Source organism: Longimicrobium sp. (genome assembly GCA_036389135.1).
GTDB lineage: Bacteria > Gemmatimonadota > Gemmatimonadetes > Longimicrobiales > Longimicrobiaceae > Longimicrobium.
In genome coordinates this window covers 115,344-173,014 of sequence record DASVQP010000029.1, presented here as the reverse complement: position 1 = coordinate 173,014, position 57,671 = coordinate 115,344, and the positions used below count along the sequence as shown (strand labels likewise).

Annotated in this window: 47 protein-coding genes and 4 tRNA genes (2 of these 51 cut by a window edge); 18 read left to right on the top strand and 33 right to left on the bottom strand. The window is 70.2% G+C overall.

The annotated features are described in order from the left end of the window. Positions 1-991, bottom strand: the 5' portion of a protein-coding gene (locus tag VF584_07170; protein ID HEX8209950.1) for a pitrilysin family protein. The gene continues 401 nt to the left of window position 1, outside the view; the window shows 991 of its 1,392 coding nt (coding positions 1-991); it begins with the start codon at positions 989-991; the stop codon falls past the left edge of the window. Positions 992-1,487: 496 nt separating this feature from the next. On the opposite strand from VF584_07170, the gene VF584_07165 reads away from it, so the two are divergent. Further along, entirely contained in the window at positions 1,488-1,685 is a 198-nt protein-coding gene (locus VF584_07165) for a hypothetical protein (GenBank protein ID HEX8209949.1), read from the top strand. 72 nt (positions 1,686-1,757) lie between these two features. On the opposite strand, the gene VF584_07160 is transcribed toward VF584_07165, so the two are convergent. The 8 genes from VF584_07160 to VF584_07125 form a co-directional block, all read right to left on the bottom strand. Beyond that, a complete protein-coding gene (locus tag VF584_07160; GenBank protein ID HEX8209948.1) occupies positions 1,758-3,563 on the bottom strand; it encodes an IPT/TIG domain-containing protein in 1,806 nt (601 codons plus the stop codon). A 399-nt stretch (positions 3,564-3,962) separates the two neighbouring features. After that, positions 3,963-4,187: a hypothetical protein gene (locus VF584_07155; GenBank protein ID HEX8209947.1), complete on the bottom strand. Its 225-nt coding sequence runs from the start codon at positions 4,185-4,187 to the stop codon at positions 3,963-3,965. A 223-nt stretch (positions 4,188-4,410) separates the two neighbouring features. Then, positions 4,411-4,857 carry a DUF4189 domain-containing protein gene (locus VF584_07150; protein ID HEX8209946.1) on the bottom strand — a complete coding sequence of 149 codons (447 nt, stop codon included), beginning with the start codon at positions 4,855-4,857 and terminating at the stop codon, positions 4,411-4,413. Positions 4,858-4,988: 131 nt separating this feature from the next. Beyond that, positions 4,989-6,491, bottom strand: a complete 1,503-nt coding sequence (gene dacB, locus VF584_07145; GenBank protein HEX8209945.1) for a D-alanyl-D-alanine carboxypeptidase/D-alanyl-D-alanine-endopeptidase — start codon at positions 6,489-6,491, stop codon at positions 4,989-4,991. Further along, positions 6,488-7,087, bottom strand: coding sequence for a GNAT family protein (locus VF584_07140; protein HEX8209944.1), 600 nt, complete (start codon positions 7,085-7,087; stop codon positions 6,488-6,490). Before VF584_07140 ends, dacB begins: the two co-directional genes overlap by 4 nt. Before the next feature lie 195 nt (positions 7,088-7,282). Continuing rightward, positions 7,283-11,362, bottom strand: coding sequence for a tetratricopeptide repeat protein (locus tag VF584_07135; GenBank protein HEX8209943.1), 4,080 nt, complete (start codon positions 11,360-11,362; stop codon positions 7,283-7,285). A 482-nt stretch (positions 11,363-11,844) separates the two neighbouring features. Further along, positions 11,845-13,191, bottom strand: a complete 1,347-nt coding sequence (locus VF584_07130) for an amidohydrolase family protein (protein ID HEX8209942.1) — start codon at positions 13,189-13,191, stop codon at positions 11,845-11,847. An 89-nt stretch (positions 13,192-13,280) separates the two neighbouring features. Then, positions 13,281-13,664 (bottom strand): VOC family protein, encoded by a 384-nt coding sequence (locus tag VF584_07125; protein HEX8209941.1) that lies wholly within the window; start codon positions 13,662-13,664, stop codon positions 13,281-13,283. Positions 13,665-13,745: 81 nt separating this feature from the next. Between VF584_07125 and VF584_07120 the strand changes: the two genes are divergently transcribed. After that, positions 13,746-14,186 (top strand): MarR family transcriptional regulator, encoded by a 441-nt coding sequence (locus VF584_07120; protein ID HEX8209940.1) that lies wholly within the window; start codon positions 13,746-13,748, stop codon positions 14,184-14,186. A gap of 77 nt (positions 14,187-14,263) precedes the next feature. Here the strand turns inward: VF584_07120 and VF584_07115 are convergent, their stop codons facing one another. After that, positions 14,264-14,461 (bottom strand): hypothetical protein, encoded by a 198-nt coding sequence (locus tag VF584_07115; GenBank protein HEX8209939.1) that lies wholly within the window; start codon positions 14,459-14,461, stop codon positions 14,264-14,266. A gap of 733 nt (positions 14,462-15,194) precedes the next feature. Here VF584_07115 and VF584_07110 point away from each other — a divergent pair. From VF584_07110 to VF584_07095, 4 genes are all read left to right on the top strand, one after another. Further along, positions 15,195-15,887, top strand: a complete 693-nt coding sequence (locus VF584_07110; protein HEX8209938.1) for a hypothetical protein — start codon at positions 15,195-15,197, stop codon at positions 15,885-15,887. Further along, positions 15,799-17,112 carry a hypothetical protein gene (locus VF584_07105; GenBank protein ID HEX8209937.1) on the top strand — a complete coding sequence of 438 codons (1,314 nt, stop codon included), beginning with the start codon at positions 15,799-15,801 and terminating at the stop codon, positions 17,110-17,112. The genes VF584_07110 and VF584_07105 overlap by 89 nt, the downstream gene beginning before the upstream one ends. Positions 17,113-17,150: 38 nt before the next feature. Then, on the top strand, positions 17,151-20,429 hold the full coding sequence (locus tag VF584_07100; protein HEX8209936.1) for an error-prone DNA polymerase: 3,279 nt from the start codon (positions 17,151-17,153) through the stop codon (positions 20,427-20,429). A 765-nt stretch (positions 20,430-21,194) separates the two neighbouring features. Beyond that, complete coding sequence (locus tag VF584_07095; GenBank protein ID HEX8209935.1) at positions 21,195-22,124, top strand: TIGR01777 family oxidoreductase; 930 nt, start codon at positions 21,195-21,197, stop codon at positions 22,122-22,124. A 21-nt stretch (positions 22,125-22,145) separates the two neighbouring features. On the opposite strand, the gene VF584_07090 is transcribed toward VF584_07095, so the two are convergent. Beyond that, complete coding sequence (locus tag VF584_07090) at positions 22,146-22,382, bottom strand: XRE family transcriptional regulator (protein HEX8209934.1); 237 nt, start codon at positions 22,380-22,382, stop codon at positions 22,146-22,148. Between the two features lie 193 nt (positions 22,383-22,575). Between VF584_07090 and VF584_07085 the strand changes: the two genes are divergently transcribed. Beyond that, positions 22,576-23,184 carry a DUF4142 domain-containing protein gene (locus VF584_07085; GenBank protein HEX8209933.1) on the top strand — a complete coding sequence of 203 codons (609 nt, stop codon included), beginning with the start codon at positions 22,576-22,578 and terminating at the stop codon, positions 23,182-23,184. 80 nt (positions 23,185-23,264) lie between these two features. Here the strand turns inward: VF584_07085 and VF584_07080 are convergent, their stop codons facing one another. The 9 genes from VF584_07080 to VF584_07040 all read right to left on the bottom strand — a co-directional run bounded on the left by VF584_07080 (position 23,265) and on the right by VF584_07040 (position 29,956). After that, complete coding sequence (locus VF584_07080; GenBank protein HEX8209932.1) at positions 23,265-23,516, bottom strand: hypothetical protein; 252 nt, start codon at positions 23,514-23,516, stop codon at positions 23,265-23,267. A gap of 153 nt (positions 23,517-23,669) precedes the next feature. After that, on the bottom strand, positions 23,670-24,257 hold the full coding sequence (locus VF584_07075; GenBank protein ID HEX8209931.1) for a TIGR00730 family Rossman fold protein: 588 nt from the start codon (positions 24,255-24,257) through the stop codon (positions 23,670-23,672). A 138-nt stretch (positions 24,258-24,395) separates the two neighbouring features. Next, complete coding sequence (locus VF584_07070) at positions 24,396-24,971, bottom strand: hypothetical protein (protein ID HEX8209930.1); 576 nt, start codon at positions 24,969-24,971, stop codon at positions 24,396-24,398. Further along, positions 24,965-25,270, bottom strand: coding sequence for a helix-hairpin-helix domain-containing protein (locus VF584_07065; protein HEX8209929.1), 306 nt, complete (start codon positions 25,268-25,270; stop codon positions 24,965-24,967). Before VF584_07065 ends, VF584_07070 begins: the two co-directional genes overlap by 7 nt. A 433-nt stretch (positions 25,271-25,703) precedes the next feature. Continuing rightward, positions 25,704-27,068: a Na+/H+ antiporter NhaA gene (gene nhaA / locus VF584_07060; protein HEX8209928.1), complete on the bottom strand. Its 1,365-nt coding sequence runs from the start codon at positions 27,066-27,068 to the stop codon at positions 25,704-25,706. Between the two features lie 126 nt (positions 27,069-27,194). After that, on the bottom strand, positions 27,195-27,503 hold the full coding sequence (locus tag VF584_07055) for a hypothetical protein (GenBank protein HEX8209927.1): 309 nt from the start codon (positions 27,501-27,503) through the stop codon (positions 27,195-27,197). Between the two features lie 23 nt (positions 27,504-27,526). After that, positions 27,527-27,991: a nuclear transport factor 2 family protein gene (locus VF584_07050; GenBank protein HEX8209926.1), complete on the bottom strand. Its 465-nt coding sequence runs from the start codon at positions 27,989-27,991 to the stop codon at positions 27,527-27,529. A gap of 137 nt (positions 27,992-28,128) precedes the next feature. Then, the gene (locus VF584_07045) at positions 28,129-28,716 is read right to left on the bottom strand and encodes a M23 family metallopeptidase (protein ID HEX8209925.1); all 588 of its coding nucleotides are present in this window, start codon (positions 28,714-28,716) and stop codon (positions 28,129-28,131) included. A 493-nt stretch (positions 28,717-29,209) separates the two neighbouring features. After that, positions 29,210-29,956 carry a L,D-transpeptidase family protein gene (locus tag VF584_07040; GenBank protein HEX8209924.1) on the bottom strand — a complete coding sequence of 249 codons (747 nt, stop codon included), beginning with the start codon at positions 29,954-29,956 and terminating at the stop codon, positions 29,210-29,212. A 156-nt stretch (positions 29,957-30,112) separates the two neighbouring features. Here VF584_07040 and VF584_07035 point away from each other — a divergent pair, with 156 nt between their 5' ends. The 5 genes from VF584_07035 to VF584_07015 all read left to right on the top strand — a co-directional run bounded on the left by VF584_07035 (position 30,113) and on the right by VF584_07015 (position 34,407). Continuing rightward, positions 30,113-30,835 (top strand): energy transducer TonB, encoded by a 723-nt coding sequence (locus VF584_07035; protein ID HEX8209923.1) that lies wholly within the window; start codon positions 30,113-30,115, stop codon positions 30,833-30,835. A gap of 72 nt (positions 30,836-30,907) precedes the next feature. Next, positions 30,908-31,534, top strand: coding sequence for a hypothetical protein (locus VF584_07030; GenBank protein ID HEX8209922.1), 627 nt, complete (start codon positions 30,908-30,910; stop codon positions 31,532-31,534). 68 nt (positions 31,535-31,602) lie between these two features. Continuing rightward, the gene (locus VF584_07025; GenBank protein HEX8209921.1) at positions 31,603-31,869 is read left to right on the top strand and encodes a CDGSH iron-sulfur domain-containing protein; all 267 of its coding nucleotides are present in this window, start codon (positions 31,603-31,605) and stop codon (positions 31,867-31,869) included. Between the two features lie 48 nt (positions 31,870-31,917). Continuing rightward, entirely contained in the window at positions 31,918-32,790 is an 873-nt protein-coding gene (locus VF584_07020) for a sulfurtransferase (protein ID HEX8209920.1), read from the top strand. Between the two features lie 177 nt (positions 32,791-32,967). Next, positions 32,968-34,407 (top strand): amidohydrolase family protein, encoded by a 1,440-nt coding sequence (locus VF584_07015; GenBank protein HEX8209919.1) that lies wholly within the window; start codon positions 32,968-32,970, stop codon positions 34,405-34,407. 67 nt (positions 34,408-34,474) lie between these two features. On the opposite strand, the gene VF584_07010 is transcribed toward VF584_07015, so the two are convergent. The 10 genes from VF584_07010 to VF584_06965 all read right to left on the bottom strand — a co-directional run bounded on the left by VF584_07010 (position 34,475) and on the right by VF584_06965 (position 44,914). Continuing rightward, entirely contained in the window at positions 34,475-35,254 is a 780-nt protein-coding gene (locus VF584_07010; protein ID HEX8209918.1) for a nucleotidyltransferase domain-containing protein, read from the bottom strand. Between the two features lie 302 nt (positions 35,255-35,556). Next, entirely contained in the window at positions 35,557-36,495 is a 939-nt protein-coding gene (locus VF584_07005) for a nucleotidyltransferase domain-containing protein (protein ID HEX8209917.1), read from the bottom strand. Between the two features lie 100 nt (positions 36,496-36,595). Further along, positions 36,596-39,250, bottom strand: a complete 2,655-nt coding sequence (locus VF584_07000) for an RtcB family protein (protein ID HEX8209916.1) — start codon at positions 39,248-39,250, stop codon at positions 36,596-36,598. 121 nt (positions 39,251-39,371) lie between these two features. Beyond that, a complete protein-coding gene (locus VF584_06995) occupies positions 39,372-39,692 on the bottom strand; it encodes a hypothetical protein (GenBank protein HEX8209915.1) in 321 nt (106 codons plus the stop codon). Between the two features lie 82 nt (positions 39,693-39,774). Next, positions 39,775-41,418 (bottom strand): TROVE domain-containing protein, encoded by a 1,644-nt coding sequence (locus tag VF584_06990; protein HEX8209914.1) that lies wholly within the window; start codon positions 41,416-41,418, stop codon positions 39,775-39,777. Positions 41,419-42,043: 625 nt separating this feature from the next. Beyond that, positions 42,044-42,170: transfer RNA gene (locus VF584_06985), tRNA-OTHER, on the bottom strand. A gap of 59 nt (positions 42,171-42,229) precedes the next feature. Then, positions 42,230-42,356 (bottom strand) — tRNA-OTHER (locus tag VF584_06980). 64 nt (positions 42,357-42,420) lie between these two features. After that, positions 42,421-42,546, bottom strand: a tRNA-OTHER gene (locus VF584_06975). 9 nt (positions 42,547-42,555) lie between these two features. Beyond that, positions 42,556-42,628, bottom strand: a tRNA-His gene (locus tag VF584_06970). 891 nt (positions 42,629-43,519) lie between these two features. After that, complete coding sequence (locus tag VF584_06965; protein HEX8209913.1) at positions 43,520-44,914, bottom strand: sodium:solute symporter family protein; 1,395 nt, start codon at positions 44,912-44,914, stop codon at positions 43,520-43,522. Between the two features lie 356 nt (positions 44,915-45,270). On the opposite strand from VF584_06965, the gene VF584_06960 reads away from it, so the two are divergent. The 5 genes from VF584_06960 (at position 45,271) to VF584_06940 (ending at position 52,338) form a co-directional block, all read left to right on the top strand. Further along, positions 45,271-47,859: a PIG-L family deacetylase gene (locus VF584_06960; protein ID HEX8209912.1), complete on the top strand. Its 2,589-nt coding sequence runs from the start codon at positions 45,271-45,273 to the stop codon at positions 47,857-47,859. Further along, positions 47,856-48,896, top strand: coding sequence for an extracellular solute-binding protein (locus tag VF584_06955; protein HEX8209911.1), 1,041 nt, complete (start codon positions 47,856-47,858; stop codon positions 48,894-48,896). The genes VF584_06960 and VF584_06955 overlap by 4 nt, the downstream gene beginning before the upstream one ends. Before the next feature lie 120 nt (positions 48,897-49,016). Next, on the top strand, positions 49,017-50,063 hold the full coding sequence (locus VF584_06950) for an ABC transporter ATP-binding protein (protein HEX8209910.1): 1,047 nt from the start codon (positions 49,017-49,019) through the stop codon (positions 50,061-50,063). Then, positions 50,060-50,626 carry a GNAT family N-acetyltransferase gene (locus VF584_06945; protein ID HEX8209909.1) on the top strand — a complete coding sequence of 189 codons (567 nt, stop codon included), beginning with the start codon at positions 50,060-50,062 and terminating at the stop codon, positions 50,624-50,626. The genes VF584_06950 and VF584_06945 overlap by 4 nt, the downstream gene beginning before the upstream one ends. After that, on the top strand, positions 50,623-52,338 hold the full coding sequence (locus VF584_06940; protein HEX8209908.1) for an iron ABC transporter permease: 1,716 nt from the start codon (positions 50,623-50,625) through the stop codon (positions 52,336-52,338). The genes VF584_06945 and VF584_06940 overlap by 4 nt, the downstream gene beginning before the upstream one ends. 34 nt (positions 52,339-52,372) lie before the next feature. Here the strand turns inward: VF584_06940 and VF584_06935 are convergent, their stop codons facing one another. From VF584_06935 to VF584_06925, 3 genes are all read right to left on the bottom strand, one after another. Beyond that, positions 52,373-53,812: a hypothetical protein gene (locus VF584_06935; protein ID HEX8209907.1), complete on the bottom strand. Its 1,440-nt coding sequence runs from the start codon at positions 53,810-53,812 to the stop codon at positions 52,373-52,375. 293 nt (positions 53,813-54,105) lie between these two features. Beyond that, positions 54,106-56,520: an ABC transporter permease gene (locus VF584_06930; protein ID HEX8209906.1), complete on the bottom strand. Its 2,415-nt coding sequence runs from the start codon at positions 56,518-56,520 to the stop codon at positions 54,106-54,108. Positions 56,521-56,789: 269 nt separating this feature from the next. After that, complete coding sequence (locus tag VF584_06925; GenBank protein HEX8209905.1) at positions 56,790-57,323, bottom strand: hypothetical protein; 534 nt, start codon at positions 57,321-57,323, stop codon at positions 56,790-56,792. Between the two features lie 197 nt (positions 57,324-57,520). Between VF584_06925 and VF584_06920 the strand changes: the two genes are divergently transcribed. Then, positions 57,521-57,671, top strand: the beginning of a protein-coding gene (locus VF584_06920) for a hypothetical protein (GenBank protein ID HEX8209904.1). Its footprint extends 1,613 nt past the window's final position; 151 of the gene's 1,764 nt are visible here — the first part of the coding sequence; its start codon is at positions 57,521-57,523; its stop codon lies off the right edge, out of view.

Below are 57,671 nucleotides of genomic sequence, written 5' to 3'. Positions count from 1 at the left end.
CAAAGACCGTCGTGGCGACCTGGTCCTGGTACACCAGGCGCTTGTAGAGGCGCGAGTTCCTGCCGCCCGCCAGCACGAAGCCCAGCATCGACATCTCCGCATCGCCCGGCGCGTAGCGCGCGGGGGAGTGCCACGCCATGTACAGCCGCGGAATCTGCACGCGGTCAGGCAGCGTCAGCCGCTTCTCCGCCGTGAGCGGCGTGAGCGTGGGGCGCGGCCGGGTGACCGCCGGACCGCGGGGGAGGTCGCCGAAGTACTTCGCGATCCACTGCCGCGCCTGCGCCGGGTCGAAGTCGCCCACCACCGCCAGCGACGCGTTGTTCGGGGTGTAGTAGCTGCGGAAGAAGCCCTGCACGTCCTCCATCGCGGCCGCGTTCAGGTCCTTGAGGCTGCCGATGGTGGTCCACGAGTACGGGTGCCCCTCCGGGTACAGCGCGGCGGCGATCGTCTCGGGCGCCAGGCCGTACGGCTGGTTCTCGTAGCTCTGCCGCCGCTCGTTCTGCACCACGCTGCGCTGGTTGTCCAGCTTCTGCTGCGTCATGGCGGGGAGCAGAAAGCCCATCCGGTCCGCCTCCAGCCAGAGCGCGCGCTCCAGGAAGTTGGAGGGAACCGCCTCGTAGTAGTTGGTGCGGTCCGGGTTGGTGGAGCCGTTGAGGGTGCCGCCCGCCTCCTGCACCATCTTGAAGTGCGCGTCGTCGCCGATGTTCTGCGAGCCCTGGAACATCATGTGCTCGAAGAGGTGGGCGAAGCCGGTGCGCCCCGCCGCCTCGTTGGCCGAGCCCACGTGGTACCACACGTTCACCGCCACCACCGGCGCGGAGGGGTCCCGCGACAGGATGACGTTCAGCCCGTTGGGCAGCTTGTACTGCTCGTACGAGATGCGCACCGGGCCGGTGGTCTGCCGCAGCTGCGCGGCGGACGGTTGGGCCAGGACGCTGCCGGCCGCCATCACGGCGAGGAGACCGGCGGCGCTTCTTGTGAGTCGATGCATTGCCACGCCTCGGTTGAAGGGGTTGCGGATCGCCGCCACGCCCGGTTGGGGCGGGGCGGTCACGAAGCTGTTCGGAGCGGTGCTCAGGTGCGCCGAACCGCAGCAAACGCGGTGCCATTCCACCACTTCCTGAACGGAGCGCCGCCCAATGCCCGTGTCCACACCGCACTCTGGCGCGGAGTGAAGGAAACGGGCTCCGCCGGGACGTTGGGATCCGCCCCATGTTCCGTCGGCCGTGCGTGCCGGGATCGTGTGGCGACAGAGGCGTGATCGTGCGATCCTCCACGACCATGCTTCCGAACATGGGATAGGGCAGTGCGAGTGGGAGAGTCCGTCTCCTTCACTACGCGCCACACGATTGGTGGGAAGGCGCAGGTGCGGGTGGGGCGCTCCGTTCAGGAAGTGGTGCGCCGTGGCTTAGCGGAAGATCGTCGTTGGAGAACGGGTGAGTGGCGACTAGGATTCGTCGCCGCACCATCCTCCCCGGACCCCATCCATGCGACACCTCCCCCTCGCCATCCCCGCGGCCACGCTGGCCGCGGCGCTCAGTGTATCCGCACAGGCACCCGCCGCGCCGGGGTGGCTGGCGGATGCACAGCGCCTGGAGGACGCCGACCCCGACTTCCACGCCACCTTCCGCCGCGCCGACGACTCCCTCCGCAACCGCGTGGAGCTGGCGCCCGCCGCGGATTGAGTGAACCGGAAACGCAGAAGAGCCACGGAGAGGCCCTCATCTCCGTGGCTCTTTTGGTTGCATCGCGGTTCGTCAGGGAGCGGCGATGGGGGTGCGGATGATGACCAGCTCGTCCTGATCCAGGAAGGCCAGCCCGTCACGCCCCCAGCGCAGCAGCCGGGCGCTGCGCGCGGCCGGGTGGTGGAACGCGAGGTTCGAGACGAGGACCGTGCCCAGGAGCTGAAAGGTGTTCAGGTCGTACACGGCGATCCCGTTGCCGGTGGGAATCGGGTCACGCAGCACGAAGACCCTTCCGAGCGCGGGGTCCACGGCCAACGACAGCCCCCGTTCCAGGGTCCCCAGCCTCACCCTCCGGTCCGCGTCGATCACGGAGCCGTCGGTGGAGTAGATCCGCCCAGGCCCGCGCACGATGTCGCTGTAGAGAGGATGGATCATGTCCGGCGTCGCGTTTAGGTGCCGGGCGCCGCTCGCGTCCACCGCGAGGGTGTAGAACGTGCTCTGGTCGAGGTCGGAGCCGTACAGAACCGAAGCCGAGTCGGAGAACTCGATGCGCGAGGCGCCCGTGTGCCCCGGCGAGGAATTGGGGCGGGCGACTCCCGCATCGTACACCGTCACCCCGTCCAGCAGCGGGCTGAAGCGGGGGCGGTAGCGCGACACCGCGACCGTGTTGGCCTGGCCGGGCGCCACCTCCATGTCACCGGCGATCTGCCCCGCGGGGAGCGACCACTGCAGCCCCGCGGTGAAGGTGCCCAGGTCGACCCGCCGCACGGCGTTCGCCCCGTTGAGCCCCACGTACAGGTACTGCCCGTCGTCCGAGCGGGCGACCCGCCCCGGGTCGCTCCCCACGAACACACTCCGCGTCACCTGTAGAGTCATCGGGTCCACCGCCACCACGCTGTTGGCGAGGGCTCCGCCGGTGCTCGGGATCGACAGGTAGAGCAGTCCCCTCGCCGCGTCCCACGCGAGGTCGCTCGCCTCGATGCGCAGGCGCTGCACGACGGCCGAGGTGGAACCTGCGAGGCGCACGACCACCGTCGCCGTGTTGGACACCCGGTTCCCCGGCCCCGGATTGACGACGGAAAGCGTGATCCCTCCCGCCGCCGCCACGTCCGCGCTCGAGACGGACACCTGCAGACGGGTAGGGCTGACGTACGTCGCCGGCCGCTCGGCGCCGTTCCACAGCACCCGGGCGCCCTGCACGAAGTCGCGCCCGTGCACCCACAGCGAGAAGCCAGGCCGCAAGGCCGTGGCGCCGCTGCTGGGGAGTACCGCGATGACCGGCACGGGGCTGTACACGGTGAACGTGGCGGCCGCGGTGCCGCCCCCCGGCGTCGGATTGCTCACCTCAAGCGACGTGATCCCCGGCGCCACCCCGTTGGCGTTGAGCGTCACGGCCAGGCGGGTAGGGCTCTGGTACGTTGCGGTCTGCACCACCCCGTTCCACCGGACAACCGTCGCCCGCGTGAACCCGCTTCCCTCGATGGTGATCTCCCCGCTCAACTGCGCGAGGTTGAAGGTGTCGGCGGAGAGCGAGACGATGACGGGTGCGGGTTGGCGCACGGTGAACCATGCCTGCCCGGAGGTGCCGCCCCCCGGCGTCGTGGACGCCACGGTGATGGAAACTTGTCCGCCCTCCGAGAGCTGCGCCTGCGGGACGGTGGCACGCAGCTCCTTCTTATTGACGAAGGTGGTGGGCAGCGGGGTGGAGTTCCAGTTGACCACGCTCTCCCTGCCGAAGCCACTCCCGCGCACGGAGAAAGCCACGTCCGCACGCCCCGCGGTCGCCGTGTCCGGCGAGATGGAGCTGAGCACCGGCGCCCGGCCGTCGCCCGACCCCGCCCCGTCGCGGCACGCCGATGCCGCCGCCAAAAGGAGCACGAGGAGCACGGCAACAGACGGAGTGCGCCTGCCTTGCTGAAATCTTGTGATAAAGGACATCGGGAGCTTCGGGGGGGGGATCAGGCCAGGCCCGCGTCTGGAGCCGCGGCAGGGGGAACGCCACGGTCCGAGCCGGAGCGCGTGGTAAACTAATGTATCTCGCAATTATCGACCAGCCGGAGGGGGATCGAGAAGAGAGTGGAGCAAGCGCAACACCTCGTCTTCGGTAGATGGCTCAGCCGTACGATCTTCTCCTTGTGCTTGAACAACTCTATGAAGACGCACTCGCAAACGTAGAAGTCGTATCCCTGCCCCAGCAGGGTGTTCGCCTGGGGCTCTCGCGCCGCAGCAAGATCGAGAAGAGGATGTTCGTATCGACGACGACCCGTTCAGCAGCCATCAACGCTCTTCCAAACGGTGACGGAGCCGGTCCCAGACCGCACGATCCACATCGTCCGCAATCGCCGCCGCATCGTCCTCCGTAAGCTCGCTTCGCCCACGGATCGACTCAAGCTCTAAAAACTCGAGGAAATGCGACACCTCTTCGCGCCCCATCAGCTCACGGGGGACGCGCAGGACCATGTCCCGCTCTTCGAAATCGATCCGGTTAGCCGGCGTTCCCATACACACGCTCCGCCCCTGGTCCACACCTCGTGATTGAAGTGGTACCCTGAACGGAAAGCTTACGATTCGTCAGACTCCCCCCAGTACCCCAAGCTCTAACGGCTCTGGTGCTCCGAACGAGTTCACGCTGGCGCGGCCGCTCCCGCAGGTTCCTCGCCAGGGTGCGTAGTCCCCCACTCCCTCCTCAAGATGCTGGGATTAGTGCAGCTTAGGGCCGGCGAGCCTACGGCTGCGAGTTGCACATCCACGCGCGAATGCTGCAGGACCGTGCGCCGTTGCGGCCGCACTCGGCGAGCGCGCGCTCCTCGGCCTCTGTGCGCGATGCTGCCAGGCCGCTTCCGTACGACGTGCGCCCCTGTGCATATGCGCCGCACATTGGGCCCGCGATGAACAGCACGACCCGGCAGCTCTCGCCCGGGTAGCACTCCTCCAGTGCACGCCCCTGGGCCTGCTCAGGCAGGGGAGCGTTCCAACTCACTCCGTAGGCTCCCTCCCTGCCGATGGCGATGGCTCCGTACTGGTAGAGGCCCGGCGTGGTGACGGGTGATGCCGGAGGAGCGAAGACCTCGTCCTCCCATGCTTCTGGATCGGCCGTGCCGCGACCCATCAGCACCATCCCGAGAAAGATGCCCACGAGCAGGATGGCGGCGGTGCCGATCAGCAGTTGCACCCCACTCCGGCCCCGTTCGCGCGGCAGGGGCGGCACCCGCGCGGCCGTCACGGGGAACGGTACGCCGCAGTGGGGGCACGCGGCCGCGGCCTGGCTCACCAGCGCACCGCACTCCCGGCAGGGCGACAGGCTCATGGAGCCGTGGTCGTGGCCGCGCCCGTACGCGGGTGGTTGTACACGCGCAGCAGCGCCGCTTCGGAGAGGCGGTCGGCGGCGGCGGCGGAGAGGGTGTGGTTGTTGACCAGAATGGAGAAGACCATGCGCTCGCCCGCGGCGGTGGTGAAGTAGCCGCTCAGGGAGCGCACGCCCGAGAGGGTGCCCGTCTTGGCGTGCACGTTCCCCGCGAGCGGCGTCCCCTTCATCCGGTTGCGCAGGGTGCCGTCGACGCCGGCGACGGGCATGGCGGCGTAGAAGACGGCGTAGTTGGGGCTGCGCGTCATCCGCTCCAGGAGCGCGATGAGGTGCTCGGGGGCGATCAGGTTGTAGCGCGACAGGCCGCTGCCGTCCGCCGGGCGGAAGCCGCCACGCGGGAGCTGCCATGCGCGCGCCAGGGAGTCCTCCACGGCGAGCCCGGCCTGCGCGGTGCCGGCGTTGCGGATGCGGCCGCCCATCGTCTTCAGCAGGATCTCGCCGTACTGATTCTGGCTCGGCTTCAGGAAGGCGGCCAGCACCTCCGGCATCGGCGGGGAGGTTTGGACGAAGATCGGTGTGGCGGGGCGGCGCGCGGTGTCGGGGCGCGCGTCGTCATCCAGCGCGGGGCCGTCCACGCGGATCCCCGCCTCGATCAGCGCCTCGCGCAGCACGTGGGCGAAGAAGAGCGTGTTGTCGCGCACCGCCACCTCGAGCTCCTCCGGCGTGGAGTCGGGCGGTGCGGTGCCGGTGACGACGATGCCGGGGCCGAGCGGGGCGCGCGTCGCTTCCACGTCGCGCGCGGAGCCGGATGCGCCGGTCGTCGCGTTCACGGTGACGGGGAGGTACGCCGTGGCGGGATCGAGGGTGACGACGGCGGGTGCGCCGGGGCGAGGGCCGGGGGCCACGCGCACGGTGACGTACCCCTCGTTGAGCTGCAGCCCGCCGACCTCGGCCGAGTACGACGCGTCCAGGTCGTCCCACGCCCAGCCGCGGCCCAGCGGCACGTCGTCGAAGACGTCGTCGTTGCCCACCACCGCGCCGGTGATGCGCGTAATGCCCCGCGCCCGCAGCGAGTCCGCCCAGGCGCGGAAGAGTGGGCGCACCCCTCCGAAGCGCGCCGAGATCGTGGGGTCGCCGCTCCCACGCACCACCAGGTTGCCGGCCAGCACGCCGTCGCGCACCGGGCCCTCCGCCTCCACCGGCGTGCGGTAGCGGAAGTCGGGCCCCAGCGTCTCCAGCGCGAATGCGCCGGTCACGATCTTTTGATTGGAGGCGGGGATGAAGAACTTTTCCGCGTTGCGACGGTAGAGCGTCTCGCCCGTTTCCAGCGAGCGGAACATCACCCCCCACCCGGCGCGGGCGAAGAGCGTGTCGCCGAAGATGGAGTCGAGCGCGGCGGCGATCGGCGCACGGACGGGGGCGGGTGCGAGCGCGGGGCGTGCGGGTGCGCAGGCGCCCAGCGCGAGCGCCGCGACTGCGATGACGGTTCGATGCAGGGTCATGGGGTCGGGTAGGGGCGGGCGAGCATGCCAAGGAGGCGCGCCTGGACGGCGGGCCAATCGTCGTCCACGATGCTGTACCACGCGGTGTCGCGCACGCGGCCGCTCTCGGTGACGCCGTGCTTGCGGAAAATCCCTTCTTCGCGCGCGCCGATGCGGAGCATGGCGTTTCGAGAGCGCTCGTTCAGTGCATCCGTCTTGAGTTCCACGCGCAGGCAGCCGAGCGTCTCGAAGGCGTGGCGGAGCATCAGGAGCTTGGCTTCGGTGTTGGCGGGGGTGCGCTGCCACGGCCGCCCGATCCACGTCCACCCGATCTCCACGCGCGGGTGCGGCGGCTCGATGCTGGCGAACCGCGTGCTCCCGATCACCCGGCCGCTGGTTGCTTCGGTGGTGGCGAAGGTGAGCGCCGTGCCCGCGTCGCGCATGCGTAGCGCGGCGTCTACGTAGCGCTCCAGGTCGGCCTCGGTGCGCACGGCGTTCCACGTCCAGCGCCACAGCTCCTCGTCGCGCGCGACCTCCCAGAGCGCCGGGAGGTGCTCGCGGGTGAGCGGCACCAGGCGGACGTGCGTGCCTTCGAGGGTGACGGGCTCGAGCTTCACGGGCGGCTCCGTGGTGGCTTGCTGCGAACGTACGAAGCCTTTTCCGGTCGAATAGATTGAATCCGACTAGAGACAATAATCGAGCCGCACTCTCCGTCTGTATTGTCTCTGAACGCGAGAGCGGGCATCCCGGAGGGGAAGCCGGCGCTAGCCTGTCGCCAATCCGGCTTCTCCCGCTGTAGATTGACCTGCTACCTATATTAACGGAGCTTCAGCGGGAGGCCACCGGAAGCCCATCCTCTCTGCGACAGCGGTCATCCACCACGGCAACTTCCCGCCACGCTGCGAGAGGAAGTCTGACCAGAAGACCCTCCACCGGCTCCAGCGCACCCAATGTGCCGCACCGGGAGCGAATTTCTCGCACCACGCGGCAGCGCAGAGCCAATATGCCTCTGAGCTCCTGAATTCGGGAGTACTAAGTGACTCTGCCGCTTCCAAAATGTTTGCAAGTGCCACTGCCCGATCCGACTGATCAGTAGCATTGCAGGCTTGCAGCCACTCGCGATAGACCTCCAACAGTGGTAGCCGATGCGGCTTACACCACCGCGGATCCGGAGACGGTAGATCGTCCGCTCCTTCTGCGGTTCCATCGGACGCCAGCCACTTCAGCCACTGCACATTTAACAAAGAGATGTAAGCATCCTCTGCGTAGCGGAGAGGCTTGCCGGCAGCCAATCTTTCCCGAATCTGCAATGCCGCTACAGCGTGGATTAATGCATCGGCCGCGGTGCCGTTCTCTGAGAGTCGCATAGCAACGTTGTGCAATGAGAACGCTAGGTCATGCTCAAACCGATCCGGGTTCTTCGCCGCAAGCCGCCTGCGGATCTCCAGGGCCCTTCGATCGTACGTAAGAGCCTCCACAAGCCGGCCGCTCTCTGAGAGGTGGATAGCGTAGTTGCTGAACGATCTCGCCAGTTCAGGCTCAAACCGATCAGGGTTCTTAGCTGCCAGCCGTTCGTGGATCTCCAACGCACTGTGATCAAACGCAAGTGCCTCGGCAACTTGGCCGCTCTCCGACAGGCGGGCGGCGTAGTTGCTCAGCAACGACCCCAAGTCAGGCTCGAACTGAGTCGGGTTCTTGGACGCCAAGCGTTTGTGGATGTCCAGTGCCTTTCGATGATGCGCGAGTGCCTCGGCAGCCTCGCCGCTCTCTCCGAGGCGGATGCCGTAGTTGCTCAGGCAGGCTGCCAACTCAGTTTCATAATCCGCGTCCTTCGCCGCCAGTCGTTCGCGGATCGCCAGCGCCTTCCGATCGTACGCTAGTGCCTCGGCGACCTCGCCGTGTTCCGCAAGGCGATTGGCATAGACGCCAAGCGAACGTGCTAGGTCAGGTTCGAACCTGCCCGGTTTTTGACTTGCTAGCTCTTCAGACAGTTGAACGCTCTGCTTTCCAGGGAGGAGTCCGGATCTGCCCGCTCTTGCCAACTTGATCGAAAGCCTCACCAATGCACGTGCCAGGTCGGCACGCAGTTCCCAATCCTGTGGCTTTCTCTGGAGCTTCACTTTGATCTTCTCTACCTCCGCTTCCGACACGGCGCAGGCCAACTGTGCCAGTTGTACAGATTCATCTTTCATCAACGGGAGCAGCACACCTACGACCTGTGCACGACTCGGAGGCGACAAGCGCGTGAACGCCTGCTCCGCCCACTTAGGCAAAAGGCTATCGCTTTGCGTGGCGACATTCACCAGATCGGTGGCGCATGGAACAAATTTCCGGGTGAGACTCTGCACCACGGCGCTTTCGATGTCCGGGCGATGATTGCTCAGACGCGCGACCACGGTGAGCGCGCCGCGACGGTGGGCAGTGCCTCTGGCGGGGTCCAGGAGTGCGTCGAACAGACGCTCGCCACTGCGCTGGAGCAACGAGTAGGCTACCAATGCTTCGCCGAGGAGATCGGGCCGCAGCGGCTGCAATCCCTGCTGCCCCGGGTAAAGTGAAGCTAAGCGCTCGAAGAGCAACCGCTGTTCCCCAGCGGTCAGGTTACGGCCGATGGAGCCATCCCAAGCCTCCCACACCTTTCGTGCATCCGCGGGACGGATGAATCCGCCCGCGAGGGTGGCGAGCGTCATCAACTCGGCCGCATGTCGGTCGTCTAACTCTTTCGTGCTCGTGCTACCTAGGCCTTCCTGGAGGAGCCGTGCCCAGTAGCGGCGCTCGTGGTGGAGCAACGCCTTGGTCAATCCCTCTGCGCTCGCGGGTCTCTCGCCGCGCAGGGCGAGCAACGCGGCTATCTGGATGTACAGTGGACGTTCGAAGTGTTCACCCGACAGATCCACATTCAGATCCGGCATCTCCGCGATGCCCATCCTGGTCGCGTAGGCGTCCAGAGCCGCCTGGAACGCTAAACCGCGAGCCTCCTTCTCTCGGTGGAGCGGGAGAAGCGCGACGGGCCCCGAGGTCGCATACCCGCCTAGGAATGGCTCCACGGTCGAATCACGAGACGAAAGCCGGTCCCACCACTCGCCCCCGTCGCGTGCCAGGAGGAGGATGCGTACCGGCGACACAACCTTCGTGCGACGAGCATTCAACATGGCCCGGAGAAATGCGAGCAGCGTCTCCTGCCTCGTCTCGGCGTAGTCGAACACCGCCAGGACGGGCTGGTTACGTGCCGCCAAGTCGAGCCAGGCATTCGCGGCGTTGGCTGGCCCGATATCAGAGCGCAACATGCCACAATGCCACCCCCGATTCGTCATCCGCGCGCACAGCTCCAGCGCGAGCCGGGTTTTCCCCGCGCCCCCGCTTGCGGTGAGGAGGCGGAGCGCCTGCGGATACTCGGGATTGTGCGCCCAGTCGACCAGCTGCCCAACGTCCGGTTCACGTGCTGGGTCAAATGCCACCGCGGCCTCTTCCGCTCGTAGCAGCTGACTGTCCGCCAGTCCGCTGCCCGGCTGCCAACGGGATTGGGGAAGGTCAAGCGGTGAGGTGCTCGGCGCGGGCGTGGCTGTCGCTTCGACGAGAGCCGCGGTCGAGGAATTGTTTTCCGCGATTGGAACCTCGACGTTAGCCCATCCGAGTCCCTCCAGCGCCGAGTCGACACAGCGTTTCCACGTGTACGCGGATAGTGCTTCGCGAAGCCGGGCGGCCTTGCTGCGGGCCGCGTCAGGATCCCTGGCGATTTCGATCAGGCGTTCGCTGACATTGTTGAGGTCATTCGCGTGGAAGAAGGGCTCCTTCAAGCTGCCCTGCACGTCCACAGGGTACACCCAATTGAGCCAACCTCCGGCGCTCTCCTCTTCGAGGAAGCGAAAAAGCCCGCTTTGCTTGCTCACAATCAGTGGAACGCCCGCCGCCACAGCCTCCCAGCCGGCAAGGCCGAACCCCTCATGCCACGAGGGCATGAGCGCTACGGTGGCTCTGGCGAGCTGATCAAGGAGGTCTTTCCGACGGGTGGTGTAAGGAAGAGCGTGTATCGTGACCACACGATCCGCGTACGCTTCGGCAAACTCCGCCCAGTATTCGACGTCCGTAGCCGAGGTCGGCGGCCGCTCCGGCTCGATATCGACCCCTCGCATGATCAACTGTGGCTGGTTCTTCAACAGTTCAGGAAGCAGGGGTTCGGACGAGGCGCGTCGATGCGCCTCAGCGAAAGCGGCTACCCCTAGGTGTCCCTGCTTGATTTTTGCCGCGTCCGCGCTAAATCTTCCGCTCATGAACGCGACGAACCGCTTCGGTGCGGGAAAGAACGCAAGTTCGTCCAACCCCGGCACCAGCATCGTGACGGGAGTGTTGGGGACGAGGTCCTCGAGCGCGTCCCGGAGCAGAGGACCGACCGCCATGCGCACGTCCGCCTCCGCAAACAGCTTTCTTTGCAACTCTCCTTTGACGTTCGCAATCTCGGAACGTTCCGCGTAGGCCTCGTAATGCTCGTAGCTCATGTGGTGGATCAGGGCCGTGCGACCGCCACCAACGATGGCCCTAGCCTCTAAGGCGATCTCGCCCGTGATACGATCATGCCCGAGCCAGACGAGGCCTTCAGCATCGAGGGAGATTCCCTCTGACGCCAGCGCTTCAACGGCGGCTCGTGCATGAGCTGCGTCCAACTTGCCTCCAACGGGCGGATAGGGTAGCTGCACCAGCTTCACGTCACGTGCGGTCTCGTGCTCGGACGGAAGCGTGGGAACCACGCACACCACGGTGACCTGTTCCTTGCAGGCGAACGCCATCTGCTCAAGGAACCGGGTGCTGAATACGTTGATGCCTCCGAAATCAGAGCCCCATCCGGTCGCGAAGGCGATCACGCGTCTGAGTACCTGCTGGGTTTCCATCGGCATCATGCTTCGTCCGTATTCTGTCGGGGTCTTAGCCCTTCCCATGCCATACCATTCCGGCGACAGGTCGGCCTCCCGAACCCAAAAGGGGAACCTTGAGGCCGCGCGTTAGGGACGGGGCGGCAACGGTTCGTGCCAATCACTATATGGGGCGTGGGGCCCGCAGAGCAAACGCGTTGCTCAGAGTTCCTCCGACCAGCCATCGATGCCCCCGCCGCTGCCCTGCAGCCATAGGGTGGCGGTTCCCATCCGGCTCCCGGCCTACAATAATGTTGCCATACCTTCTTTCACTTGAACCCACCGCGAGACCGTCGGAATTCTGCCCTCGCGAGTTGCACCCAGGGAGCCGCGGAGTGCCGAGGGAGTTGGGCGTTCGGTATGGATCGCCGGCCGGAATACGGGAAGATCGCACACCGTCTTGGAATCCCGCGCGGGAGCGTGGATCCGTCGGCCGTTGGCGTGTCGGGGGAAGGATTCGCTGGGTGCGTTCAGGGCTGAGCTACGGATTCCAGGAGGCGGCGAAGCTCGGCGCGGGGGAGCCATTGGCCGCGCACCAGCACGCCGGCGGGGTCGGCGACGGCGGAGAGGTCGGCGCGGGGGTCGCGGTCGAGGAGGAGCAGGTCGGCGCGCAGGCCAGGGGTGATGGCGCCGAATTCGTCCGCCTTGCCCATGCACTCGGCGGCGGTGCGGGTGGCGGCGCGAAGGGTCTGATAACGCGTGAGGCCGGCGCCGTGGAGGAAGTGGAGCTCCTCGACGAGCGAGTAGCCGGGGAGGGTGAAGGGGATTCCCGCATCCGAGCCCGCCGCCAGCGGAATGCCGCCGTGGTGCAGCGCCCCCGTCATCGCGCGCATGAAATCGAGCTGCTCGCGATTGCGCGCGGCCATCGCGGGGACTTCGGTGGCGCGCTGCCGCATGCGGGTGACGTAGCTGTTGATTTCGGGGCTCCAGCGGCCGCGCAGCGCCGGGCGCACGTAGCGCAGCTCGAGCCGCGCCATGAGATTCGCGAGCTGGGGGAACTCGTCGGCGTGCCGCACCACGTAGTTGAAGACGACCAGCGTCGGGACCACGCACGTCCGCGATCCGCGCAACGCGGAGACCAGCGCCGGGAACCGCGCCGTGTCCAGCTGCATCGAGAAGAAGACCTGCATCAGGTCCTCCACGTGCTCCATCGTCTGGTGCCCCTCGCGGGCGGCGGTCTCCACGCCGGCCTCGCGCGGCACGTGGCCGACGAGCGGCATCCCCTGCGCGCGGGCGGCCCGCGCGAGCGCCTCGTAGCGGGCCCGCGGGAATCCCTGGTCGTGGATCTTGATGATGTCGTAGCCGTCTGCCTTCTGCTCGAAGACGATCCGCTCGACCGGGGTGTCCTGGGGGTAGCGGTCCACGTACTCGCCGGCCGTGTAGATCGTGGGGCCGGGCAGCGCGCCGCTCTGCACACGTGCGCGGAGCGTCAGGTGGTCCGCCGTGCCGCGCATGTTGCGCACGGTGGTCACGCCGTTCGCCAGGTACAGCGGCAGGTCGCGCTCTCCGCCCTCGGCCGGCCGGTTGATGTGGACGTGCATGTCCACGAGGCCGGGGATGATCCACTTTCCGCGTCCATCCACGCGCTGCGCGCCCGTCGGCACGCGCATCCGCCCGGCCGGGCCCACCTGCACGATGCGGGCGGCTCGCACGAACACCGTCTGGTTCTCCAGCACGCGCTCGCCGGGGCCGTCCATCGGGAGCACCGACGCGCCGACGATGGCCAGCGTGGGCGCCGCATCGGCGTCGAGGGGCGCGAGCGGACGCGGGGCACACGCCGCCGCGGCGGCCAGGAGGAGCAGTACGAGGGAGCGCATTGGGGTATCGGCGGGTCGAAGCGTGGGGGCGGGCTGCACCTCTCATCAGCTTCGACGCGCCGGGACCGCGTTTGGTTTGTGCGGACGCTCTACCGCACTTCGCTCATCAACCCCAGGTGGTTGCCTTCGGGGTCGCGGACGAAGAACATCCACAGCTCGTGGTCAGGCATGCGCGCAACCAGGTGCGGCGCATCCACGGTGTCCGCGCCGGCGGCCTGAAGCGATGCGTAGGCCGCGTGGATGTCGTCGACCTTGTAGTAGAGGATCGATGCGGGGTGGTCGAACTCCGGCTTCTCGGCCGTGCCCAGCATGAGGCGCAGGCCGCCGCAGTCGAAGAAGGCGCTGTTGGGGATCTGGAACAGGAGGCGCAGCCCAAGAACGTCGCGGTAGAACTCCACCGCCCGCTGCACGTCGCGCACGTTGATGGCCACCTGGCCGACTCCGGTGATGCTCAGCGGTGCGGCGGTACTCATAGGGGGACCTCGCTTTTGGACGTGGATGCTTCGCGGATCGTCTTCCTTGAATATTTAGCCCCGCTAACTAAATTGGCAAGGATGACGAATCGACCACCCGCCCCCGAGCACGTCGCCGACCGGCTGCACTCGGCAAGCATCCACCTCCTGCGCCAGCTCCGCAGGGAGGATGATGCCCTCGGAGTGTCGGCGCCGCTCCTCTCCGCCCTGTCGGTGCTCGTGTTCGGCGGCGCGAAGACGCTGGGGGAGCTGGCGGCGGCCGAGCAGGTGCAGCCCCCCTCCCTGACCCGCACCGTCCGCAAGCTGGAGGAAGCCGGCCTCGCCACCCGCGAGCTCGACCCCCTGGACCGCCGCGTCACCTGGGTCTACCCCACCCCCGAGGGCGAGCGCGTGCTGCGCGAGGGCCGGGCGCGCCGCGTGGCTTCCCTCACCGCGCGGCTGGGCGTGCTGGATGCGGAGGAGCTGGCGGCGCTGGAGCGCGCGGCGGAGCTGCTGGAGCGGGTGCTCCGCGGCGGCGGGTGATACGACGAGGGCGTATGAGAGCGGGGGTGGCTCCTCAGTGGAGCCACCCCCGAATCTCTGCGTCTGTGCATCGCGGATCAGCGCCCGCCCGCGGCCTTGCCGTCTGCGATTACGTTGCGCTGGCCGATGACCTCGGCCTCGTCGGGATCGGGTTCCGTGATCGCCTCGGGCGAGAAGTAGCGGCGGACGCGATTCCGGGCGGCCAGCATGCGCTTGCGGGCACCCTTGTGCACTTCCCCCGTCGTATCGGCGGCTCGGAATGGGTTCGTGGACATCTCATCTCCAATTGTTCGGGAGGTCCTTCACCAAGTATCGGACCACACCCTCTCGGTGCGCAAGCGTAAACCCAAGATTGCGGTACAATGTCTCGACGCCCGGGGCGGGGTCCTCGATCCGCACCTGCGGGAGCGAAAGACCCTCTGCGTAGTACTCTGCCGCCGCAAGTACGATCTGCGCCACATGCCCCTGGAGCGGGTGCCCGTTCGGGTGGCCTTCCATGTACCTAAGCGTGATAGCGCCGTGACCGCGGGGCACTGAGCCTTTCGGGTGCGGCGGCTGACGCAAAGCAAGCGGGCGCGGCCCCGCGGGTTGCGGGACCACACTGTTCGGGACACCACTGCTCCGCTCCGTGAGCGCGGAGATAACAACAAAAAACGGCATTACACGGAGGCCGCAGAGGGAACTGCAAGCCACGGAGGAAACCTTTCGTGCTTTTCTCTCTGTCCCTCTGTGTCTCTGTGTGAGCCCGCAGTTGCGGTTCCCCGCGCCTCCGCGTCTCCGCGTGAGGCGCTTTTTTGTCCACTGCGAAAATATTCGCGGAACCGTCCACATTGCCGCGTAACAGCGGACGCATTGAGCCAGCGCGTTGCACAGCAAGTGATTGCACTGGCCGCAGATGTGTTCACTCTGTACCCATTGCGCGCTGAGCCTTGATGCGGCTTTTCTTCGGTTTTAGTCTTGCAATACCCGGTCGCGTCCGGACAGTCCACCCTCGCTCCCGGATGAGCCATGTCGGCACAGGTCGCCGCGCTGCGGCGCACACTGGAGGAACGCTTCCCCGGCGCCATGCCGGTGGCGTTCCGCACCGCCCGGGCGATGGCGACGGGGTGGACGGCGCTGGACGCGGCGCTCCCCGGCGGCGGCCTCCCGCGCGGAAGGCTCTCCGTCTGGAACGGGCCCGGAGCCACGGCCGTGCTGCGCGGGGTGTGCGCCGCGGCGCTGGAGCGGGGGGAGCGCGCCGCGTGGGTCGACGCCGCGCGCACTACATCCGGCGAGGCGGAGTGGGGCGGGATCTCGCTGGTGAGGACGGAGAAGCCCGCCGACGCCCTCCTCTGCGCCGAGGAGCTCCTGCGCTGCGGGGGGTTCGGGGTGGTGGTGCTGGCCGGCGCCGCCACCACCGGCACCGACCGCGTGCGGCTGGTGCACGTGGCGCGCGAGGGCGGGGCCACCTTCGTGGAGGCGGGGTCGGGCGACGGGTGGATGGCGGCGGTCAAGGTGTCGTCGTGGGTTCCCCCCGGCGGGGTGCGCTGGCGGCGCGACGCGCTGGGGGAGGCGGTGGAGGTGGATGCGGTGGGAGTGCGCTTGCGCGCGACCGCGCTCGGCTGGAGCCGGGATGCGGAGGTGGAGCTGCCCGTGGCTGCGCGTGACGTTCGTCTGTCTTTGGAGCCCGGCCTGGGAGACCGCCGGGGCGCCGCTCGCTGAAGTGGGGGCTTCGCTGATGGAGGCCGCCCCGCGCGTGGCGGTGGGGGCTGGTGTGGTGTGGGCCGACGGCCGCGGGCTGGATGCCGCCGCGCTGGCGGCGTCGCTGCTGGCGCGCGCCGGCGCGCTGGGGGTGGGGGCGCGGGCGGGGGTGGCCGGCGTTCCCGTGGCCGCCGAGGCCGCCGCCCGCCACGGCGGCGACCCCGTGACGGCGGTGCGCGCCGGGTGCGAGCGCGACTTCCTGGCCGCCATGGGGCTGGACGTGCTGGCCCCCGACCCGCGCACGCGCGCGCTGCTGGAGGGCGCGGGGGTCCGCCGCTGCGGCGATCTGGCCGCCCTTCCGCGCGAGGCGGCGGAGGTGCGCTTCGGCGCGGAAGGCGCGCGCCTCTGGCGGCTGTCGCGCGGCGACGACCCCCGCCTCCTCTTCCGCCCCATCCCCGCGGAGGCGCCGCACGCGGCCATCGACTTCCTGGACTACGCCATCACCGACGCGGCGCGGCTGGCCTTCGCCGCACACGGCGCGCTGGCCAGCGTGTGCGCCACGTTGAAAGATCGCGGCGAGCGGGCGCGGCGCATGGTGCTGGAGCTCCCCCTCTCGGGCGGGGGCACGGTGACGCGGGTCCTGCGCACCGCGCGCCCCACCGCCGAGCGCGACGCGTGGTCCGCCCGCGTGCGCGGCGAGCTGGAGCGCCTCGCCCTTCCCGACGCGGCGGTGGGCGTTTCGCTGCGGGTGGAGGGGCAGGAGCCAGCCTCCGCCACGCAGGGCGACCTCTTCGACCGCGGCTTCGCCACCGCCGCGCCGGTGGAGGAGACGGTGGCGCGCCTGGCCGACGCGCACGGTGCCCTGCTGGTGGCGCCCGACGTCTGCGCGCACCCGCTGGCGGACGCGCGCACGGCGTGGCGCCCCCTGGCTCCCGAGGAGGTATCGGCCGCGCGCGCCGCACCCGCCCTCGCCGGCCTCACGCTGCAGCTGCTCCCGGAGCCGCGCCCGGTGCGCGTGGAGGCGCGCCCGCGCCGCGACCACGCTTTCCCCGCGCGCCTGCGCGACGGCGGCGTCTGGTGCACCGTGGCCGAGGCCGCGGGCCCGGACCGCGTCTCGGGCGGCCACACGGGCGAGCGCCCCTTTGCGCGCGAGTACTTCCGCTGCGCCACGGACGACGGCCGGCTGGTGTGGCTGTTCCGCGACGCGCTGGAGGAGGGGTGGTTTCTGCACGGGTGGTGGGACTGATGGGGGGACTGCGGGGAATGGGGAATGGGGAATCGGGAATGGGAGGCGCGGCGGAGGGTGCCGTAGTGCGCGGCGGGCTCACCCTGCTGCCGCCGTCGCGCAACGCCGAAGCCGGCTCCGCGGCTGGCGCACCGGCGCAGATCCATGCGCACGGTGCCGTTCAACCATTCCCCATTCCCCATTCCCCATTCCCCAATTTCGTCGAGCTCCGCGCCCGCTCCGCCTTCTCCTTCGGCGACGGAGCAGTGGCGCCCGAGACGCTCGCCGAGCGCGCGGCGGAGCTGGGGTTCTCCTCGCTCGCGCTGTGCGATGCGGCCGATCTGGGAGGGATCATCCGCTTCGCGCTGGCGGCGAAGATGGCGGGGGTCAGGCCCATCGCCGGGGCGGAGCTGCGGGTGGATGGGCACCCCGTGGGGCTGCTTGCGCGCGATGAAGTTGGCTTCCGCAACCTTTCTGCGCTCGTGTCGCATGCGCGGCTGGAGAACGGGAGGGGGGAGGCGGGCGTATCGTTCGAGGTGCTGGCGGAGCGGTCGGGGGGGGTGCACGTCCTCACGGGGCCGGCCACGGGGCCGATCGGCGCGCGCATACTGGAGCAGCGGCCGGAAGAGGCGCGCTACGAGCTGGCGCGCTGGCGCGGCGTCTTTGGGGACAGGCTTGCGGTGGAGGTGCAGCGGCACCACGTCTCCGGGGCGGAGGGGGCGCTGGTGGACGCGCTCATCGAGACGGCGGAGAGGGCGAGGGTGCCGTGGGTAGTCACCAACGAGCCGCGCTACCTGGATGCGGAGGGGCGCCGCGTGCACGACCTGCAGACCGCGCTGCGCCACGGGGTGGACTACGACACCGCGCTCCGCCGCGGCCTCCTCCTTCCCAACGGCGAGTGGCGGCTCAAGGGGCCGGCCGAGATGGCGCGGCTCTGGCAGGGGCGCGAGGCCGGGCTGGAGGAGAGCGCGCGCATCGCCGAGCAGTGCAACTTCGACCTGCGCTGGCTGCGCCCTCCCCTTCCCCGCTTCGACCTGCCGGAGGGGCACACGGACGACTCCTTTCTGGCGGAGAAGGTGCTGGAGGGCGCCATCGAGCGCTGGGGCGGAATCGACGAGAAGCAGCAGCGGCAGATCGAGCACGAGCTGCGCGTGATCGAGAAGCTGGGCTTCTCCGGCTTCTTTCTCATCATGTGGGACGCGGTCCGCTTCGCCCGCCGGCGCGGCATCCTGTGCCAGGGGCGCGGGAGCGCGGCCAACTCCGCCGTGGCGTACTGCCTGTCGATCACAGCGGTCGATCCCGTGCGCCACGGCCTCCTCTTCGAGCGCTTCCTCAGCGAGGCGCGCGCCGACGGCGGCACCGAGGCGCCCGACATCGACGTCGACTTCGAGGCCGACCGGCGCGAGGAGGTGCTGAACTACGTCTACGAGAGGTACAGCCGCCAGCACGCCGCCATCACCGCGGTCACGCAGATGTACTCCGCGCCCACCGCCATCCAGGACATGATGCGCGCCCTGGGCTACCCCGCCGAGCAGGCCTTCCGGCTCAGCAAGCGGCTGCACTGGGCCGGCCCCGCCGAGGGCGCCGACGCGCTCGCCGGCGAGCTGGGGCAGGAGCAGGGCTTCGACGCGGCATCCCCCAGGGGACGCGCGCTGATCGCGGCGGTGCGAGCGGTGGAAGGATTGCCGCGCATGCGATCCACCCATCCGGGGGGATTCGTGCTCTCGTCGCGGCCGCTGGGGGAGGCGCTCGCCATCGAGCGCACCACCATGGGGCGCACCATCCTCCAGTTCGACAAGGACGACCTGGACGCGGCGGGAGTCCCCAAGTTCGACTTCCTGGGGCTGGGCGGACTGACGGCGGTGAGGATCGCCTTCGACCAGATCGAGCGCCGCACCGGCGTGCGCCCCCTGATGTACGACCTGCCCCAGGACGATCCCGAGACGTTCCGGATGATCTCGCGCGGCGACACGCTGGGGACCTTCCAGATCGAGAGCCGCGCGCAGATCCAGAGCATCGTGCAGACGCGGCCGGAGCGGATCTACGACATCGTGGTGCAGGTGGCGCTGATCCGCCCGGGCCCCATCGTGGCGCACTTCGTAAAGCCGTACACCCGCCGCCGACGCGGAGTGGAGGAAGTCACCTTTCCGCACCCCGACCTGGAGCCGATCCTCGCGCGCACGCAGGGGATACCCATCTTCCAGGAGCAGGCGATGGCGATCTCCATGGCGCTGGGCGGCTACACGGCGATGGAGGCCGACGAGCTGCGCCGCACCATGGGCAACTCCCGCAAGGCGGCCAGGCTGCGCGTGCAGATCGAGCGGCTTCGCGAGCGGATGAAGGAGCGCGGGATCGACGCGGAGGTGGCGGAGCGCATCACCGAGGACATGCGCATCTTCGCCAACTACGGCTTTCCGGAGAGCCACGCCTGGTCGTTCGGGCTGATCGCCTACGCCACGGCGTACCTCAAGGCGCACCACCCGGCCGAGTTCCTGGTGGGGCTCCTCAACGCGCAGCCGATGGGCTTCTACTCCCCCGCCACACTGGTGCACGACGCCATGCGCCACGGCGTGGAGGTGCGCGCCCCCTGCCTGCGCGACGGCGACTGGGACGCGACGCTGGAGGAGACCGCCGACCCCGCGAAGCCCGCCGTCCGCGTGGGTTGGCGCCAGATCCGCGGGATGGGCGCCAGGGCCCGCGAGGCGCTGCGGGAAGCGCGCGCGGAGGGGTCCTTCCGCTCCATCGAAGACCTGGTGCGCCGCACCGGCTTCGGCCGCGCGGACGCGCTGCACCTGGCGCGCGCGGGGGCGCTGGAGGCGTGGGAGCCCGGCCGCCACGCCGCCGCCTGGGAGGCGCTGCGCGCCGCCGCGGACACGCTCCCGCTCGCCCCGGCCCACCGCCTCCCCTTCCGCGCGCGGGAGCTGGAAGGATCGGAGCGCATCTTCCTGGACTACCTGGCCACGGGGGTCAGCGTCGCGGGCCACCCGGTGCAGCACCTGCGCCCGCGCCTGAACCGCCTGGGCGCCCACTCCAGCGCGGACCTGCACCGCGCGCGGCCCGGGACGCACGTGCTGGTGGCGGGGCTGGTGGTGGCGCGGCAGCACCCCTCCACCTCCAAGGGCACGGTGTTCGTGCTGCTGGAGGACGAGTGGGGCTTCATCAACGTGATCGTCCCCCCCGCGCTCTTCCTGGAGCACAAGGAGGTGGTGAAGCACTCCCCCTTCCTGCTGGTGGAGGGGAAGTTCGAGCACCAGGGCCCGGTGCTCAACGTCGTCGGCCGCCGCTTCAAGCGCATGGAGGCGGGCCCGCTGGCGCACACGTCGCACGATTTCCGGTGAGGGGGCCCCCTCCCAGGCCCCCTCCCCCGCTCGTCACCTCGCGGCCCCTCCCCCAAATACTACCTGGGGGAGGGGCGTACGCGTGGATCCCTGCGGTGCGCACGGATCTGGTAGGGGCGGCCCCGCGGGGCTCCCGTGCCTGCCCCGCCTCCGCCGCCCGATTCAGGCACCCCGCCCACCGGTCCGCTCCGCCTATCCCTTAGAAAAACGGGCCTTTCGCGGCCCTTCCGGCAAAGGTGGAAACGCCAAAGTTTTCCACAGGGCGCAACGTGCGGAAATCGTTGGATTTCGGGCACTTTCGATACCCATCGGCACCGATCGGCGCACTCTGGGCCAGCCACCCTCGACGTCCGTGGATTCCGCCAACCGCTCCATTGCGGCCGGGGCGAAGAGTGCGCAGCTTCGGGATACAACTCGATCTGCGACGTACACGTATACCAACGCTGCGCAACGACTTACGTGCTTCGCGCTCTGATTGCGCCGCGCACCGTATCTTGTAGCAGGAGGTGGGTTGCAGTCGCGCGTGATTCAGAATCGGGAGAGTCGGGAAATGGCTGGGTACCCCGGAAGGGCAGGCGCGGCGCGGGTTTTTGCCAGATCGCGGTACCACTCCGCGGATCGGAGTTATCCACATCGTTGTGGAGAAAACTCGGGGCGATTTGGGCTAAGTCCATGTACCGTATCCACTGAACCCGCGCGGCCCCTGGATTGCCGTGCGACGACGCACAGAGTTCGTCCAACGCACCCGCACGCCCGGAGCCCGCGATGCCCCACCCCGACCCCTCCACCACGACGATGCGCGTGGCAGTCACCGGCTCCTCGGGTCTGATCGGCGCCGCGCTGGTGGAGCGGCTCCGTCGCGACGGGCACCAGGTGGTCCGCCTGGTCCGCCGCCCACCGCGCGCCGGCGACGAGGTGCGCTGGGATCCCGAGTCCCGCTCGGTGGACGCGGCGGCGCTGGACGGCCTGGACGCGGTGGTGCACCTCGCCGGAGAGAACGTCGCAGGGCGCTGGACGGACGAGAAGAAGCGCGCCATCCGCCGCAGCCGCATCGACTCCACCCGGCTGCTGGCGGATGCCCTCGCCCGCCGTGCCCACCCGCCGCGCGTGCTGGTGTGCGCGTCGGCCGTCGGCTTCTACGGCAACCGCCGCGGCGATGAGGTGCTGCACGAGGGGAGTGGCGCCGGGAGCGACTTCCTGGCCGGCGTGGTGCGCGAGTGGGAGGAGGCTTCCGGACCGGCGACCCGCGCCGCCATCCGCGTGGTGAACCTGCGCTTCGGGGTGGTCCTCAGCGCGCGCGGCGGGGCGCTCGCCAAAATGCTCCTCCCCTTCCGCCTGGGTGCCGGCGGGCGCATCGGGAGCGGGCGGCAGTGGATGAGCTGGATCTCGCTCGATGACGTGGTTGAGGTGACGGTGCGGGCCATCACAGACGACGCGCTGCGCGGCCCGGTAAACGCCGTCGCGGGCGCCGCCACGAACGCCGACTTCACGCGGGCACTGGCGCGCGCGCTGCACCGCCCCGCGATCATCCCGGTGCCCCCGCTTGCGCTCAAGCTGGTGTACGGCAGCGAGATGGTGGATGGCACCCTCCTCGCCAGCCAGCGCGCCGAGCCACGCCGCCTCTTGGAAGCCGGCCACCGCTTCCATCACCCCGAGCTCCCCGACGCCATCCGCGCCGCGCTTGGGAAGGGTTAGGAGAGTCAACCGGGGGCGCGGTCACATTTCCGCGGTGCCGGACTCGGATGGGCCGCCGAGATCTTCGAACTGGTTGATCCGGACGGAGCCATGGGGGAACCGCGCGGTGATCTCGAGGTCGCCGCCCATGGCACGCAGGTACCGGCGCAGGGTGCTCACGTACATGTCCGCGCGCCGCTCCATCTTGGAAACCCCCGCCTGGTTCGTGCCGAGCACCTGCGCCAGCGCTTCCTGCGACAATCGCCGCGCCTGACGCAGTTCGTGCAGCGGGCACGCACAAAGGGCGGGTTCGGCGCGTCTGTGAGCTGAACACCGGCGTAGCGTAACACCGCTCCGCTGAACGCGTTGCCGTGTTCTGCCCGGGCGCCACCTCTTGCCTCAAGGGCGCGCCCCGATGTACGGGCCGCCCGGATGCGGCGGCCCCTGGACTCACTGAGCGGTAGGAGGAAAGATGGGCAACGTGAAGATGCAGTTCCGTGGTCTGGCGGCGTGCGGGCTGGTGATGGTGACGGCGGCGTGCGCCACGACCGCGGGGATGGAGGCTTCGGCCGGGGCAAACGGGGCGTCGGTGAACGCCTCGGCCACGGTGATGACGGACGCGAACGTGGCGGCGGTGGCGCACGCGGCCAACATGGACGAGATCCAGACGAGCCAGGTGGCACTCCGGCGCTCGCAGAACACGCAGGTCCGCGAGTTCGCGCAGATGATGATCACGGAGCACACCGCGGTCGACCAGCAGATGATGCGGATGCTGCAGGCCAAGAACATGACCCCGCAGCCGAACGCCCCCGCGCAGGCCGCCATGCAGGCGACGCAGGCCACGGTCGCCAACCTGAGCCAGCGCAGCGGGATGGACTTCGACCGCGCCTACATGATGCACCAGGTGCAGGCGCACCGCTGGACGCTGACCTCGCTCGACCAGTCGCTGATCCCCTCGACCCGCGACCCCGAGATGAAGGCCTTCCTGAGCACGCGCGTGCGCCCGGCCGTGGCGATGCACCTGGAGACGGCGCAGCGCATCAACGCGTCGGTGGGCGGCTCCGCGAGCACCGGCAGCTGAGAAGCACGCGGGGCCGAAAAACGGAGCGGGGCACGCCGATGATGGCGTGCCCCGCTCCTGATATGTGCTGCTGGAGCTTGCTACTGCGACGGAAGCTGTTCTACCTCGTCGGAGCGCGGCGGGCGGGTGGAGCCGCCACGCTGCAGGGTGCAGACGAGGGTGGTGACCTCGTCGAGAAGCTCGGGGGAAAGGCGGGGGTAGAAGCTGCGCGCCAGCTCTTCGATCTCCACCGGCGTGGAGCCGGGGCGAGCCGCGCTGCGCACCGCCAGCACCCGCGAGTCGCGGATGGCGCGGGCCGTCTGTTCGGTGCGCCGCTTTCTGGCAGCGGCCATCTCTGAGGCCAGATCCACAACGTCGGACATCGGCAACCCTCCGGGATAAAAGTGTGAGGGCAGGGCTCACCCTGCGCACTTGTGCTGAGGCAATATAACCCCTTCAGCGCATAAGTGTGCAGTTTATCCGGAAATCGCCGTGCGATCGCGCGATCAGCGGTCCCCGCCGCGTATCCACTTCTCCGTCGTGGGGGGCTGGAAGCGGGCCATCGCGTCAAGGAGCGCGGCGGGCTGCGCAGCCTCCAGCACCAGCCCGCGATGCGCCTCGCGGACGAATCCCTCGCGCACCGCGTGGTCGAAGAGGGCGAGCAGCGCGTCGAAGTAGCCATCGACGTTGAGGACGCCGCAGGGCCGCGCGTGGATGCCGAGCTGCGACCAGGTGAGCGCCTCGCAGAGCTCGTCGAGGGTGCCGTAGCCGCCGGGGAGCGCCACGAAGCCGTCGGAGAGGTCCACCATCAGCGCCTTGCGCTCGTGCATGGTGCCGGTGACGTGCAGGGTGGTGAGCCCGCGATGCCCCACCTCGCGCTCCATCAGCCCGCGCGGGATGACGCCGGTCACCTCGCCGCCGGCGGCGAGCACGGCGTCGGCGACCTCGCCCATCAGCCCCACCTTCCCCCCACCGTACACCAGACCGATCCCCCGCTCCGCCAGCAGCCGCCCCATGGCCCGCGCCGCCTCCGCGTACACCGGCCGCGTCCCCGCGCTCGACCCGCAGAACACGCACACCTGCTTCATCTCCATCGGTCCCCCGGCTCCTGAAACAGTGGCGAGTGAACTCGCTGCAACAACAGCACAAAGTCCGCCTTCGCGGACTCGGGGTCCGATGCCGGTGTGCACGAGCCGGCTTCAGCCGGCTTCCCGTCGTTCCAGCCGGGGGCTTCAGCCCCCGGTGTTCGCGCCCCCGGATCTCACGGCGGCGTTGCGGATGGTGCGGAGCATCTCGCGGCGGATGAGGCCGCTGAAGGGGCCGACGACGGTCCAGTAGGCGCGGAAGCGGCGGCGGCTGGAAGGGTCAGTGAGGCGCACGCGCGTTTCGGTGGCGAGGATGACCGGGCCGGCGGCGGGGCCGCGCAGGGTGAAGTTCCAGGCGGCGACCGCGTATCCTGGACGGTCGAACGCGGCGAAGTCGGCGGGGTCCACGCGCACGATGCCGCCGCTGGGAGTCCAGAAGCGCCCCACCAGACCCAGCACGATCTCGTCGCCAGGGGCTTCGGCCAGGATCACGAAGCCGGTCTTCACCAGCGCATCCATGTCGAGCCCCAGCCCCCGCCGAGCGGCACGCTTCCGCGAAAGAATCCCAGGGAGCGAGCGGAGCGCAAAGAGCGCCCGCACCACGGGCGAGCCCGCCAGGTCCAGCGAGCGCGCGGCCGCCCACACGCGCTCGGCGGGGGCGCGCACCTCCACCTCGTGGCGCGAGCTCACCTCGCCGGCGGGGAGGAAGCGGTCGATCAGCACGCGGGCTTTCGCGCGAACGCCACGCCTCCATCCTTCCAGCTCCACCAGCGGAGGAGCACCGGATCGTGGCGCTCCTCGCTGGCGAAGTAGACGGCGCAGCGCAGGACGTACAGCATGCACCGGTCGACGTGCATCCCCTGTTCGCGGCAGAGGTCGTCGTAGAGCGTCTGCGGATCGCGGCCGCGCAGCTCGTCCACGCGGCGGATGCCCAGGCGCCACAGGTCGTCCGCGATGGTGGGGCCCACGCCGGGAATGCGGCGCAGATCGCGGAGCGCGGCGGCCTTGAGAGAAGCGTTCATCGTGGCTCGCGAGCGAGGAGTGCAACCTTTTAGGGCGTTCGCACGTCCTAAAGATCGGGAGTGGATGCGCGGAGCGAAACCCGGGGGGGAATCGTCCCGTACCCATCTTTCAGAAGGCGTACGAAGCTCACCAACCCTTAATCCTTTTACCGCAACACGGTGAAGGAAGGGAAGGTACCACAGTACGAGCACCGGGCGGAATTCGAGAATGCCGACGCTACCCCCACCTCTCGCTTAATCGCGTCCTCCGGGTGGGCACGGCTGAGAACCCAGACCACGGGCTCGGGAAGTACGATGGGGGAAATGGGCGATGAAGCCCGTCGGCCGAGAGGCCGGCGGGCTTCTCGTTTTGGGAGTGCTAAGTGCTAAGTGCTAAGTGCTAAGTGCCAAGTGCTGTTCAGGACTTAGCACTTAGCACTTAGCACTTTCTGTTTCATTCCGGCAACGGCCTCGCCGTAACCTTCGCGGCACGGCGCAGCATCGCCCAGCCGACCGCCCCGGCCAGGATCGATGCGGTGAAGATGCCGATCTTGGCCTCGGCCACCAGCGCGCCGGGGGGGAAGGCCAGGGCAGAGATGAAGAGCGACATCGTGAAGCCGATCCCGCCCAGCCAGCTCACCGCGTGGATGGAGCCCCAGGTGACGCCGCGCGGAAGCTCCGCCAGCCCCGCGCGCACCGAGAGCCAGGCGAACAGGGTGATGCCGACCGGCTTCCCCAGCACCAGGCCGACGATCACGCCCAGCGTCACCGGGTGCGTGAAGGCGGCGCCCAGGTCCCCCTCCAGGCGGATTCCCGCGTTGGCCAGGGCGAAGATGGGGATGATGGCGAATGCGACCCAGTCGTGCAGCGTGTCTTCCATCCGCTGCAGCGTCGACTGCGCTTGGATGCACGTCGTCTCCAGGTCCTGGATGATGGCCTGCTGGCGGTGGCTGGTGAGGATGCGCTTCCCCTCCTCGCCGGTGTCGTCGAAGGCGTTCAGCAGCTTGCGGCCGCGGTCCAGGAACGTGTGCGTGTCGATGCGCGTGCGCACGGGGACGGTCATCGCCACCAGCACCCCGGCCACCGTGGCGTGCACGCCGGACTTGAGGAAGGCCAGCCAGACCAGCACCCCCACCAGCGTGTAGGTGATGGGAAGGCGCGCGCCCATCCGGTTCAGCAGCACGAGCACGCCCAGCAGCAGCGCGCCGATTCCCAGCGCGCTCCACGCGATCTGCTCCGTGTAGAAGAGGGCGATCACCAGCACGGCGCCCAGGTCGTCCACGATGGCAAGCGCGGTCAGGAACACCTTGAGCGCCAGCGGCGTGCGCGGCCCCAGCAGCGCCAGCACGCCCAGGGCGAAGGCGATGTCCGTCGCCATCGGGATTCCCCACCCGGGCGCTCCCTCGCCACCCGCATTGAACGCGGCGTAAAGGAGCGCCGGCACCACCATCCCGCCCAGCGCCGCGGCGGCGGGGAGGGCGGCGCGCTGCACCGACGCCAGCTCCCCCGCCAGCACCTCGCGCTTGATCTCCAGCCCCACCAGGAAGAAGAACACGGCCATCAGGCCGTCGTTGATCCAGTGGTGGAGCGAGTAGGTGAGCCCGAACCCGGGCACCCCCACCGTGAGTGGCGTCTCCCACAGGTGCTCGTACGATGCGCCCCACGGCGAGTTGGCCCACGCCAGCGCCACGATCGTGCTCACGATCAGCACGATCCCGCCCGCCGACGCGGTATGGAAGAAGTCCTGGAACGGCGAAAGGAGCCGCTCGATGGGTGTGGGGCTCTGGGGGGGCAGCGAGAAGGTCTGCTTCACGTCCATGGGGCGTGTCGTCTAGGTTCGGTGGTACCGGCCCGGCGCCGGCCCGGACAAGCTAACCCCGACCCCCCCATCCAGAGAACGATTGCCGTTTCGGGTCAGCGGATGACCGGATTGGGGAAACGTGGCTCAGATCCTCTCCCCGGCACGCAGCCGCGCCGACAGCTCCGCTACGTCCACGGCGGCGCCGTCCGGTTCGGGACGGGAATAGCGCGCCACCAGCTTCTCGAACACGGACGCGACCTGTCCCGCGTCGACCGAGTGCGCGACGAACGTCTGGACGGCGTGCTGAAAGGGCGTCTCCTGCTCGTCGTTGAGCAGCGCGGTCGCCAGGTAGAGGAGGATCTTTGCGTGCTCCTCCAGCGACAGCCCGGCCTTCTCCGCGTCCTCCCGCAGCGCCTCGCCGAGCTGGGGCGGCAGTTCCAGCGTGAGCCTCATGGTGCGCGATCTCCGGCTGCCGTTCAGGACGAATGGTCGTGGATGATCCGCCACCCCTCCGCCCGCCGCTCCAAGGCGAGGGAAAAGAGGCCGGTCGCATCCGCCTGCCCCGCGCCGCGCTCGGTGACGACGTAGCGCCCCACCGCCAGCGCGTTGCGGGGCCCCAGCATCCGCACCTCGATCCCCTCGAAGCGCAGCGTCCCGCGCACCCGTCCCGCGCCGAAGTAGCTCGTCTGGTACTGCGTGCGGATCGCCGGCTTTCCGCGCAGCAGCCCGCGGCTTCCCACGAACGTAGCTTCATCCGCGTACGGCACCAGGAAGGCGTCCAGGTCTCCGCGGTTCCAACCCTGGGTCGAGACCTCCAGCGTTCTCACGATCTCCCCCACCTCCTGCGCCGTCACGACGGGCGACGTGGCGGGCGGCGCGGGCGAGCACCCCGCGGCGGACAACACCACGGCGAGGGCGGCGGGGAGGGCGATGGGCTTCATGCGGGGGCGCTCCGAACAGGTGTGGTACGATGCGATGACCCGCGTGGGCTCTGCACGAATCCCGCCCGCGCGGTTCCCCCAACGGCGCAGAGGCGCGGAGGATGTCTCCGCGCCTCTGCGCTCCGTGGGCCGGCGGGTCAGCGTCCTTCGCGCGAGCGCGCGGCGACGCCGGCCAGCATGGGGTACGGGTTCACGTTCTCCCCCTGCCACCAGCGGCGCGGGTCATCCAGGCGCGACACGCTGAAGTGCAGGTGGTAGTTCCCGCGCCCGGCGTTCCCCGTGTCGCCCACGTACGCGATCACCTGGCCCCTGACGATCGGGAGCCCTTCGCGCAGCCCGGCGGCGTAGCGCTGGAGGTGCGCGTAGTAGTAGAGCGTCCGCCTGTCGCTGCCCAGCTGGTAGACGGTGACTCCGCCCAGCCCGCCCGTGCGCAGCTTGAAGATGGTGCCGTCGCCGGCTGCTAGCACGGGTGTGCCTTCGGGGGCCATGATGTCGATGGCGTTGTGCACGCGCCCGCCGGAGCGCGGAGCCTCGTACGTGTCGCGCAGCTGCTCGGGGCGGATGCCACGCACCGGAATCGCCAGCGACGCCCCCGGCGCGACGTACGCATGCGCTCTTGGACCGTCCGGCTCGGAGTTGCCCATGCAGGCGGTGCCAAACAGCGCGGCTGCCACGACGGCGGCGCGGCGCAGGCACCCCGGGAGGGGCCTGTGATCAGGATACATGATGCGGCGGGGATGGGGTCCGTCGGAGAGTCCGGGCGAGGTGCCTGGGGGGAAGAGCCTATACGGTGCGCTTTTACGGCCCGCAGCGCAAGGGTAGCGTTAAGTGGAGGGGGGCTGGGGCGAGTGAACTCGCAGCAACAACAGCACAAAGTCCGCCTTCGCGGACTCCGGGACTACCATTCGCCTTCGCCCACCGCCGCGGCGCCGCCACACCGTAGGGGCGCGATTTATCGCGCCCACCCTCCTCCTTCCTCGACCATCGCGCACACACCGATCCCGTAGGGGCGCCCCACGTGGCTGCCCGTGCCCTGGTCACGCGCCGCGGCCCGCATCCAGGAGCGAATGATTCGCCGCTGGAAACACACGAAGTCCGCCTCCGCGGACTCCGGGTCCAATGCCGCGTTTCTCGACCCGGCTTCAGCCGCCTTCCCGTGGTTCCAGCCGGGGGCTTCAGCCCCCGGCGACCACCGGCCGACCGGCCCCCGCCACCCCCTCACGGCAGCCTCCACCCCCTCCGCAGCCGCCGGTACTCCGCCGCGGGGAGCTGCACCAGCACCGGCCGCCGGCGCGGGTCCAGCCAGCGAAGGATGCGGCGGACGTCCTCTTCCGCGAAGGCGGTGCAGCCGACGGTGGGGGCGCCGGGGCGCGAGCGTATGTGGATGAAGATGCAGGACCCTCGCCCACCCTCCGCCGGCCCCGTGTTGTGATCCACCCACACGCCCCAGCGGTAGAGGCCGTCCGCGCGCCGCATCTCCTCATGGCTCGTCCAGTCCGGCGTGACGGTGTCGCGGTCCACGCGCTGGTTGTAGAAGCGCGACGCTGTGTCGTCCACGCACTCGATGCTCGGGTCGCTGGCGTGGTAGGGGAGCCGGACCCAGCGCGCCGAATCCGCGGGGGCGTAGCCGAAGGCGGAGCTCAGCCGAAAGATTCCCGCCGGCGCTTTCCCATCTCCCTCGCGCTTCACGGGGCCGGCGCCCTGGTCCGCCGCCGCGTGCAGCCCCGTTCCCCATCCCAGCCCGGTGCGCCCCACCGACGCGCTCATCGCCGCCCCCACCTGCACCCACGGCGACGATGGCGTGCGGCGCGCAAAGAGCCGCACGCGCGCCGTCGTCGCATCCCACCCGTCGGTCGTGGCGACGACTGCCTGCAACGGCGGAGCGGAGCCCTGCGCGTGCGCGGTGGCCGCGGGGAGCACCGCGGCGGCGAGCCCGGCGGCGAGGCAGATGCGGATCGAGATCATGTGAAGCCTGTGTTCAGGGGGAGCGGCGACGCTGGATGTTACCCCGGCCGGGGCCGCGCGGGCAACCCGTGGGGCACGCCATCTGTTTGCAAAATCCCGCACCCGGGCTATCTTCCCGCCATTCTTCCGCAGCCAACCGCCGCCCCCAGTGCCTTCATGACCATCCGCCTTCCCCGCCACGCCATACTGGCCGCCGCCCTCGTCGTGCTCACCTCCGCCGCGGCCAGCGCACAGTCGCCCATCGCCACCCGCGTGCCCGGGCAGCGGTGCGAGACCGTGCCGGACTCGGTGCGCGGCCCCACACCCGGGCAGCTCAACGAAAGCCGGCAACTCCGCGCGCAGCTCGTGGAGATCGGGCGGCGCAACGGCGTCGCCGAGCCGCAGGGGCTCCTCCTGGTAGACGTGGACAGCTCGCGCAAAGGAGTGCTCCTCTTCATGCACTCCAACTACCCGGAGCCGGGGGTGGCGCAGGTCACCGCGGCGGTCAACAAGTACATGGAGTCGCTCCCGCGGGGGCGCGGGTACCAGGCGCTGATCCGCGTGGATGGCGAGTACCCGGCAATCCTTCCCGGGCGCCACCACTGTGCCCCGGTGCTGCTGAACCAGCAGGAGCGCCTGGAGATGATCTCGCGGGCGGTGATGAACCATCCCGAGCGCGGCAAGCTCCCGGCGCCGGTCACGCGCCAGGCGGTGGTCCTCCTCGTCGCGAACCGCGAGGGCGGCGTGTCGCTGGCGGTGGTCGCGCGCTCCTCGGGCGACGAGTACCTGGACCGCGCGGCCGAGGAGATCGGGCGCAGGCTGCAGTTCGCGCCGGCGACGCTGGACGGCGTTCCCTTCGACGCGCGCTTCCGCTTCCCGGTGGGCTTCCAGATCCAGTAGCGCGCTGGCGCGGGTCTGGCCGGGGGAGTAGCTTTCCGCGCTTCCCGCACACCGCACCCGCTCGTACGCACGATGGAACTGCTGCCGCTGCTGACCGCCATAAGCCTGGGCTTCCTGCACGCGCTGGAGCCCGACCACATGGCCGCGGTCACCACCTTCGTCTCCCGCCGCCCGCGACCGCGCGAGGCGGTGGGCTTCGGGCTGCGCTGGGGGCTGGGCCACTCGGCGGCGATCCTGGTGGCGGGCTCCGCCCTGATTGCGCTGGGCATCCGCGTGCCGCAGGGCGTGGTCAACGGCCTGGAGTTCGGCGTGGGGACGATGCTGCTGGCGCTCGGGGCCTGGCTCCTGTGGAGCGTCGTCCACGGCGAGGCGCACGCGCTGGCCGGGGGCGACGACGATCCGCATCCGCACCGCCACGGCAGCCTGTGGGTGGGGATGGCGCACGGCCTGGCCGGCACCGCCCCGCTGGTGGCGCTGATCACCGTCACCGTCAGCAGCTCGCCGTGGGTGGCGGGGACGCACCTCCTCTTCTTCGGCGTGGGGACGACGGCGGGGATGGGGCTGTACGCCGCGGTGGCCGGCGCGGTCTTCCACCGCGCGCGGCACCGCATCCCCGCGCTCGGCGGCACGCTGCGTACCCTCACCGCGCTGGGAAGCGCCGTGCTGGGGATCTTTTGGATGGCCAACGCGATCGGATGAGAGGAACAGGGAATGGTTGAACCTAATCCCCTAATCTCTAATCCCTGATCCCTACCCTGGAGCACGCGATGACGGACGGCAGCGAAGCGGCGAACAACGAGGCGGCGGTCACGATCCTGGCCCGGCACAACGGACCGTTCGTGGTGGAGGGTCCCATCCGGCTGATCGACGCCGATGGCAACGAGTTCCCGGTGGTGGCCGGCAAAAAGGTATCGCTCTGCCGCTGCGGCGCCTCCACCCGCAAGCCGTTCTGCGACGGCACGCACAGCAAGATCGGCTTCGACGCCGCGGAACGCGCCGTGCGCGAGCTGGAGGAAGGAAAGGAGCAGGGTTGATGCGTCCCTGATGCGCATCCCCTGATTTGCCCGCATAACCGAGGAACCATGCCCGACTCCACCCCGATCGACCAACGCGGCTACACGCACCCCGAAGCGCTCGTCTCCACCGAGTGGGTGGCCGCGCACCTGGACGACCCCTCCGTGCGCCTCGTGGAGTCCGACGAGGACGTGCTGCTCTACGAGGTCGGCCACATCCTGGGCGCCGTCAAGATCGACTGGCACACCGACCTCCAGCACCCGCTGAACCGCGACTACCTGGACGAGGAGAGCTTCGCCCGCCTGATGCGCGAGCGCGGCATCTCGCCGGAGACGACGATCATCTTCTACGGCGACAAGAACAACTGGTGGGCCACCTACGCCCTGTGGGTCTTCCGCCTCTTCGGCCACGACCGCGTCAAAGTGATGGACGGCGGCCGCAAGAAGTGGGAGGACGAGGGGCGCCCCATGACCACCGACGCGCCGTCGTATCCCCCGTCCGAGTACCCCGTGCCGAAGCGGGACGACGAGCGGATCCGCGCCTTCCGCGAGGACGTGCTCCAGCACATCGGGCAGCGCGGCCAGCTGGTGGACGTCCGCTCGCCCGAGGAGTTCAGTGGCGAGAAGCTCCACATGCCGGACTATCCGCAGGAAGGGGCGATGCGCGGCGGACACATCCCGGGGGCCAGGAGCATGCCCTGGGCGCGCGCCGTGAACCCCGACACCGGCGAGTTCTGCTCCGCCGACGAGCTGCGCGCGCTCTACGAGGAGCAGCTCGGCCTCGATCCTGAAAAGCCGACGATCGCCTACTGCCGCATCGGCGAGCGCTCGTCGCACAGCTGGTTCGCGCTCACGTACCTCCTCGGCTTCCGCGACGTCCGCAACTACGACGGCTCGTGGACGGAGTGGGGCAACTCGGTGCGTCTCCCCATCGAGAAGTAGGAACAGCGGGCCTCACACAGAGACACAGAGCCACAGAGAGAACCGCAAAGGGTTTTCTCTGTGGCTTTCAGTTCGTTCTGTGTTCTCTGTGTGAGGCTGTTTTGCTTGAGCTTGGACGATGTGGAGGCTACCGTGCGATGGTCGCCGTTTGCTGTTTCCTCTATCCGGGCCCCCTCCATGCGCCGCACCGCGTTCTTCGCCCTGCTCGCCTGCGCTGTCGGATGCGCGACGCCCCCGCTCAGCGCCCAGCTCGCGCTCACGCACGCGAACGTGGTGGACGTGGAGCGCGGGGTCGTGCTCACGGACCGCACGGTGCTGATCTCAGGGAGTCGCATCGTGTCCGTGGGCACCGGCGTGCGCCTGCCGCGGGGTGCGCGCGTGCTGGATGCGAGGGGCAAGTACGTGATCCCGGGGCTGTGGGACATGCACGTGCACACCTCGCGCGAGGGGCGGGCGCGCCACTTCTGGCCGCTCTTCCTGGCGCACGGCGTCACGGGCGTGCGGGAGATGGGGAGCTACCTGGACACCCTCCAGCACTGGCGCGCGGCGGCGCGGCGGCCGGGGAGCGGAGCACCGCGCATCGTCTGGTCCAGCCCCATGCTCGATGGCGTGCCGACCTCGTGGGTGCACGGCTACGGCGTTCCCGATGCGGCACGCGCGCGCGTCGTCGTGGACACGATGCAGCGGCTCGGCTTCGACTTCCTCAAGGTCTACAGCCGCCTAACGCGGGACGCGTACTTCGCCATCGCTGCGCAGGCGAAGCGGCGCGGGATCCCCTTCGCCGGGCACGTGCCTCGCGAGGTGACCGCCGTCGAAGCGAGCGATGCGGGACAGCGCAGCATCGAGCACGTCCTCGACCAGCTGCACCTCGCCTGCACGCCGCGCGGCACCGAGCTGCTGGCGGATTTCACGAAGGCGCGCGAGTCGCTCGGGCGCGACGCGGATTCTACGCGGGCGGCGCTCGGCCGGCTTCAGACCGCGGTTGCCGCGGGGCCCGTGGAGGACGCGTGCCGGCCCCTGTTCGCGCGGATGGTGGCGAACGGCACCTGGATGACGCCGACGCTCGCCGTGACGCACGGCCAGGTGCCGCCGGACGCGCTCAAGGCCGACCCCCGCCTCCGCTTCGTGCCCCCTGCCCTGGCCGCGCGCTGGCGGAGCGCCGCCGCCGCGGCCAACCCGGAGGAGGTCCGCCTCGAGCGCCGCCTGGAGGCGAACGCGTGGAGGCTGGTGGGCCTGGCGCATCGCGCGGGAGTGGGCATCCTCGCGGGCACGGACGCGAGCGACGAGGCGTACGTCTTCGCCGGGTCGGGGGTGCACGACGAGCTCGCCCTGCTGGTTGGCGCCGGGCTCTCGCCGCTGGATGCGCTCCGGGCCGCCACCCTGAACCCCGCCCGCTACCTGGGCGCCCTGGACTCGCTCGGCACCGTCGCGCCGGGCCGGCTGGCCGACCTCGTCATACTGGACGCCAACCCGCTCGCCGACATCCGCAACACCACCCGCATCCACGCGGTCGTCTCCAACGGCCGCCTCGTCGATGCAGCCGAGCGCGCCCGCCTCCTCGCCCTCGCCGCCGCCGAGGCCGCCCGCGCGGGCACCGCCCCACCCGCGCGCCGCTGAGCCCCGCGCACGAAAAAGAGGCACGGAGAAGACGCTTCTCCATGCCCCGTGTTCGATCCCGCCCCCTTCATGCCGCCGCCCGAACCTCACCCAGCCGCACCCGCAGCAGCAGGTCGTGCAGCGCTGCCCGAGTCGCGGGGGTGGCCGCCTCCGGCAGGCGGCTGAGCTCGGCGGCATCGGCGAGGGCGCGGCACAGGCGGAGGAACTCCACCCGATGAAAGACCGCGTCCGCGTCGCCGAGCACCTCCTGCTCCGCGCCGGCCGTCTTGCGGTGGATCAGCTCCTCGACGTACGGCAGCCTCATCTCCACGTTGCACGCGGGAAGCGACGCCACCACCTCGCCGCTCCGCATCATCCGGATCCCCGTGAGGAGTACGCGGTAGACGTAGAGGAGGGGCTTCACGCGGCGCGGCTCCTCCTTCTCCCACAGCCGCCACTGGTTGTGCGCGAAGCCCAGGTAGTGCCGCACGCACCGGCGGGTGATGCAGCCGCGCGCGATCTCCTTCAGCTCCTCATGCTCGAGCGTGGTGTGCACCACGAGGGGCGAGTAGAGCTGCTCCAGCACGTAGCCGTTGTCGCGCAGCAGGAGCGCAGAGAACTTGCGCGCGTCGTGCGTCACCAGGTCCACCTCCGCGCCTCCACGCAGGTGGGCCCGCTTCACCGTCTCCTCCCCTTCCTCCAGCCCCGCCACCGCGGCGAGCGGCAGGACGTGGCATCCGCGCAGGTCCCAGTCCGAGTCGCCGGACGGGAAGCCGTACAGGTGCGCCCCGCTCACCGTGGCGAACAGGAGCGGATGGGGATGCGCGGCGACCTCCGCGCGCAGCCGTTCGTCCTTTATCATCAGCATGGGTTCACCCCCTTTGAGTGCGTTAGTGCGTTGGGATTTGTGCCCCGTCTCATGTCATCCGGAGAGAGCCGCCTCCGCTAATTCCGCGGTGCGCTCCCAACTCCTGCGGCGAGCGAAGGATCTAGCCTGCGAGGCGAGAGGACGGCAGGTAACGACGAGCCCCTCGTCACGCGCAGGCGATCCTTCGCTCCGCGCCACAGGTTGGAGGAACGCAAACGTCCGCGAAGCGCGTCGCTCAGGATGACAAGAAGGTAGTGCTGTCCTGTTTCTCCTGTCCCAGAGCGCAATAACGCACTCACGCATTAACGCACTTCCGTTCCCACCGCGCTGCGCCGTGCGCGGATCAGGTACCCGTTCGCCCACGCGTAGTCGGGGCGATCCGGGAGGCGCGTGGCCGCGAGCGCCGCGTCGAACTCGCGGTGAAGCGCCAGCCTCCAATCGTTCACTTGGTCCCAGGGCGCCGCGCCCGACTTGATGTGGAGCAGCGCGGCCCGATGCTCTTCCACCCGCACCGGAACGTGGCCGTCACGCAACGCCGTGATGCCGCTGATCAGCAGGCGAACCAGGTGCATGGCATGCTTCCACCTGGGCGCGCCCGTGTTGCGGAGGTCCTGCTCCAGCTTCCGGAACTGCGACATCACGTAGCCGTTGTACGTCTGGAAGACGATCTTCGAGAGGAATCGCCCCCGCTCGCGCAGCAGCTCCTCCGCCAGCGGCGCCGCGTGCTCCACCCGCGGGGAGTAGAGCACTTCCAGGATGTTGGGGTTCGCCTTGAGCGCGAGCCCCAGGAACTTCCCCACCTCCCAGTAGCACTCCTCCGTCGCGACGTTCTCCAGCTGCTCGGGCACGCCGTAGAGCGACCAGTGCAGCTCGGCCGGGGGCAGGTACACGCCGCGCCGGTCCACGTCCGACTCCTCGTCGTCCAGCCCGTACGCGCGCGAGCCAACCACCACGCGCAGCATCACGTGCTCGTCCAGCGAGTGGTCGCGCAGCACGCCCCCCAGCTCCGCCAGCGTCTCCGCCTGCACGTGCTTGCGGATGGTGAGCTCCGTTCGGTGGAGCGACAGCTCCGTCCCGTCCACCAGGCGCACGCGATACGCGTGCGTGTGGTCCGTGGGCGCGCCCACCACCTTGCCGACGGAGCCCGCCGGCGCCGGCGGCCGGCCCGCGCCCGTTGCCGCCTCTCGCCGCAGCACGACCTGCGTGCCCGCGGGAAGGATCAGGTTCAGGTTGTACGTCATCGTATGCCCATCCCGGGGGCGTGCCGCGCGGGCACGCCCCTCGTTGTGTGTGTCGTTGAGTCGTCGGGCGGGATGGCGGAGCGGGAGGGAGGCGCGGGGATCAGTCCTTGTACGGATCCACCTCCCCCGCGCCGGCCATCGCGACGATCAGCGGGCGCAGCGTGTGCCGCACCTGGATCGTGTCGCCCTGCGCCTGGAGTACTTTGGGAAGGCGGCGGTACGCCTGCGGCGCCTCGTCCAGGCCGCCGCCGCGCAGGATCACCCCGCGCTTCCCCAGCCACTGCTGCAGCATCTCCTGCGAGATGCGGCCGGGGCTCAGCACCTTGCCGCGCCGGTTGCGCTTCCCGGCAGCGGCGGTGCGGCTCATCACCCGCCCCGCGCCGTGGACGGTGGAGAAGAGCGATTCCCGCTGTGCCAGCGCCGTCTCCTCGTCCGGCGGCGCGGCGTTCCCCTCCAGGATCACCGCGTCGTCACCCATCGAACCGCCCACGAAACCTTTCTGCCCCGGGAAGGCCGGCGTCGCGCCCTTGCGGACCACCACGTACTCCGTCGGCTCGCCCTCTGGGGAAACGTGGGTCTCCTTCCAGGCGTAGTTGTGATGGTTGTGCACCAGCTCCAGCTCCTTTCCGCCCAGCAGCGCCACCACCTTGCGCGCCACCCACTCGCGCCCGGCGTACGCGTACTCCCCGGCGAGCTGCATCAACTGCCAGTAGTCGTGCCCCAGCGGCTGATTGATGTCCAGGAGCACCTCCTTCTCGGCAGCCCGCTCGCCCCACATCCCGCCCTGCGACAGCGACAGGTACGCGCTGGCGATGGTGTGCCCCAGCCCACGGCTCCCGAAGTGCACCCCCACCCACACGGCTCCGCTCTCGTCCGCGAAAACGTCGACGTAATGGTTGCCGGAGCCAACCGTCCCCAACTGGCGGCGTGCCTTCTCCTGCAGCGTCTCGCGGTAGCCGCCGCCGGTGTTGGGCACCGCGTACCACGCCGGGTCCAGGAAGAGCGGGTGGTCGACGGGCGCATCGTCCGCGTTGTTCTTTCGCCCGATCCCAAACGAGATGGTCGACGCGATCTCGTCCGCGAGGTTGTTCGCCAGGTTGTTCTGCGCCAGCCGGTGCGGATTCCGCTCGATCTCCTCCAGCGACACGTTGCGCGTGATGTCCTCCACGCGTAAGTCTGTGCGGATAGCCGCGTTGCCGCAGTTGTGCACCACCACGCCGGACGCGAGGAAGCAGTGCGCCGGATCGCCCGTCACCACGTCGTAGACGAGGGACGTTCCGCTCGGCTCCACGCGCGACACCGGCACCCAGCAGACCTCACCCTCCGCCTGCGCATCCAGCGCCTCGCCGGGTAGGCGCCGCGAGCGCCCACGATCGTCGTAGAACGAGTGATACGCGAAGCCCGGCGAGACGCGGAACCGCTCCGACACGTCCGCGACCGCGGTCCGCCACGGAACGCCCCGGCCGCGCAGCGCGCGCGCCTCCTCCTTGGCCGCGTCCCGGTTCGCCGCGTACGCCAGCCCCTGCAGCGCGACACTCGCCGCCGTTGCCGCGGCCACGCGCTTTTCCATCGACCGGCAGAACCCCACGTCGCGCATGAACCGGAGCTGCTCCGCCTTGCCCCCCAGGATCTGGAGCACGGAGATTACGCGATCCCCGCGCGCCGGCCCGCTGGGCGCCACCGACACCTCGAACTCCAGCGACCGCAGGAGTCCCGCGATGAAGTCGATCGCGTGCGTGTGCCGCCCGGACTGCTTCAACTGGAGGTTCGGCACCGTCCCGTTGCGATGGACGCGCGGCGTCATCATCTCCGCGCTCGCGAAGGCGGAGAGGAAGTGCGCGCGGGCCCAAGCAGGCATCCGCATCAGCCACGGCATCGGCTGCGCGGCCCAGTCCTTCTTACCGACCGGCGATCCGAGGCCCGCAAACAGCGCGTGCAGCGCGGTCGAGCCGACGTACATGTTGATCTCTTCGCGCCACCCCTCCTTGCGGCGGCGCCGATGCTCACGCGGCTCGAAGCCGAGGCGCCGGAAGTCGGCGCGCAGGTCCTCCGCGTCCGCATCGTTGAACACGTACAGCGAGACCCTCTTTCCATCCTTGCTGAGGTGCCCGTCGCCACTCGCGTAGCCGAGCAGCCGGAGCAGCGCGGGGAGCCGGTCGTCCGTGGCGCGGAGCGGGAGGAGTCCGCGCTTTGACAGTTCGTCACGCGCGCGGTCGTTCGGGACCTCGAAGGCGACGTCGCACGCGGGCTCCTCGTACGGGAGCCCCGCGTAGGGCGTGCAGGCGATCGCGTCGTCCAGGCCGAGCTGGTCCGCACGCTTCCATCCCGCCCAGGTCAGGATCTCGTGGTCCGCCGTCGCGCGGATCTCACGTCCATTCCCCAGGGTGATCGCCAGCACCTCGCGCTCCCCCCGCGGCACCGCGCCGAAATGAGGCGAGACGGGACGCACCGAGGCTCCGTCCCAGCACACGATCGCGTCCGCATCCGTGACCTCCTCGATCGGCTTCGTGAAGCCGTCCGTGGTGATCACCGGCGTACGGGCGGCAAGGCACGCGATGTCGAAGCCCACGCCCACCACCGACACCTTGTCGCGGTATGCCGCTACCCCGCCGATCGGCATCGTAAAGCCCACGTGCCCGTCAGCCAGGAGCGCCGCGCGCTCGGCACGCTGCGCCACGTCAGAGAGCTGCCGGAGCGTGCCCTCCTCGTGCTCGCCGAACATGACCGCGTTGGTCCCTACCCGTCTCGTCAGCATCGTAGTTCTCCATGAACTGCCGTTTCACACAGAGGCATAGAGGGGGACAGGCACAGAAAAACCTTTTCAATCCTTCTTTCGCCGTTTCCTCTGTGCCTCTGTGTGACGCGCAGGTTGCGGTTCAGTACTCGTCGTCGTCCCACCGCCGGTCGGCCTTGTGCTCGCGGCGCAGGGCGCGGTTAAAGGTGCGGTCGCCGGCGCGCTGCAGCTCGGTGGACTCGCGGATGGCATCCACCGAGCGCGCGAGCACCCAGGCGCGAGCGCCGTGCCGGTCCACGAACTTGAGCCAGCGCGGCCGCCAGAACCGGCCCAGCGCGCGCCCCAGCTCCCGCGCCGTCTCCGGAGTCACGTAGTAGCTGTCGAACTGGGTCGCCACCACGAAGTAGTCCCCCGCGGGAAGCTCCTCCTCTGGACTCTCCTGTCTTTCTCGCGTGTGGTTCATCGTGCGTTTCGGTGCGGCGGGGACGAGCCTCGTCCCCGCCCGGTTGGGCGGCCCCGGCGCGGGGGAAGGCCGGGGCCGCCCTCTAGCGCGCGAAGTCCGCGATCAGCTGCGGCGTGGCGGCGTCGAACCCCACCACGTCCAGCATCCCGGCATCCTCGGGGTCCGCGATGGTGAAGCCGTTGGACGCCATCCCCACGACCACCAGCTTCGCGGGGACCCCCGTGCGCTCCCGGTACCGGCGGAGCGCCTGCGACGGGTGGACGTCACCCGCCCAGGTCTCGTTGTCCGTGTAGATCACGAACAGCTCGACCTCCCACCCCTTGTCCGCCGCCTCCAGCATGGGGAGCGCGCAGTCCGTCCCCCCGAAGCTGAGGGACGACACCTGGCGGACAACGTCGTCCAGCCGCTGCCGCGGCGAGATCGCGAGCGGGGTGATCGCGCTGGGGAAGGCGTCGTGCATCGAGCGCGCCCGCCCCGACGTGAAGGCGGTGAAGAAGTGCCGAGGCTCGGTGGCCGCCGTCACCAGCGCCATCGCCGCCGAGGCCTCTCGGCAGCTCAGCCCCTCCAGCCCGTGCACGTTCGACCCCATGGATCCGGAGACGTCCAGCGCCAGCATCACCCGGCGGAGTGAGGGCTCCACCCCCGCGAAGGCCAGGTAGAAGGCCGCATCCAGCGCGTCCACCACCTGCGCCACCGGCGTCCACGTCCCCTTTCCGCGCACCCCGCGCCCGGACGCGTACGTCCGCAGCGCCGAAAGGACCTGCACCGGGTGCACGCGCGCCCGGCGCAGCACCTCGCCGTCCGCCAGCCGCGCGGCGACGGCGGCGGAGGCATCGCTCCCCGGCGCCAGCACGCCCACGCGGGTGAGCGTCGCCAGGTTGCGGACCAGCGCGGTGAGCGGCATCTCCTCCACGAGCGCCTCCCACACCACCGCGTGCTGAAGCAGCGGCGTGGGCACCATCTCGCGCGTGAGCCGCGCCTCGCGGACGATGGCCGCGGCGCGCGCTGGGTCGATCTCAGCCTCGGCGTGCAGCGCATCGACGGCGCGGACCTGCGCCAGCGCGTCGGAGGGCTGCCCCTCCTCCAGCGTCCCGCCGGTGACCGTGCGCCGGAAGAGCGCCCGCTGCTCGTCGCTGCGGGGTACCGGGTGCGCCAGCCGCAGGGCGTCGCGGTGCGACCACCCGTCGCGCTGGGGGTACTTCAGGAGCTGGTGCGCCAGGTCGCGCTCCGGCCGGTCGGTGTACCACGCCGCCACGGCCCGCCGCACCCCGCGCCCCCACCCGCGGAACCCTCCCACGAACCGGAGGAAGTGGAAGAGGTGCGTCCCCGTGCGCGCCACCCGCGGCAGCGCCTCGAGGGCGACGGCCCGCGTGACCGCGTCCCCCGTCCCCGCCGCCATCGCCAGGGCAAAGAGCGCGGGGTCGTTTCTGGGCGCCCGGCCCCCGGCGCTCACCTCCACGATGCGCCGCACCACGCGGGGCCCATCCTCCGCGATGCACTCGGCCACGGCGCGGGCGTTGTCGACCGTGAGCTCGCGCTCGCCGACGTAGTAGGTTCCGCCCTCGGTCCCCAGCACGAGGAACCGGTCGAGCCGGCTCCACGGGTCGAGGGTCCAGGTGTACCCTCCGGCCGAGTTGGGCACCTGCGCCGACCCGGGGATCGGCTCGGACTGCCGCGTGACCAGCGCCCGGAGGCGGGTGGCCACGTAACGCGTGAAGTCCAGCATGTTCGCCTCCTTTTCCGTTGGAGGTGGATGCGCCGGCGCCAGGGTGGCGCTTCGGCGGTGGCCCGCGGCGCGGACGAATGTCTCCGTTCGGTCGAGTGGACCGGAGTCCACCGCTTTGACATGCGGTAATCGAACGGATGCGGCCCACGCCGCGGGCCTTCTTGCTGCTGCCGGGATGCAGATTTTGGGATTCGAACCCTGGCCGACCAGATAACCCTCGTCCATCGACCCATCCGCGGATGTGCACGGGAGCGGAAAAGGGATCGACCGCTGCACCCCGGCATCATGCGTGTGCACCCGTGAGACGCGGACAAAGTGCGCCGGTCGGCCCCGGGTTGCATGTTCCGGGATCCTTTTTGCAAGGGGGGAGCGATAACCGAGACGGCATCGGCCCGCGTCCCACGGGTGTTCGTCCTTCGGGTTGAGCCGGCGGGACACGAGCCCGCGGCTCCGACATCATCAGCCAGGCAGGCGCGGGACGCAAACCGCGCCTGCCCTGCTTCGTGTGCACCCGTGGGACGCGGACAAGAGTGCGCCGATCGACGCGTGTACGCTGACGTGCAAGGAAGCGGTCGTTAACCGAGTCGGCATCGGCCCGCGTCCCACGGGTGTTCGTTCTGTCAAATGGACCTGGCGGGATTCGAACCCGCGACCACTTCCGTGCCAGGGATAACCCTTTCACATCGGCCCGGCCGAAGCCGGACGAGTGTCGTGAAGGGCAAAAGTGCTCTACCAGGCTGAGCTACAGGTCCACCGCTGCGCCGTCTGTACCCCCCGCGCACCCCGCAGCCGGGCACGTGGAGACCTTCGATGGAAACCCGGCGGGACTCGAACCCGCAACCCCCGAATCCGATAAGCCCCGGCCGCCGGCCCGCGCATGGCGGGCGAAGAGAGTTGGCGAGGCAATCCGGTGCTCTGTCCAGTTGAGCTACGAGCTCCATCCACTGCGCCGTCTTTGCCGCCTCCCGCGCCGCCCCGCAGCCGGGCGGCGTGGTGTGTAGATGGGAAGCCCGGCGGGAATCGAACCCGCGACCTCCGGATTAGCGATGAGCCTCCACCTGCGGCCCGCGAGCGGACGAGGATCGGGGAGGCGAGAGTCCGGCGCTCTGACCACTGAGCTACAGGCTTCCCGGCAGGGGTGGCCAGTGGGGCTCGAACCCACAACCCTCGGGCCCACGACCCGATGCTCCGCCAGTTGAGCTATGGCCACCATTGTTTGCTCGGGTTGGGCCGGCGGAAGCGATCCGCCTTACGCCCGGGGGTCGCGTTTGTCCCCGGGGTGGGGCATCACGCCCCGCCGGCCCGTCACTCCAGTCGCTGCTCGTTCAATTCATCCACCTCCTGGGTCCCGGGTTCCTGAATGCAGATCGCCCCGCCCGGCAAAGTGCGCGGGCGGGGCGACGTGGATCGCTCCCTGTGAAGCTCCGGACTGGCTAAGCGCCTCTGGCGCCGCCCCCGGGACTTCCCGCGCTGCAATGTTCGCGACCGAATCGATCGCTTCCTTCCTGTCGCACGCTATCCTGCGTCATCCCCACACCCCGCGACCCGCCGCGAATACCGCGGATGGTGTATGGATGCGCCTCACCCCCTGCGCGATGGGCACACGCCCGCGCGACACCCCGCGGCTGTGCCGGGGCCGGATTGCTGGTGAGGTGGAGGAGCTGGGTCATCGAAAGCTTTCTTCCCTTTCCGTATCGTTCGCGCCAAACGTGCGCACGCAGGTTCCTGAAAACAAAAATCGCGCCGCCGATGTCCCTGCCGAGCTGCGCCATGCGCTGCATCGTCGGCTCCCTGCCCGCCGCAACGGCGAGCTCGGAGCCAGGGTGACATCGGGACGCGACTCCCGTGAGACGCAGAGTGTAAACGGGGGATTGCGGGTTGTCAACCCCTTTGGCGGAAGTCTCACGCGAAGGCGCAGAGACGCGGGAGAGAACTGCGACTGCATGGCTCACACAGAGACACAGAGCCACAGAGAGAACCGCAAAACGCTTTCTCTGTGGCTTTCAGTTCCTTCTGTGGCCTCTGTGTGATGCTTTCTGCGTTGTTCTCTTCCCTGCGTCTCTGCGCCTCTGCGTGAGACAAGCCGGAGCCCCGCCCCGCGTCAGGCGCCCGCCGGAGACACGGCGCTCGCCCGTGCGCGGGCACCATCCACCAGCGCGCCCGCCACGTACGCGAGCAGCGCCGCTGCAAGGGAGACGAGGTAGGGATACGGCAGCCCCAGCACGTACGCCCCCAGCACCCACGAGCCGACACCCGCCAGCAGCGACGCCGCCGCGCTCACCGCACCGCCATAGCGCGAGAAAAGGCCGATCACCAGCGTCACAAAGATCCCCGCGCTCCCGAACGACGACGCCTCCTCCACCAGCGCGTACACGCCCTCCGCGTACAGCGCCATCACGTATGCCACCGCGCCCAGGAGCGCCACGCCCCAGCGCGCCACGCGCACCTTTTGCTCCTCCTTCATCTCCGGCCACAGCGGCACGATCAGGTTGTGCGACAGGAGGCCGGACGCCACCAGCAGCGCGCTGTCCACGGTGGAGAGGATGGCGGAGACGAGGGCGCCGGCGAAGATCACGTACAGCAGCCCGGGGAGGTACTGCGCAGCGACGCGGGGGAGGATCTGCTCCGGGTGCTCCAGGCCGGGGACGAGCGCCGGGCCCATCAGCCCCAGCGTGACCGGGATCATCCCGAAGAGGAGGTACATCCCCGCCGCCACCAGCGACGAGTTGCGGGCGATCTGCGGCGTGCGCGTGGCGATGATGCGCTGCACCAGCTCCGCGGCCAGCACCGAGCCGCACAACGGCACCGCCCACGCCTCCACCGTGGCCAGGAGCGGCGTGCCGGGCCCGCCGAAGAGACGGAGCCGCTCCGCCGGGATCTGCCGGAGCGGCTCGAGCCCCGTGTCCGCCAGCACCACGAAGAAGAGCACCGCCAGCCCGATCATCAGCGCGATCCCCTGCACCAGGTCCGTCCACGCGTCCGCCAGCATCCCGCCGAATGCCGTGTACGCGATCACGATGGCCGCGGCCAGGGTGATCATGGCCGTGACCTCGGCGCCCGATGCGCCGCTGAGCACCTGCCCGAAGGCGCGGATCTGCGCGGCGGCCCACAGCAGCGAAGTGGGGACCATGAGCACCACGGCCAGCCGCTCCACCCCCGGTGAATAGCGCTGGCGGAAGAGGTCCGCCAGCGTGGTCAGCTCGCGCCTCCAGAGGGGGACCGCGAAGACCAGCCCCATCACCAGGAGGCACGCGGCGTAGCCGAACGGGTCCGCCGTGCCGCCGCCCAGCCCGTCGCGGTAGATGGCGCCCGCCGCCCCGATCGTCGTCTCCGCTCCGAACCAGGTGGCGAAGATGGTGAAGATGGCGAGCCCGTACCCCAGGCTGCGCCCCGCGATCAGGTAGTCCGTCTCCGTACGGATGCGGCGAGACACGTACATACCCACGGCGAACTGGAAGCCCACATACGCCAGCACGCCGAAGAGGACGAGGTTCACGCTGCGTCGTCGTTGAGTGCCATGATCCTTTCCCTGGTCGAGGCGGCGGAATTGTACCTGGTCTCCGAGCCCCCAACAATGATATCTAACGGCTGGTCTCACGCAGAGGCGCAGAGACGCAGGAGAGAAAAGATGAACAGATCTCACACAGAGCCACAGAGCAACAGAGAGAACAGCAAGAAAGGTTTTTCTGTGGCTTGCAGTTCCCCTCTGTGGCCTCTGTGTGAGCTTTCCTGCAGTTCCTTCTGCGTCCCCGCGTCTCCGCGTGAGGCTTGCGGTTCAGGAGGTTCGCAGATCGAGGATGCTGGACGCCGGGGCACTTGTGCGCGCTCGCACGATGCCTACCTTCCCAACCCATGCGTACTCGCACCTTCGCCGCCGTGCTGGCGGCCACATCGATGCTCTGCGCGAACGTGGAGCAAGCCGCCGCCCAGCCCGCCGCGGAGTACGGCGGCGCGGCGGGGCTGGGGCTCTCGCTGCGCAGGCTGGGCGTCGCCAAGCGCGTGCTGATGGTGGGCGCCCACCCCGACGACGAAGACACCCAGCTCCTGGCCGCGCTCGCGCTGGAGCAGGGCGCGGACGTGGCGTACCTGTCGCTCACCCGCGGCGAGGGGGGGCAGAACGGCATCGGCCCCGAGCTGCACGAAGCGCTCGGGCTGCTGCGCACCGAGGAGCTGCTGGCCGCCCGCCGGGTGGATGGCGCGCGGCAATTCTTCACCCGCGCCTACGACTTCGGCTTCTCGCGCAACGCCGAGGAGACGTTCCGCCACTGGCCGCGCGACGAGGTGCTGCGCGACGTGGTGTACGTGGTGCGCCGCTTCCGCCCGGACGTCATCATCCCCGTCTTCAGCGGCACTCCACGCGACGGCCACGGCCACCACCAGGTCTCCGGCATCATGGCGCGCGAGGCCTTCGCCGCCGCAGCTGACCCGGCACGCTTCCCGGAGCAGATCGCGGCCGGCCTGCGCCCGCACCGCACCGCCAAGCTGTACCAGTCGCTGCGCGGCGATTCCACCAACGCCACGGTGCGCCTCGCCATCGGCAACCTGGACCCGCTGATCGGCCGCTCCCCCTTCCAGTTGGCGATGGCGAGCCGCTCGCGCCACCGCTCGCAGGACATGGGTCGGCCGGAGACCGCCGGGCCGCGCTGGGGCTACCTGCGGCGCATCCTCCCGGCGCCCACGGGGCCGGAGCGGTCGATGTGGGAGGGGATCGACACCACGGTGGCCGGTGAGAACCGCGCCCTTACGCGCTACGAGACGCTCCTCCTCGGCACGCGTGTCGCTCTGAACCCGGGGACGATCGACCGGGGCTCGACGGGCGATCCCATGGTGGGGCTGCTTGCGTCCGCGCTCCAGGCGCTCCGCTCGGCGGGTGCATCCACCGAGCCGGACGCTTTCCGCCGCGCCGCCGAGATGCGGGATGCCGAGGATGCCCTCGCGCGCGCTGCCGGCCTGGTGCTGGACGGCATCTCCGACGATGCGCGCATGGTTCCGGGGCAGACGTTCACGCTGGACCTTTCGCTCTGGAACGGCGGACGGGAGCGCGTGACGGTCGCGGAGCTGCAGCCGCGCCTTCCCGCCGGATGGATGGCGGAGGCGGCGGCGCCGTTGCCGACCGCGCCGCTGGAGGCGGGCACCATCCTGACGCGCCGCTTCCGGGTGAGCATCCCGGCCAACGCGGCGGTCACCGAGCCGTACTTCCTGCGCCGCCCGCGCCAGGGCGACCTGTACTCGTGGCCCGCCGGCGATTCCGCCGCATCCGAGCCCTTTGACGCCGACCCCGTGCGCGTCTCGGCCCGCGTGACGGTGGCGGGCGCCGGGCTGGCGATGGAGCGCGAGGCCACCTTTCGCGAAGTCGACCTGCGCCAGGGCGAGCTGCGCCGTCCGGTGATGGTCGTCCCCGCCGTCTCGGTGCGGACGGAGCGCGCGGTGCGCATCCTCCCGCTCTCCGGCGAGCGCACCTTTCGACTGCGCGTGGACCTGGCGAGCGAGGCACCCGGCGGCATCGGCGGGACGCTGCGGCTGGAGCTTCCGGCGGGGTGGACGGCGCAGCCCGCCTCGCTCCCCGTGACCTTTGCCGCCCCCGGCGAGGTGAAGGAGGCCGAGTTCACGGTCCGCGCTCCCGCCGCCCTCCGCGCCGGCGACTACCCCACGTCCGCCGTCTTCCAGGCCGCGGACGGCCGCCGCTTCACCCGCGCGGTGCAGATGGTGGACTACACCCACGTCCGCGCGCGCCCGCTGTACTCGGACGCCGCTACGCTGGTGCGCGCCTTTGACGTGCGCGTCCCCGCGGGGCTGCGGGTGGGCTACATCGAAGGGGCGGGCGAGGAAGGCCCCGGCGTTCTCGCGCAGCTCGGCATCCGCCCCACGCTCATCGACGAGGATGCGCTGGCCGGCGGCGACCTGAACCGCTTCGACGTGATCGTGGCCGGGAGCCGCGCCTACGAGGTGCGCCCGGACCTCGCACGGCACAACGCCCGGCTGCTGGATTGGGTGCGGCGCGGGGGGACGTTGGTCGTGCAGTACAACAAATACGAGCTGATCGAGGGCAACTTCGCACCGTATCCCCTCACGATGGCCCGACCGCACGGCCGCGTAACCGACGAGAACGCGCCGGTTCGCCTCCTGGAGCCGTCGCACCCGGTGTTCACGACGCCCAACCGCATCACCGACGCGGACTTCGCGGGATGGGAGCAGGAGCGCGGCCTGTACTTCGCGGAGACGTGGGACCCGCGCTACACCCCGCTTCTGGAGACGGGCGACCCGGGCGCGGAGCCGCTGCGAGGCGGCCTGCTGGCCGCAAAGGTGGGCCAGGGGACGTACGTCTACACTGGCCTGGCTTTCTTTCGACAGCTTCCGGAGGGGGTGCCGGGTGCGTGGCGGTTGTTCGCGAACCTGCTGGCGTTGGGGAAGCAGGGGACAGCCGGCAACGGAGCCCCATGATGCGCACCTACACGATGAGCCTGATGACCCGACGCACCGCCGCGCTCGCCGCCGTCCTCCTCGCCGGGTGCGGGGATGGGCGCGAGACGCTGACCGTGTACTCGCCGCACGGACGCGACATGCTGCAGGCGTTCGAGAAGCGGTACGAGGCGCTGCACCCCGAAGTGGACGTGCAGACGGTGGACATGGGCTCGCAGGAGGTGCTGGACCGGCTTCGCAGCGAGCGCGCGAACCCGCAGGCGGACGTGTGGTGGGGCGCTCCCGCGGGCACGTTCGAGGACGCGGCGCGCGACTCCCTCCTTGCGCGCTTCACCCCCACCTGGGCCGCCGGCCTCCCCGCCGACGCAAAAGACCCAAGGGGCTACTGGTACGGCACTTACGTGACGCCGGAGGTGATCGCGTACAACTCCGCCATCGTCTCCGCGGCAGACGCGCCTAAGGACTGGGACGAGGTGCTGGACCCGAAGTGGAAGGGCAAGGTGCTGATCCGCGATCCAATGGCAAGCGGCACCATGCGCACCATCTTCGGGATGATCGTGGACCGCAGCGTACGCGCCACCGGCGACACGGCGCAGGGCTTCCAGTGGCTCCGCCGGCTCGATGCGCAGACCAAGGACTACGTCCTGAACCCCACGCTCCTCTACCAGAAGCTGGCGCGCCAGGAAGGTCTGATCACGCTGTGGGACATGCCGGACATCGACGCGCTGCGCGGCAAGTACCCCATCGCCTACGTCTTTCCACGCAGCGGCACGCCGTTGCTGGTGGACGCGGTTGCGGTGGTGCGCGGCGCGCCGAACGCGAAGCGGGCGCAGGAGTTCGCCGAGTTCGTGGGCGGCACCCCGGCGGTGCTGGCCGCCGCGCGCGAATTCGCCCGCCTCCCCGCCCGCACGGACATCCCGGCCGATTCGCTCCCCGAGCGCCTGCGCCAGGCCCGCGCCCAGATCAAGCCCGAGCCCATGAACTGGGCGCGCCTGCAGCAGCGCTCGCCGGAGTGGATGCGGCACTGGGACGAGCACGTGCGGGGGAAGGGGAACTGATAGGGAATAGGGATCAGGGACTGGGGATTGGTAACCGCAACATCGCCCACTCCCCGATCTTTGTGCCCCCCGATACGCTGTTCCTGATCCCTAATCCCTAATCCCTGATCCCTGCTTTTCATGCTCCGCCTCGACTCCCTATCCCGCCGCTTCGGCGACACCACCGCGGTGGACGACGTGTCGCTGGAGGTGGCGGCGGGGGAGTTCCTCACGCTTCTAGGGCCCAGCGGGTGCGGCAAGACGACCACGCTGAGGATGGTCGCCGGCTTCGAGCATCCCACCTCGGGGCAGGTGTGGGTGAACGGGCGCGACGTCACCGCCCTGCCACCGCAGCGGAGGGACGTGGGGATGGTCTTCCAGAACTACGCGCTCTTTCCGCACATGGACGTGGGGGAGAACGTGGCGTTCGGACTGCGCGCGCGCGGCGGGCGCGACGTGGATGCTCGGGTGTCGAGAGCGCTGGAGCGGGTGGAGCTGGCGGGATACGAGCGGCGCAAGGTGCAGGAGCTCTCCGGCGGCCAGCAGCAGCGCGTGGCCCTCGCGCGTGCGCTGGCCCCCGAGCCGCCCCTCCTCCTCCTCGACGAGCCGCTCTCCAACCTGGATGCCGCCCTGCGCGAGCGCACCCGCACCGAGATTCGCGCGCTCCTCAAGGAGCTGGGGATGACGGCGGTGTTCGTGACGCACGACCAGGAGGAGGCCTTCGCCCTTTCCGATCGCATCGCCGTGCTGAACGGCGGCAGGCTCCAGCAGCTCGGCACGCCGGAGGAGCTGTACGCGCGCCCCGCCAACCCGTTCGTCGCGTCGTTCCTGGGCCGCGCCAACTTCTTCCCCGCCACGGTGGAATCGGAGGAGGGCGGGATGCTGCTCTGCCGGCTGGAGTCGGGGCAGCGCTGGCGGGCGGTGCGCGCGGACGGGGCGGGCCAGGGGGCCGCTGTGCGGCTGATGGTGCGGCCGGAGGCGATGAGCGTCGCGGGCGCGCCGGAGGGCGATGCGCTCGATGGACACGTCCTGCACCGCCGCTTCGCCGGCTCGGCCACCTTTTACCGCGTCGGGTTCGCGGACGGGAGCGAGGCGCTGGTGCAGGGTGGCCCCGCGGACGCATCTCCGGGCCAGCCCGTGCGGCTGACGCTCGCCGCCGGCGCATCGGCCGTCGCGTACCCCGCGTGAGCATCCGCATCGAGCCGCTGCGCGCGGACGACGAGGCGGCGCTGCGCGAGGCGGCGGAGCTGCTGGTGGACGGGTTCCGCGAGGACTGGCCGGATGCCTGGCCGGACCTGGAATCGGCGCTGGAGGAGGCGCGCGAGTGCACCGTCGGCGACCGCAGTGCATGGGTTGCGCGCGACGAGGACGGACGCGTGGCGGGGTGGATCGGCGGCATCCGCGCATACCGGGGGCGCGTTTGGGAGCTGCACCCGATGGTGGTGCGGCGCGACCTGCGCGGACGCGGCATCGGACGCGCGCTGGTGGAGGAGCTCGCGAACCAGGCGCGCGCGGCCGGGGCCTTCACGCTGACGCTCGGCACGGACGACGAGAACAACCGCACCACGCTCGGCGGCGCCGGCCTCTACCCGGGCGTGCTGGACAAGCTCCGCGAGCTTCGCGACCTGGGCGGCCACCCGTTCGCCTTCTACCAGCGCATGGGCTTCGAAGTCACCGGCGTGATCCCGGATGCGAACGGACCCGGCAAGCCGGACATCCTCATGGCGAAGAGCCTCCGGGGCCCCTCGTGAGCACCCAACTCCCCGCCCCACTCCCCATCCCGGTGGAGCGCGGCAGGACACGCACGCGCGCCCCCGGCGGATGGATGCTGGCGGCGCCGGTGATCGTCATCCTCGTGTGGCTGGTGCTGTACCCGAACGTGTGGGTGCTGGGCGACAGCTTCCTGGACGGCGGCCGGGCTACGACGGAGCACTACAGGCGGTTCTTCGGAAGCGGATCGGAGCTGCAGGCGCTGTGGAACAGCGTGTGGATCTCGCTGGCCAGCGTCGTCCTCTCGGGAGCGATCGGAATCCCGCTCGCCTTCCTATTCGCGCGGCGCGACTTCCCGGGGCGCAAGGCGCTGGGCGCGCTGGCGGCGCTCCCCGTGCTGCTGCCGCCGCTGGTGGGCACCATCTCCTTCCTCTTTCTGTACGGCGAGAGCGGGTTGCTGACGCGCTCGTTGCAGGCGTTGCTGGGGATGGCGGCGCCGCCCTGGCGGCTGAGCGGGCCGGTGGCGGTGCTGCTGGTGCACGCGTACACCATGTACGTGTACTTCTACCTCTTTACCGCGGCGGGGCTTGCGCGGCTGGACGGCGGGTACGCGGAGGCCGCCGCGGCGCTGGGGGCGGGGCGTTGGACGACGATGCGGCGCGTCACCCTACCCATGCTGGCGCCGGCGATCGGCGGGGCGGCGCTGCTGGTGTTCATGACGTCGATGGGATCGTTCAGCGCGCCGTACGTCTTCGGCGGGGGCTTCCGCGTGCTCACCACGCAGCTCTACGCCAGCAAGCTGAACGGCGAGTCGGGGCTGGTGGCGGTGGAGGCCGTGGTGCTGGCCGCGGCATCGCTCCTCTTCCTGGTGGTGCTGCAGCGGTGGGAGGCGGCGCGCGAGTACACCGGCGCGTCCAAGGGGCTGGGCGCCGCGCCGGCCGCACGCGGGCGCGGCGGATGGGGGATCACGCTGCTGGGCACGGCGCTGGTCGGCTTCCTCCTCCTCCCGCACGCCACCGTGCTCCTGGTCTCCTTCGTCCCGGAGGGAACGTGGACGATCGAGACGCTCCCCCCCGTCTACTCGCCCGCGGCGTACGGCGCGCTCTTCACCGATCCGCAGCGCCTTCGCCCCGTCCTCAACTCCCTGGCGATGGCGAGCGTCGCCACATTCGCCAACGTGGTGTTCGCCATGGCCGCCGGCTACTACCTGGCCCGTTCGCGCGCGCGCAGCCGCTGGGTCGTCTCCGCGCTGGTGACGCTGCCGTGGGCGCTGCCGGGGACGGTTCTGGCCGTGGCGCTCGCCTCCACCTTCAGCGTGCACCGGCCGCTCACCGGCCAGTTCGTGCTGGTGGGGACGTTCGCCATCCTCCCGCTGGCCTACTTCGTCCGCAACATCCCGCTGGTGACGCGGGCGGCGCTCGGCTCCTTTCGCCAGCTCGACCCCGCGCTGGAGGAAGCCGCCGCCTCGCTCGGCGCATCCCGCGCCACCGCGCTGCGCCGCGTCGTGCTGCCGCGCGTGATGCCGGGGATCGCGGCGGGAGCGCTGCTCGCCTTCGTCACGGCGCTGGGCGAGTTCGTGGCCTCCATCCTCCTGTACACGCACCGCACGCGCCCCATCGCCGTCGAGATGCTCTCGCAGCTCCGCGCCTTCGACTTCGGCGGCGCGGCGGCGTACGGCGTGCTCCTCATCGGGCTCGTGGCGATCGTATTCGCGTTCGGCTACCGCGGCGTGGCGGAAGAACCGGGCGGCTGACGAACCGAACGGCAGGCGCTCCGCATCCTCGTGCCTATTTGAGGGTGCCCAGCGAGGTTTCGCCGGGGAACGGGAGCACGGCGCGGGCGCCCGTCGCCACCTCCAGTATCACCATCTTGCTGCCCGACGTGCGGAACACGATGTACTTGCCGTCGCCGGACCAGTCGATGTTCTGGTCGCCGACGCCGGTGAAGGTAGATGAGAAGATGCGCTGCCCGGTTCCGTCGGGCTTCACTACGCCCGTCACGCTGTTGCTGTTGAACGCGACCAGGTCACCCAGCGGCGACCAGCTCCAGCTCGCCATCCGGGACTCGGTGAGCATGGTCGCCTGGCTCATCGACAGGTTGAAGGAGGAGTTGAGGTACGCCACCCGGCTCCCGTCGGGGGACGGGCCATACGCGGTGCCCCAGATCTCTTCCATCACGATCGAGGTCGGTTGGGGGTTGGTTCCGTCCGCGTTGGCGCGCCAGACCCTGGAGCTGTAGCTGAAACCACCGGCGGGGCGGCCGAGGAAAAACAGATACCGCCCGTCCCCGGAGAAGACCGGGTAGCCCCGGCTGTCCGTGGTGGAATCGGGATACAACGGGGTCACCTGGCCGGTGCTGGAAACGGCGTAGAGAGTCTGCTTTCCGCTGATCTCCCCCGCGCCCGCTACGATCCTGCCGTCCGGCGCCCAGTCGAGCCGGGAGATGGGGGCGGGGAGGCTGACGGTCGTGCGATTGCCCCCGTCCAGGTCCATCATCACCAGGGTGCGGACGTACGCGGCCGTCGTGCCGGCGATGCGCCCGCGCGGCAGGGCGACGATGGCGGCGCTGTCGGGGGAGAGGCCCGGGAACTCGGCACGCACGCGGTGCGAGCCGAAATTCGGCGTCGTGACCGTATTCCCCGAGACCGTCACCCCGGCCGAAGCCGTGAGCGTGGGAGCGTCCGGGCGCACGTTGCCAAGACGATCGGTGATGCTCGGACGCAGGGTGACCGAGGCGTCCATCAACACGAAGGTGTCGCGCGGGGCCATGACGACGCGCGCGGGGGCCCCGGGGGTGACGGTATACCGGGCGGTGTCCTGGTATCCGAGCGACGGCACGCTCACGGTGAGCTTCCCGCTCCCCGCGACGGTGCCGAACCGCACCCGCACGGCGGCGACGCCCTCTGCGTCGGTCGTATCCGTTATGACAGGAGCGAACACGCCGCCGGCGGCCGGGCCGGCCAGCATCGAAGGAATCCCGACCTGCCCGAGGTTCACCGACTGGAAGGTCACCGGTGTGCCGGATGCCGGCTTCCCGTTGGCGCCGACTACCAGGACGGTGAGCGCCTGGGCCGGCGTGGCCTGCACGGAGTCGGCGGTTCCCGCCCCCGCCGTTATGGTGAGTCCGGGGTCGAGCTTCGGCGCGGTGGGGTTGTCGCCGCACGCCGCATTGATCGCGGCCGCGGCCAGCAAGGCCACGAGGGCGGGACGCTTCGTCGCAAGGGTCACGTCTGGAACTCGGTAGCGGCGCGCCGGGAGAGGAGGGCGCACGGTGGACAGGAACCATGACGGATCTCTGGGCCCGGAGCGCCCGAGATGAGCCGATTCATCTGTTCCCAAAGCTAGCAAGCGGTGATGTACTTGTACAGGAGCAGGTTGCGGCGGCGCGGGTGGGGCGAGGCGGCTGAACAGAAAAACCCATCACACAGAGAGCGCAGAGGGAACTACAAGCCGCAGAGAACCCCTTCTGCTGTCTTGCTGTTCCCCTCTGTGTCTCTGTGTGAGACCTGCCGTACCCTGCGTTACTCGGACCTCAGCGCGACCATGGGATCCACGCGGCTCGCGCGGCGGGCCGGAATCCAGGTGGCCAGCAGCGTCATCCCGAGGAGAAGCGCGGCCACTCCTCCGTACGTCAGCGGATCGGCCGCACCCACGCCGAACAGCAGCGTGGAGAGGAGTTGTGATGCGCCCAGCGCGATCGCGACCCCCACCGCGACGCCGATCGCCGCCAGGCGCGCGCCCCCCGCCACCACCATCGCGCTCACGTCGCCCGGGCGCGCACCCAGCGCGATGCGCACGCCGATCTCGCGGGTGCGCTGCGCCACACCGTACGCCACCACCCCGTACACCCCCACCGACGCCAGCGCCAGCGCCACCGCGCCAAAGATGGAGAGGAGCGTGCCGGTGAGCCGCTGCGGGAACGCCGCGTCACGGCGCATCTGCGACAGCGTGCGCGCGGCGACGAGCTCCACCCCCGCCACCCGGGCAGCGCGGCGCACCGGCTCCACCACCTGCGCCGCATCGCCACGCGCGCGGACCTGGAGCGCCACACCCACATCGATCGACTGCTCCCACGGCAGGTAGACCAGGGGCCGGAGTCCGGCGTGGCGAGCGTAGCTCACGTCGTCCACCACCCCCACCACCTCCACCACACCGCGCCCCTCCCGCTCCGCCCGCAGCCGTTTGCCGATGGGGTTCTGCCCCGGCCACAAAGAGCGTGCGAGCGCGCGGCTCACCACCGCGACGGGGGCACCGCCGGCGCGATCCCGCGGCTCAAAGGTGCGCCCCGCCGATGCCCGCATCCCCATGGTGGCGAAGTAGTCGCCCGACACCACGTTCACGTCCAGCGAGCGCGAGCCACCGGCGGCGCCCGGCACGGAGAACGGCTCTTCCACGCGGCTGCCCCCCATCGGCACGAGCTGCGTGAAGGCGGCGGCCTCCACCCCCGGCGTGCGGCGGACCGCCTCCAGCAGCCGCAGCAGCGCCGCCCGCGCCGCCGCCGTATCGCCCTCCGCCACCCGCATTTCCACGTGCGCGGTGGCGATGCGGGGCTCGTCGTACGGCGTGGGGGCGGCCTGCAGAGCCCAAACCGAGCGCAGGAGGAGCCCCGCCATCACCAGCAGCGCGAGCGAGAGCGCCACCTGCGCCACCGTCAGCGCACCGCGCAGCCGCGACGGCGACCGTCCGGTGCCGGCGCCCCCGTCGCGCAGCGCGGACTGCGTGTCGCCCCGCGCGGCGGCGAGGGCGGGCGCCAGACCGAAGAGGATCCCCGTGGCGAGAGACATGGCCAGCGAATGGGCCAGCACCCGCCCGTCCGTCGAGAAGTCGAGCGTGGGGGGGAGCTCCAGCAGGCGGAAAAGGCGCGACGCCGCACGCGCGAGCGCCAGCCCCGCCGCTCCACCCAGGAGCGCCAGGAGCACGCTCTCGGTCAGAAGCTGCCGCACCAGCCTTCCGCGGGAAGCGCCGACCGATACCCGGATGGCGATCTCGCGCCGGCGCGACGCGGCGCGCGCAAGGAGGAGGTTGGCCACGTTGGCGCACGCGATGGCGAGCACCGCCGCCACCACCACGGACAACAGGATGAAGACGACGAGCACCTCCGGCGACGATGCGGCGCTCACCAGCGTCCCGCCCGGGATCGCGCGGAAGCGCACTTCCCGGTTCGTCTCCGGGTACGCGGCTCCGAGGCGGGCGGAGAGCACCCGCAGCGCGCTCGACGCCTGGTCACGCGTCACGCCGGGCGCCAGGCGGGCGATAGGGAAGAGCCAGTGGGACCCACGTTGCGCCAGGAGCGATGGGGCCCCGGCCGCCGCGCCGCGCAGGAGCGGCTGCTGCGCCAGCGGCACCCACACGTCGGGCGCGATCTCCACGTCGGTGCCGCGGAAGGAGGCGGGCGCCACTCCCACCACCGTGAACGCCTGGCCGTTTAGCCTCAGCTCGGAGCCCACCACGTCGCCGCCGCCCCCCAGCTCCCGCGTCCACAGGTCGTGCGAGACGACGGCCACCGGCTTCGCTCCGGCCACGTCGTCGGACGGCAGGAGCGCGCGCCCGACCGCCGGTCGCACCCCAAGCACCGTGAAGTAGTTGCCGCTCACCAGCTGCCCGCGCGTGGGGGCGCCGCTGGCGCGCTCCACCTCCGCCCGGCCGGATGCGGCCACCCCGGCGAACACCCCCCGCAGCGCGGCGACGTCCAGGTAGTCGGGGTACGAAAGCGGATTGGAGGCGCCGGGCGCCCCGCGCTCGTTCGCCAGCAAGCGCACCAGCTCCTGCGGGCGCTCCGCCGGGAGCGGGCGCAGGAAGACGGCGTTGGTCAGCGAGAAGACGGCGGTGTTGGCGCCTATCCCCAGCGCCAGCGTCGCCACGGCGGCCAGTGCGAACGCCGGAGCACGGCTCAGCGACCGGATGGCGAAGCGCAGGTCCTGGAGGAAGGCGTCCATGATGGGTGCCGGTGGCGAGGTCGAAGTGCGCGGACTGCGCACGCTCCTCGAAGCGACACCCGTGCCCTGGCGGCGGGGGACGCAACCGCCTGCGCCGCAGCGGGTTAGATCGCCACGGCGCGGGCGCGGTGTTCACGCCTGGGAAACCGCCGTCCCAGAAACGGGACAGCGCGACGACTGCTGTGGCGAATGATGAAACACCTTCCAGCGCGAACCCTCTCCGTTACCCTTGCTGTATCCTCTGTGTCTCTGTGTGAGGCTGTCGTTGTTCAGGGCCGAAGCGACTCGTCCAGCCGCGGCTCGAGCGAGGTCCACGCGCCGCCTTCCAGCGCGATCAGCGTGGCGAAGTACAGCTGGCACTCGTGCGGGGGGAAATTGGCCATCACCGCGTCGGCCGCCGCGTTGAGCTGCGCCTCGTCCAGGTTCACGTCGGCGTCCTGCTCGGTGACGCCGTCTGTGTGCGGGATACCCGCCGCATCCAGGAAGGCCGAAAGGAGCGGGACGCGCTCCTTCAGGTGGAACGCCATCAGCAGGTCGACGATGATGTCCTCGCTGAGCGGCGCGCGCAGCGTGGCCTCGGCGATCTGCGGGACGCCCCAGCTCTGCGCAGTGGCGGCCCGCACCTTCAGCACCTGCGCCAGGTGCCCACGCAGGGCCTGGGTGAAGCCGGCGCCGCGGTCCGGCCCGGACGCCGCGCGGATGGCGAGGACGCGCTCGTCGGGGGTCATCGCGCGCCAGATCTTGCGGAGGCGGCGGGTGCGCTCCGTGACCGCGGCGGGCGGGGAGAAGCGAGGTGCGCTCATTGGGCGATCTACTCTCGAAGTGGATTGAAGTGACCGGACAGGCTACAACCCCGGCCCGGCACGCGCAATCGCACGGCGTGTGACCGACCTGCGTCAAACCGGAGCGCCGTGGTGCGTTACAGACGTTCGCGGTGGCGCGGACGGTGCAGCGCCTCCCCATCCGTGGCCGTAACGCCCCCTGGCCGGAGCTTCCCTGGATGCGATCCCTCACCGTTGCACTGGCGCTCCTCGCGCTCGCTGCGCCTCTGCAGGCGCAGCGCTCGCCCCTGCGCGCCACCCCGGACGCGCCACGCGTCGCCGCACGCCAGCAGCGCGCCGACTCCATCCGAGCGCTCCGCCTGGCCCGCG

Coding starts and splice junctions, on each gene's coding strand:
- VF584_07155 (HEX8209947.1), bottom strand. CDS start 4,187: ATGGGAACGCCGGCTAACCGGATCGATTTCGAAGAGCGGGACATGGTC.
- VF584_07100 (HEX8209936.1), top strand. CDS start 17,151: ATGGGAGGCGCGGCGGAGGGTGCCGTAGTGCGCGGCGGGCTCACCCTG.
- VF584_07130 (HEX8209942.1), bottom strand. CDS start 13,191: ATGCGCTCCCTCGTACTGCTCCTCCTGGCCGCCGCGGCGGCGTGTGCC.
- VF584_07165 (HEX8209949.1), top strand. CDS start 1,488: ATGCGACACCTCCCCCTCGCCATCCCCGCGGCCACGCTGGCCGCGGCG.
- VF584_07095 (HEX8209935.1), top strand. CDS start 21,195: ATGCCCCACCCCGACCCCTCCACCACGACGATGCGCGTGGCAGTCACC.
- VF584_07050 (HEX8209926.1), bottom strand. CDS start 27,991: ATGAAGCCCATCGCCCTCCCCGCCGCCCTCGCCGTGGTGTTGTCCGCC.
- VF584_06990 (HEX8209914.1), bottom strand. CDS start 41,418: ATGCTGGACTTCACGCGTTACGTGGCCACCCGCCTCCGGGCGCTGGTC.
- VF584_07030 (HEX8209922.1), top strand. CDS start 30,908: ATGGAACTGCTGCCGCTGCTGACCGCCATAAGCCTGGGCTTCCTGCAC.
- VF584_07110 (HEX8209938.1), top strand. CDS start 15,195: ATGTCGGCACAGGTCGCCGCGCTGCGGCGCACACTGGAGGAACGCTTC.
- VF584_07120 (HEX8209940.1), top strand. CDS start 13,746: ATGACGAATCGACCACCCGCCCCCGAGCACGTCGCCGACCGGCTGCAC.
- VF584_06950 (HEX8209910.1), top strand. CDS start 49,017: ATGCTCCGCCTCGACTCCCTATCCCGCCGCTTCGGCGACACCACCGCG.
- VF584_06960 (HEX8209912.1), top strand. CDS start 45,271: ATGCGTACTCGCACCTTCGCCGCCGTGCTGGCGGCCACATCGATGCTC.
- dacB (HEX8209945.1), bottom strand. CDS start 6,491: ATGACCCTGCATCGAACCGTCATCGCAGTCGCGGCGCTCGCGCTGGGC.
- VF584_07135 (HEX8209943.1), bottom strand. CDS start 11,362: ATGATGCCGATGGAAACCCAGCAGGTACTCAGACGCGTGATCGCCTTC.
- VF584_07080 (HEX8209932.1), bottom strand. CDS start 23,516: ATGGCCGCTGCCAGAAAGCGGCGCACCGAACAGACGGCCCGCGCCATC.
- nhaA (HEX8209928.1), bottom strand. CDS start 27,068: ATGGACGTGAAGCAGACCTTCTCGCTGCCCCCCCAGAGCCCCACACCC.
- VF584_07085 (HEX8209933.1), top strand. CDS start 22,576: ATGGGCAACGTGAAGATGCAGTTCCGTGGTCTGGCGGCGTGCGGGCTG.
- VF584_06925 (HEX8209905.1), bottom strand. CDS start 57,323: ATGAGCGCACCTCGCTTCTCCCCGCCCGCCGCGGTCACGGAGCGCACC.
- VF584_07045 (HEX8209925.1), bottom strand. CDS start 28,716: ATGTATCCTGATCACAGGCCCCTCCCGGGGTGCCTGCGCCGCGCCGCC.
- VF584_07010 (HEX8209918.1), bottom strand. CDS start 35,254: ATGCTGATGATAAAGGACGAACGGCTGCGCGCGGAGGTCGCCGCGCAT.
- VF584_06955 (HEX8209911.1), top strand. CDS start 47,856: ATGATGCGCACCTACACGATGAGCCTGATGACCCGACGCACCGCCGCG.
- VF584_07075 (HEX8209931.1), bottom strand. CDS start 24,257: ATGGAGATGAAGCAGGTGTGCGTGTTCTGCGGGTCGAGCGCGGGGACG.
- VF584_07035 (HEX8209923.1), top strand. CDS start 30,113: ATGACCATCCGCCTTCCCCGCCACGCCATACTGGCCGCCGCCCTCGTC.
- VF584_07015 (HEX8209919.1), top strand. CDS start 32,968: ATGCGCCGCACCGCGTTCTTCGCCCTGCTCGCCTGCGCTGTCGGATGC.
- VF584_07025 (HEX8209921.1), top strand. CDS start 31,603: ATGACGGACGGCAGCGAAGCGGCGAACAACGAGGCGGCGGTCACGATC.
- VF584_07000 (HEX8209916.1), bottom strand. CDS start 39,250: ATGCTGACGAGACGGGTAGGGACCAACGCGGTCATGTTCGGCGAGCAC.
- VF584_07125 (HEX8209941.1), bottom strand. CDS start 13,664: ATGAGTACCGCCGCACCGCTGAGCATCACCGGAGTCGGCCAGGTGGCC.
- VF584_06930 (HEX8209906.1), bottom strand. CDS start 56,520: ATGGACGCCTTCCTCCAGGACCTGCGCTTCGCCATCCGGTCGCTGAGC.
- VF584_06995 (HEX8209915.1), bottom strand. CDS start 39,692: ATGAACCACACGCGAGAAAGACAGGAGAGTCCAGAGGAGGAGCTTCCC.
- VF584_07105 (HEX8209937.1), top strand. CDS start 15,799: ATGCGGAGGTGGAGCTGCCCGTGGCTGCGCGTGACGTTCGTCTGTCTT.
- VF584_07040 (HEX8209924.1), bottom strand. CDS start 29,956: ATGATCTCGATCCGCATCTGCCTCGCCGCCGGGCTCGCCGCCGCGGTG.
- VF584_07055 (HEX8209927.1), bottom strand. CDS start 27,503: ATGAGGCTCACGCTGGAACTGCCGCCCCAGCTCGGCGAGGCGCTGCGG.
- VF584_07020 (HEX8209920.1), top strand. CDS start 31,918: ATGCCCGACTCCACCCCGATCGACCAACGCGGCTACACGCACCCCGAA.
- VF584_07065 (HEX8209929.1), bottom strand. CDS start 25,270: ATGAACGCTTCTCTCAAGGCCGCCGCGCTCCGCGATCTGCGCCGCATT.
- VF584_07115 (HEX8209939.1), bottom strand. CDS start 14,461: ATGTCCACGAACCCATTCCGAGCCGCCGATACGACGGGGGAAGTGCAC.
- VF584_07005 (HEX8209917.1), bottom strand. CDS start 36,495: ATGACGTACAACCTGAACCTGATCCTTCCCGCGGGCACGCAGGTCGTG.